Source organism: Hyphomicrobium sp. 01T421 (assembly GCF_056398805.1).
This window is the reverse complement of sequence record NZ_JBFTQC010000001.1, coordinates 1921495-1979165: the sequence shown is the minus strand read 5'-3', so window position 1 is coordinate 1979165 and position 57671 is coordinate 1921495. Positions and strand designations below refer to the sequence as shown.

Genomic DNA, 57671 nt, shown 5'->3' with positions numbered 1-57671 from the left:
GGCCCACGTACCCACCCATGAGCGGCCAATAGGGCCGCTGCAGATCCCGACGGTTAAATCCGGGTTTCGAACAACAAGAGGAAACAGATGAGGAAGTAGGTAGGCGCGCTCGGCGCTGCGTTGTCTTTCGCAGTGTTGGTCCCGGCTGTGGATGCCAGGTGCGGAGGTAGCTGCTCGAAATTCAAAGAGCCCTTCGCCGAAAAACCGATCCTGACGAGCCGGCGTTCGGATTACCAAGGGCTCGTGCGCAGCGCACGACCTTCGCGGGATCAATAACGCCTTGAGCGACAAGATCGCCATAGGCCCCAGACTGAGCGTTGAAGCCGAAGGCATACGAAGCATTATCGAGGATCTTGCCGACGATCACCGAGCCGTCCTCGCCAGCATTGGTGAAGATCTGACGCGCCGGAGCCTGCAGCGCTTTGCGCACGATCGATACACCGGTCTTCTGATCCTGGTTCGAAGAGTTGATGCCATCAAGTGCCTGAATAGCCCTGAGCAACGCTACACCTCCGCCCGACACGATGCCTTCCTCGACCGCTGCACGGGTCGCGTGAAGCGCGTCGTCGACGCGATCCTTGCGTTCCTTGACCTCAACCTCGCTACCGCCGCCGACCTTGATGACTGCGACGCCGCCGGCAAGCTAAACGCTCCTGCAGCTTCTCCTTGTCGTAGTCCGATGACGTATCTTCGATCTGCGCCCTGATTTGATTTACGCGTGTCTCGCTATCCGGCTTCTTGCCGGCACCATCGATGATCGTGGTGTCTTCCTTGTCGATCGTGATCTTCTTGGCTCGGCCAAGCATATCAAGCGTCACGTTCTCGAGCTTGATGCCGAGATCCTCTGAAACCACACTGCCGCCGGTGACGACCGCGATGTCCTCTAGCATGGCTTTGCGCCTGTCACCGAAACCAGGGGCCTTGACGGCAGCAACCTTGAGGCCGCCGCGCAGCTTGTTGACGACAAGGGTCGCAAGCGCCTCGCCTTCGACGTCCTCGGCTATAATCAGGAGCGGCTTGCTGGCCCGCACGACCGCTTCAAGCAGCGCCAGCAGCGCTTGCAAGCTGCCGAGCTTCTTCTCGTGGATGAGGATGTACGGGTCCTCAAGCTCGACCGTCATTTTTTCAGCGTTGGTAATAAAATAGGGCGAGAGATAGCCGCGATCGAACTGCATGCCTTCGACCACGTCGAGCTCGGTTTCGAGGCTCTTGCTCTCTTCGACCGTGATGACGCCTTCGTTGCCGACGCGTTTCATAGCCTCTGCGATCTTGGCGCCGATTTCTTTATCGCCATTCGAGGAGATCGTGCCGACCTGGGCAATCTCTTCGTTCGACGTGACCTTTTTGGCCTTTACCTTCAGCTCTTCTACGACAGCCGCAACCGCCTGGTCGATACCACGCCGCAGGTCCATCGGATTGGCGCCGGCCGCGACGGACTTTGCGCCTTCTCTGATGATCGCTTGAGCAAGCACAGTAGCGGTGGTTGTGCCGTCACCGGCGATGTCGGAGGTCTTCGACGCGACCTCCTTGAGCATCTGCGCGCCCATATTCTCGAACTTGTCCGTGAGCTCGATTTCCTTGGCGACCGTCACACCGTCCTTGGTGATGCGGGGCGCGCCAAAGGACTTCTCAAGCACGACATTACGGCCCAGCGTGTCAGCGGACGGCGACATCTGTAGTTCTACTTTGCCATCTGGAGCAGGCCACCGCAGGTCACGAGGGGTAACGATAACGGCGCAGGCGCTCAGGCGACCAGCGCCGCGTAATCGGGGATGGCTTCTTCTTCGATCTCGAAAGAGTAGGGCAGGCCAGCGCAGCACTTCTTGGCGGCGCACTCGGCATCACCATGCGAGCTGAAGCTATCGAGGATGTACGCCTTGTCCCCGCTCACGTCGCACCAGACCTGAATCCGATATCGCGTCATATCAAATGTCCCCCGTAAGAGCTGCGAAGCAGCAACCTCACCTTCGGACTCTTCGGATGAATTGATGATGAATGGCGTCGACGCGCGGAACCTGAGCAAATATCCGTGACAACCCTCTTCGGAGCAACGCCCCGGCACACCCGTTTCCGGCCTCTGTGAAGGACAATGGCTGTGGGGCAAGCACATGGGTCCGGTCAATGTTTCGAGGGCGGACATCCTAATGTTCGCGACAGCATAATCGCTGGATGTCTGCTAGTGGGATCGACCGTCGATCGACCTTCGGCCGTTCGCATTCTGTCGCGATGATCCTGATTGCGCTCAGGGCCAGAAGCAGAAGCTGACTGCGCCGACGATAGATGTCCGTTCAGCTCTCAAGAGCGGATATTAAGTGCTGAGAAATCGGACGCAGAGAGTGGATCGAGAAATAGAAGCGGCGTGACTTCGATCCAATGCTAGGCGAATTCCGGGGCTACGCGGATGCGTTAAGCAGAGGTGCCTCAGAAGGGTTGGAGACTTCCACTCCACTGGCGCCTTTGGGCTCCTTGATACGGAACAACGCGACGTAGAGAGCGGGCAGGAATAGAAGTGTCAACACGGTGTCGACGATGATGCCGCCCATCATGGCGAACGCCACAACGGGCTGTTCCAATTCATAGCGGAGGGGCGCGACCGCCGCGAGCGGGACAGGCTGCCCGTGCCTTGTCCTGCTGCACATCGACCTTGATCACACGGGCCGGCTCATTCCAGTCGTAGGTGACATCGCCCACGCGGGCATCGCCACGATCGTAGCAAGCTCCTGCAACGCCCCTCCATCGCAAGGGATCAAACCGGCAGGAAGCCGCGAGGTCGATAATCGTTCGGATCTCGATTATGCCCGATGCCGATTTTCCGCGCAGCGCTAGCCATTGCGTTTCTCGCGCTCATACGCCAGCAGCGTCGCGAGGATACGCGCCGTCTCACGGTCGAGCTTGCACTGGGACAAGATCACTTCAAGCGCGCGAGCCGTCGAGACATCAGCCATTGCGCTTCGCCGCCCGCGCCAATCGCTCCGCGAGAGCATCCAGGCCCGTCACTTCGAACTTATCGTTGTATAGGGAGTGATGACGCGCGAGCATGTCGAGCGCGCCGTTCTCGTCGAACATCTTGCGCACATCACCGAACGCGACTTCAGCAATCGCCTTCAAGACGCGTTCGGCGTTCAGGTCGAGTTTGTCCGCGCGCTTCTCGGATGCTTCTGCAACGGCAGCCTTCACACTAGCTTTCGCTAACAGTCTCGCGCCTTGCTCGTTCGCGGTCTTCTTCGAATAGCCAGCACGGATCGCAGCCTGAGTTGCATTCAGGTCGATCAAATATTCGCGGACGAACAGCGCTTGTTTTGCGGTCAGGTCTGACATGCCGCGATGTTTACGCGGCGATGGTTGGCGGCATGCACGCATCACAGCGCAGCACATCACACCAAAGCCCGGCAGTGCTCTTTATTCAGCCTCGAACCAGGACTTCAGCAGCCGGTAACCGCCTTGCCAAAAGAGCCGGTTACCTCATAACGTGCTGATTTTGCTTCGATATTTCGAATGCAAGCCAGGTAACCGGCTACTTTTTCTAAACTTTATTTCTACTATACACCCCCCCTATGTATTGATGTATATGCCTCCTCTCCTCTCACCCTATATTTAAACCTACTTTATGAGTTACCAGTTACCTTATTGAAAATAGCTCAATGAAAACAACGCAGAACCGAGGTAACCGGCTCTTATTTAGCCGGTTACCAGCCGGTTACCGGTTACCAGCGCAGCCAAGAAAAAGGCCCGCCGAAGCGAGCCCTCTGTCACCAATCTGAATTAAGCGTCTCGGGCGGCGGCGGGTCGTCGCCCGGTTCACGCGGCCACCATGCACCGGGCGGGGGGTTGTCGCGATGGTAGGCTTTCACCACTTTCTTGCCCCGCTTGGCGGGCCGCGCCTCTGGCTCGAACCCGAGCCCGGCCAGCGCCTTCTGTAGCGAACGCCGCTGAAGGTCCGTGATTTTGTACGTGCTGCCTTCGTCGAGGCCGACGAGCTTCCACGCATCGCGCACCGCGAGCTTCACCGGGCCGTCCGGTATCTCGCCGCCGATCAGATCACCCCATGCGCCGTAATCCGTCTTTCCAGTGTTCGCCGCGTTGTTCTGCTCATACAGCGCGTCATCGAGATAAAGCGCCTCGTCCGGCTCAGCCGCCACGGCCTCAGACCATAGCTGATCACGCACGGACACAAGCCCGTCGACATCAGCCGTGCCCGCGTCGACGACCCAGAAGCGCCTATTGCCGGTCAGGGATGTCAGGAAGCGTTTCTCGTTCGATGTCCCGAACAGGATGAACTCGCGCCGCACTTCCGTTTCCGTCCGCGCGTATGCCTTGCGCGCGCGATCCGACTGCGTTGTCACGAAGTGCTTCACAGTCTCGACCTCGCGACGGCCCGCGCCGATCATCTCGGCCATCTCGATCAGCCACTTGCCGGAAGATTGCTCGATGACGGTCTTCACGTCGGATCCAATTCGAAGCTGATCACCGAACCAACGTGGATCCGGACAGAGCGCACGGAGCAGCCGGGACTTGCCCAGGTTTTCCGGACCGGCCAGCACCAGGACGTGATCGAACTTGCGGCCCGGCTGGAACACGCGGCGCACAGCGGCGCAGAGCATTTTGCGAGCGAAGGCCCGCGTCAGCGGCGTTGCCTCGACGCCAAGATATGTTTCGAGCCATCCATCTAAACGCGCCACGCCATCCCACTCAGGAAGCCCGCGCAGATAGTCCTTCACCGGATGGAACGAGTTTTCACGCGCGACGCGCTCGATCACCGGGGGGACGGTGGAGAACTTCGGCGCTAGCTCTTCCGTCTCAAGCCATTCGACGATGTGCGAAATATCAACGTCGACAATCTCGCGCCGAGACCACGCGCCGCTTCCATTGTCCCAGGGCGGCCGGTTGGCGAGAACGATGCGACCGGCGAACTCGTCGTATCCGAGCACGCCGCTCATTTCTTCATGGTGCAGGAGGTACATCGCCCAGTTTTTTGCGACGCCGGGCTTGAGCTTGTCGTCCTTATTGTAGACGCACTTCATTTTCCAACTGTCATCCGCCGCGACCGTCTTGCCCGTGCGGATGTCCGTCACCGTTGCCTGTCGCGGCTTCTCCTGCTGCGCCGGCTTTAGTTGCTGAATGATCTCCTGCGAAGACTTCCCGGCAGGAGCAGGAGGCGACGGCCTTGCCGCAGGCTTTGAAGCGGCGGGCAGCTCCCCAAACTTAGGCTCGTTGGGCCATTTCATACTGCGGCGCTCGTCCCACTCGTCGACAGGCAGCACCGTCTCGCGCATGTAGGAAGTGATTTCTTCCGTGGTCCATCCGTCGTCTATCGCGTCGGCGCAATCCCAGCCCTTCGGCGGCTTCTTGCCCGACTGCCAGTCTTCGAACGTGTATTTTTGCATGATTGTGCCCGGCCAGGGTTGCGCCGAGGCGAACTCGGGCCGACAGCATTGCCGTCAATGGTTGTCGGAACGAGCCCGACCCTTGAAAGGTCGGGCTTTTCTCTGCCCGACATGACGGCGGAAGTTCAGGCCGCGTCACGTGCAGCTTTAGCCTTCTCGATTACGTCCAGGATTTCGGAGCGTGGCCACCGGGACATTCCGCCCAGCTTCAAAGGCCGTGGCACGGTGCCATCGGCAATACGCCGCCAGAATGTTGGCACGCTGATTTGGAGGATCGCCGCGCTCTCCTTCGCGCGGAGCAGCGGATCAACATGCGCCAGCGCTGTAATCCCGTCTCGGGAGGTTTCGTTTGGTCCAATCATTTCAAGTGCCTTTCATTCGGTATTGCCGAACGAAAGAACTAGGCACCAATGGTTGTCGCGTAGAATACCCTGTCCCAATATCTTTCAGATGATTACGCAACCGCAGCTTCAGCGTGCCGTACAAGCACTGAGAGCTGCCCGTCTTTTCCAGTGACGTGCATCGCCCAGCGCTCCATGAATTTGGCGCGATGTTCGATAAAGTCCGTGCGCCGATACGCTCGCTCGACCGCGGAACCGGACTTATGGGCCAGGATCGTTTCCGCGACCTCGTGCGGTGCATCGGTTGCTTCGGCCAGCCAATCGCGCAGCGATGAGCGGAAGCCGTGCGGCCGGGCTTCCAGCTTCCGGCGTTCCATAAATCGCGACAGCGTCATATCGGAAATCACAGCCTTGCCGGTGACATTCGGAAACAGAAAACCGCCTCGCGCCAACGGTCGCGCCTGATCGATCACGGCCAGCGCCTCAGCCGAGAGCGGCACGCGGAAATCAGACGCCGCACCCTCACGAGACTTCATCATTTCAGCCGGAATAGTCCACACACCGCCGTTGATCTGATCGGCATGCAAATGGCGCAGCGGGCGGCTGCGAACCCCCGTAAGGATCAGCAGCTTAAGCGCCAGATGGGTGATGGAGCCATCATTCAGAGACGCGTAGAAAGCCGGAACGTCTTGCCAAGGCATCGCCGGAATGTGGATTGCCTTGTGGTGGGTCGCGCCAATCAGCGCCTTTGCCTTGTCCACGACCTGAGTATCGACATCCAGGCCGAGAGCGGCGGCATGGCGAACGACGAGATTGAGGCGGTTGAGGGCCTTCCGCATCGTTTCGAATTTCGTGTCGCGCAATGGCTTAAGGGTGTCGCGAATGTCCACCTGATCGAGATCAGCAACCGGAATCACTCCCAGCTTTGGCAGCACATGCAGTTCGAGGGGCGTCATCCAGCGACCGGCCTTGCCTTGTCCTTTCAGATTGGCCTTGATCGCTTCGAAGCAATCAGCCGCCACATCCTTCAACAGATGACGGTTTTTCGCCGCCTCACGCTTCTGCCGCACGCGCTCTTTAATGGGATCGTCGCCAGCCCGAACGACCGCCCGCCACTGGTCGGCCACCTTGCGCGCTTCGGCCAGTCCGACATCGGCAATCGAGCCGAGGCCCATCTCACGGCGTCGCCCATGCACGACGACGCGCAGCACCCATTTGCCAGTGTCGCGGGCGCTCTTGACGAGCCAAAGCCCGCTGCCATCCGAATACTTGCCGGCAGGCAATTGCTTCACGGCAACCGCACTTAACTTGTCTTTGCCCTTTGCGATGATCCACCCCCCAGTCCACCCTCTGCATCTAGATGGAACGAGACGGATTGACAATCGTTGCTAAGGGCCCGCCGAGATTTCTCAATATTTTCAACATTGCACCGCGTTGCTAGAAGCTCGTTGATAATGCATGATGTGTCATGACATAGAGATCATGTGCCCTCCTGGGGCACCATCCAAATTTTATCATCAAAAATTCACGTACTTAGGGACGGTCCGGCCCTAAATATGGAGGGGCCGTGGCCTGGATTATGTTGCTCGCCGCAGGCGCTCTGGAAATCGTATGGGCGATTGCGATGAAGCAGTCGCTTGGATTGACGCGGCTTTGGCCAAGCCTGGTTATGGTTGCGGCGCTGGCGACCAGCCTGGTACTTCTCGCCCTGTCGATGAAGACCCTCCCTCTCGGAACGGCGTATGTAGTTTGGACCGGCATTGGAGCGGTCGGCACCTTTGCCGTCGGCATTCTCTTCCTGGGCGAACAGGCGACCGCAACCCGCTTCATAGCGGCTTCCCTCATTCTGGCAGGAGTCTTGCTGCTGAAAGCGTCGACCGACTAGGAGATTGATGGCGCGGTCCACGGGCGCGGCAAATCCCGTTGCAAACCGCGCATCTTCGGAGCCGAAAACATGGGCTCCGAAGATCCTGCCTGCTTCCTGCCGCCCTAGTGAACGATCTCGCCGTGGAGCGTCAAATCGAGACCCTCGCGCTCGACATCCTGGGCGACACGCAGGCCGATCGTCCAATCGATGAGCTTCAGGATGATGAACGTAACGATCACATCGTAGACCAAAACGATCGAGATACCGGCCGCCTGATTGATCACCTGATGCGGATTGCCTTCGATCCAGCCCGGTGTGCCGCCATATTCGGAAATCGCGAAAACGCCTGTCAGCAGCGCGCCGACGATGCCGCCGACCCCGTGCACGCCGAACGCATCGAGCGCATCGTCATAACCGAACATGTGCTTGAGGCCGGTCGTACCCCAGTAGCAGAAGACGCCCGCGGCAACGCCGATGACCAAGGCGCCGACCGGCCCAACGAAACCTGAGGCTGGCGTAATTGCGACGAGCCCCGCAACGGCCCCGGAGCAAATACCGACCACAGTCGGCTTTTGCCGCATCGTCCACTCGACGATCATCCAGGTGAGGGCGGCGATCGCCGTCGCAAGCTGTGTGACGAGCATCGCCATGCCGGCTTGAACGTTAGCCGTCACCGCCGAGCCGGCGTTGAATCCGAACCAGCCGACCCAGAGCAGTGATGCCCCGATGAAGGTCAGAACGATATTGTGCGCGGGACCGCTGTCCTTCCGGGCCCCGAGCACAAGGCAGGCAATCAGCCCGGCCGTGCCCGAGTTGATGTGGACGACCGTGCCGCCGGCAAAGTCGAGAACCTTGAACCACGCCTGATCGTTGCTCGCATTCAAAATCCCGCCCGGACCCCAGACCCAGTGCGCGACCGGTGCGTAGACGACGGTCGCCCACAAGGCGATGAACCAGAGCATCGCCGAAAACTTCATGCGCTCCGCGAAGGCGCCCGCAATCAGCGCAGGCGTGATGATCGCGAACGTCATCTGGAAGCAAATGTAAACGGTTTCGGGAATCGTTGGCGCAAGCGGGCTTGGATTGGTCGTGCCTGTCGCGATATCGCTCAATATGCCTTGCAGAAATGCTCGATCGAGCCCCCCGATGAATGGCGTGCCCGCACGGAACGCTAAGCTGTAGTTGAAAGCGGCCCACAGAACCGTCACCAGACACGTGATCGCGAACGACGTCATCACGGTGTCGCCGACGTTTTTCTTACGCACCATGCCGCCGTAAAACAGCCCGAGACCGGGGATGGTCATCATCAGGACGAGCGCAACCGAAGTCAGCATCCATGCGGTGTCGCCGCTATTCACCGTACACTTCTCTTGCGTCTTCGCATCGCAAGCCGGAGGCGACGGCGGGGCGGGAGGAGCCGCGGCGGGCGTCGAAGGGGTCGCGGCGGGAGCGGGCGCGGTGTCCTGCGCGACCGACAACGACGATGCGAAGCAACTGGCAAAGCTTGCCACGAACAACGCAAGGACAATGCTACGAAATATTCTAGCGATCGATGGAATTTTGCCCTTCGTGAATTCCGCGAAGGGAATGTGAGAATGCAGCATCGCCTAAATCTCCCTGATCGAATTCGAAAATGGGATTGAAATCGTCGACAAGTATTTCTTTCGTGGTCAATTCGTCCGCATGCGTATCAACGCGTACAAATTCACTCCCCGGAAGCCGGCGAGGAACGGCGAGTAGCGTCGAGAGAAAATGGAGTTGGAATTTTCGAGAAGATCTCACATCGAAAAACGATCGCATCCGCAACGTCGATCGAGATCGGCGCTTCGCGCAACTCAGGACGCTTGAACGGCCATAGAGCAGCTGTGATCGGTTTCATGGGCCCCCGGTTCAATGTCGTGGAGGCGGCCGAACCCCGCGTACAATGACTGAGGGTCCGATGAGAAAAGAAACAAAAATCGTGCCAGCCTGACTAAAATATAGTCAAGGCCTTGAAAGTATGCGCAATGAGCGTTCAGAGAGCTGACGAACGATTGGGATGTATACAGTGCATCTGCCCGAAACCTGTGCACCAAGCTATGAAACTGCAAAGATGTTGATCATTGCACTCACGAAGTTCCTTAGCGGCCCGGGTCTGGCTTGAGCTTGTCAGATCGTAAGATGCGATGCGCCGCAGCAACGAGCAGAGCCATAGCCCTAACCCCGCAACATTGATCGCGCGAACTTACGTAGAGCCGCGCCCCGCTGGATGGCTGACGAACAAGCAAGACACTGCAATCATTCGTTACCGGCAAAGGCYGGCCTGTAACCCGGCCCCGTCGGGAAAACCGGAACCGAATGGCACCCATTTCGTTCCCCCTTCGAAGCAATTTGGAGGAAACAAGATGTCATATGAAGATCCTCGCTCCGGTCGGGAGCGCAACCTCGGCCAAGACGATGTAGCCAATTCGACGGGATCATGGATCGCGGGCATTATCGTGGTCGCGGCTATCGCGCTAGGCGGTTGGTATTACTACAATCACACCCAGCGAGTTGCCGATCTAAATCATCCCACGACGAACGCGGCGACTGACACCACCAAGTCCTCGGCGCCTGCTGATACCAGTTCGTCGTCGACAGGCGCTTCGACAGGGACCAGCGGCAGTACCAGTGGCACGAGTCCGAACACCGACATGGGCGTGAAGACCCCCGCGCCGGCCGCCCCGAAACCGTAAAGCCGTAAAACACCAAAACGAGAAAGGACCCGCGCTCCGTAGAGACGGGTCCTTTTTCGTTGTCTGACTTGACCCCGGCCTCCGCGCCCGTTCCGTTCGCGGCGCGCCTCTCTAGGATGAGCAGGCAGCGAGCCCTGGCCGCGGAAGTCTCGTGTGCAAGTGCACCCCCCGCCCCCGCTCGATGGATAAAAAATCCGCGCCAGACCCAACTTGACTATTGCTTGTCTCTCTAAGAACGCCGTAATTGCTACGTATAAAGACTAATATTGCGACTTCGACCGCGCGATCGGCTGGTGGCGGCTCCTTCCGATTGCCTTACAAATCGATTTCTTCACCCCAAGAACAAGATGCTTCGGGATCACCTCGTGCGTCAGTCCAGGCAGAAAGATGAAGCTCTATCCGAACGAACGAACCCTGATCCTGATAGACGGGGCGAGTTTTCACGCGTCAGCGAGATCATTGGGATTTGACATCGACTACCGGCGCCTCCTGGACCTCTTCCAAAGCAAGGTTCAATTGTTGAGAGCGCACTACTACACAGCCATCCCTGAAGACCCCGAATTTTTCGCAATACGCCCCTTGGTCGACTGGCTCGATTACAACGGCTATTCAGTCATCACCAAGCCGATGAAGGAATTCACCGACGCATCGGGTCGAAAGAAGTTCAAGGCGAATATGGACGTCGAGTTGGCCGTCGACGCAATGCGAATGGCCAATCAGCTCGATCACATAATCATCTTTTCGGGCGACGGAGATCTTCGCAGCCTCGTCRCAGCCCTCCAGGAGTTGGGAAAGCGTGTCACCGTCGTTTCCACCCTTGAGACGGATCCACCCATGATCTCCGATGAACTGCGCCGGCAAGCCGATCATTTCATTGATTTGGCGGACCTGGAAAATGAGATCAATCGCACATATGCCGACGCGCGGAAGAAACCCGCCTGCAATAAACGCAACTCTGCAGAGGCGCGCGACCTGGCCAAAATCGACGAGAACGAGAATTAAACCTCGGTCGTCCGCTGTCCGCCGTTAAAATTTGACTGCGGCGGTCACACTCAAAATATCGCCTTGAAACCGATTGGTCGCATCGACTTCGTGCAGCCATTTTCCGACGATCTTGCCCGGAATGCCGAGAGAGGTCGTGTTCCAGAGAAGCGCCGGTCCGATGGCCGCGGATGAGCTCCGGATCTTCGGCGCCCCCGCACCGCTGTCATCGGTAAATTGCGAATAAACGTAGCCGTGCAACCCGATCGCAAAATCTTGCGACAGGTATCTGTTGAGCATGCCGTCCAGATGGAACTCATTGCCGGTCCGGTAATCCGTCGCGGTATTCTTGGTGTTGAACATGAGGCCGGGCACGAGCGAAATCTCATACCCCTGTTTTTGATCGAGCCAAGTCAACGCAAGAACGGAATCGAAGCTGTAGTAATTCCGGCTTGAGTTCAGAGCCGCGCTGCGGTCGTAGGCGCCCGCCGGCATGATCACCGCTTGATAGGCGCTCACAAAGAGGTTGCCGGACGACCAATAGAGAATGAGCGGCGAGACGCTCGTGTCGCCGCGATTTGAGACGCTCGCGTCGAGACTGAACGGCGGCGGCTTCGCTTCGAGGTTGGCATCGAGGTAGGTCGTGTACGAGCCGAACGCGACGGTCGCGCCGAAAAGCTTGTAATCCGTTACGTATTGAAACCCGCCGAGATAGAGCATGGCGCTGGCGGACACCGTGTTCGGAACCGCGGGGCCTTTCAGCTTCGCTTGGTAGCTATAGGCCGTTCCATAGACGTAGAGACCTGCCGGCGGCGCGACCGCCACCGCAAAGTCTCCGTAGTAGCCGGGAACATAGTTGGTCAGCCCGCCTTCGGCGGCATGCGCGGGCGCAACGTGGAGCGATGCGAACGCGACCATCGCAGCGGCTGCCGCTTTACGCCCCAATCCCACCCCTAAGCCACTATCGCCGGACAATCCCCCGCCTCGCTTCCAAATTCAACAGACGCTCAATAGTCGATCAAACCGAGGTAGAGAGCGCGAACCGCAGCATGCGTTTTGTTCGATGCGCCAAGCTTGCGCATGGCGTTTCGCAGATGACTTTTGATCGTCTCTTCGCTGAGACCGAGGATTTCCGCCGTTTCCCCGACAGTCTTCCCCCGGCCGGCCCACGCGAGCGCGTCGCGTTCGCGATCGCTCAGCGGCACGCTCGCCACCGACTCGGGCGCCAGCAGGCGATTGGGATCGTCTCTGTGTTTTTCGGCAATCAGATCGACCGCGCGCTGAACCCAGTAGACCAGCACCACATGAAGATCGATCTTCTTGCGCAGGAGCATGAAGCGGAAGCGGCTGATCGTGTCCTTCCAATAGAAGGAACATAGGCTCGAATTCATTCGGCCTAAGCGGTCCCGGTAATGAAAGGGAACCACGACACCGTTATTGAATCCGTGGTCCCGCGCGGCTTCCATAATTTTGTATGCGCCGGGCTTGGGCCCGCTCGGCACACTCGGCAGCGGCACCTCATCCCAAGAAAATGGCGTATTGGTCCGTCGCGCGAATTTCACGCAGTGATCGACATGGACAAACTTGTTCGACTTGTAGTCGCTCTCCCAGGCGGTGCCCGTCGTGCCCATGTAGAACGGCACATCCTGGTGCGGATTCCCGACATCCAGAAAGTTGAACGACGCAAACCCGTAGTCCTCTGCAATTTTCTGCAGCGTGTCTCTGAGTTCGTCGAGGTCGCTTGAAGCTTCGACCGCAGATATCGCTTCTTCAACCGTCATTTTACCGACTCTCCCCCATTCAGGGGATTTCCCAAGCAGGTCATCTCGCGAAAAACTTCCCTATCGGAAAACACCAGCACACCAAGTGCCGATGAGGTCGAAAACTTTGCGCACAGTAGTGGCCATGAGTACCCAAAGACCGAGACTGGTTGCGAAACTTTGCAATGTCCAGAGCAATTCGGCACTCGTGACCGAATTTCAGGAGTTCCGAAGGAAACTCTTTGTCGACACCTTGCAATGGGACTTACCTGTATTCGGAAATCTTGAAATCGATCAATTCGACGGCGCCACCGCGACCTATTGCGCCATCTATGCCGACGGCAAGCTGATCAGCGGATTCCGGGCCATTCGCTGTGACCACGAATATTTGGCCCTTTCGGTATTCCCGCAACTCGCCAGCGAGCGCCCATATCCAAGACAGCCGGATATGTGGGAAATCAGCCGCCTGGGCGTCAATCCGCCGGACCTGAATATCGCCGGCGTGACCTACGCGGTCATGCTTCACCTTGCTCGGCTGCGCGGGGCCAAAGCCCTGGTCGCTCTGGTCGACCTCTGTCACGAGCGGTTGCTCAGACAAATCGGCATCAAGACCCGCCGCTACGGGTCTCCCCAGTACATCGGTGACGACCGAAAAGGCCGGCGCCTCACCGCGGTCGCCGGCGAAATCCCAATCCAAGAGCAGGGCGGCGAAGCCTACGACGCGCTCATGGACCTCCTCCAAACAGTTGAGATTATCGATGAAACATTGGTTCTCAGACCTGAGATCGTTCAATCGGGATCCGCTCAAGTTCTTCCTGACCCAGGCGGAATCGGCGATCGATCCTCTGGTGAGGCTCCATCTTGGGCCAAAGCCAGTATGGCTGGTAACAGATCCTGATCTCGTCAGGCATCTGCTCAAGGCCGACGAGATCCTCGTCGACAAGGGGCGGTTCGTCAGCAAGCTTCGCCCCGTCGTCGGCCAGAGCACGCTGACGCTCAACGGCGAAGAAAATCGCAAGCGCCGCGCGGTCCTTCATTCGGTTTTCGCGAAAGGCGTCGCGCAGCGGTTCGTCCCTGAGATGTCGGCCGCCATCCGCGAGGCCGCCGTTTCCGCTTCCAGGCAACCGGACGTTTCCGCCCACGCGCTGACCGCTCCGTTGGCGCTACGCATGATCTGCATTGCCATGTTCGGCAAGGACGTGCTTTCGCGCGGAGACGAGCGAGCGATCGTCGAGGCGGTTCGCCTTGTCGAAGCCGATCTCGCGGACGATCTGTTCCGCGTCTTGCCGCTTCCGCCTTGGAAGGCCGCCGCCCGCCGGCGCAAGCGGGAATTGGCAAGGAGAATGATCGATGCCGTTGTCGCGAGGGTCCGCGCCCGCGCAGCATCTTCGACCGCCGTCGGCGCGTTGATCGCGCTTGGGCTATCCGACGTCGAAATCCGCGACGAGATCGTAACGATGCTGCTCGCCGGACATCACACGACAGGCTCGGCGGCGGCGTGGATCATGTATTATCTGGGCACGGTGCCCGGCCTCGCCGAAGAGCTGGCCGCCGAAGCCGAAGCCTCCTCAGACGACGCGGGCGAGTTGCGGCCTGAAATTCTGCCGCGCGCCTCAAAAAGTCTGGCGTTCGTGCGGGAAGTTTTGCGGCTTTACCCGTCGGCTCACTGGTTCTCGCGCGACGTCAGAACCGACATCACCGTCCGCAACATCCCCCTGAAGTCAGGCGACTCGCTGATCTTCTGCCCCTGGCAATTGCACCGCGACGAGCATTACTGGATCGATCCCGGCAAATTCGACCTGACGCGAAACTTCACGGGAAAAGCCTACCTCCCGTTCGGAGCCGGTCCTCGTGTTTGCATCGGAATGGGATTGGCGAACCTCGAATTGCAGCTGCTAGCTTTGGAAATGGCAGCGGCATTTTCGATCACGATCAAAAGCGCCGTGCCCGCGCCGTTGCCGACACCGTCCGTCACACTCATTCCGCCGGATATCCAATTGTCGCTCAAGGTTCGCGAACCACGCGAGCGAAGCATCGTTCTCCCGCGTGAGCCGATGCCGGTTCGTGCAGCATCCTGAAAATAAGAAAAGTTAAACCACACCATGGAACGCCCGTTCTTCTTCGAACACGACCAGCCCGACGAATTGGTTGTGAACTTGTGCCGGATCGTGGACGCGATCCGCGAGGCGATGGACACCTCCCAACGCCGCCAACAAAGCAATGTCACGGCAGAACTCGCCATGCGGCTTCGGCAATTCGCCGATCTTATCGACCGCCTGCCGCCAGCCGACTAGTCGACCGGCTCGGCGAGCACGCCGAAAATGTCCGCCAGCCGGACTTTCAGAGCTTTTGCAATTTCATGTAGCTCGGCTGTCTTGAAACGAACCTCGCCGAGTTCGCGACTTGCATAATCACCGACGTCCATTCCGGAAACGCGGGCCATGTATTCGGCCGAAATGCCCGACGCATGTCGAAAAAGACGGATGCGTTGGCCGATGAGGGAATCGACCCTGCGATACCCTCCTCCAAAACGAGGCATTCGTGTGTAGCCCCCTGCTTATGAATTGCTCCGCCCGATCAAGAGACCTTACCCGGGACGGTTGAACCGCTCCCCGAATAATACCTTGAAGGCATCGGACCGCAATAGAACGCGCCCAATCATCTCGGGCCCGCGTGAAGCTCACGACGCCAACGGCCGGATGAAGAAATTCTCGCAAATTTGCGAAGCAACTTGTGCTCAATTCTGCCCGAGGCGAATGCGGGAAGAACCCGCGCGATGTGATGTATAGACGCCGCAACTCCCCCGAAATCGGCAGTATCCGTCTCATTTGCTATCCCCTGTGCTCGTGAGAGCGTGGCACGCTCGGCGCGCCATCACAATCACTGGGAGTGAATTCGATGCGCAAGATTTCCGGCCAGATTTCGGGCCAAATTTCCGGGTTGATGCTAGCGCTTCTCGCCGCCGCAACCTTCCCTTCGACAGCCGACGCCAGGGAATGCTTCAAAAAGGCTTCGCTGGGATCATCCCCCCTCGGCGAAACCAACGCAAAATTCCTGGCCGATGAATCACTTCTTCAGCAGACGGACATGGGAGTGTTTATGGTCTGGCTGAGCGGCGCCGGAACACCAGGCTATAGCTTCGGCCCGCGCAAGTACCACTGCACTCAAGACGGCATGATGTCGACCTGTCACGCACAAGCGACCATCTGCAAGATGTAAGGCAGACAATCGTTCGACGACGGGGCGGCGGCGGGACTGCCCCTTTTTATCGCTCTCACATACGCACCGAAACAGCGCTGATCGCGCCTTCAATCCCGATCTGAAATCCTGATTTCGTTTCGCGTTCGCGATTGCCGGCCGAGCGACGCGGTCGCGTTCATCGCTTCGTCCTTACGCGCAGCCCCCTGTTCCACTCCCGAACGAGGACGTGATGTTCGCTGCGACACGTCCAAAGCACCGAGCAACTCGTTGAAACGGGAGGCATCGGCCTCCGCCTGCGTACGGTGCAGAAATTCCGAAATCGGCGACTCCTCCGCGCAAATCGAGATGCAAAATACGAGAATTCCGACGACGAGCAGACCGGCCATGATTGCGGCGGCATCGCTCAGCGAGAAGGGATCAGTCGTTGCGGCTCGGATCATCATGGGGCTCGGTCCTCCGGATGCGAAGGTCACCTTGTCTCCGAGTTCGCTCCGAAGCTGTTCCCCGCGTTACAGCCGCTCGCAGGCTGCTCTGTTGGCCGAATTCCCCCTCGGTCTTTGAAAACAGCAGATTTTCCGCGCGATGAGATGCGCATTTGGCGACAGTGAGAAGATGTGACAGTAAGGACGGCACCCGACGACTTGGCCCACCCTTCCTCACGTTTCCCCGGCGAATCCGAAAGAAGACCTATGCCGTCAACCTCCATTGCGCCCCTCAGGCTCAGGATGAACGCGATATGGCTTATGGGCCTTTTGCTCCTGGCCGCACCCGGCGATGCGGCAGCAGCTCAGTGCGGCAGCGGCCCGGCAGGATTTGCAAACTGGCTGCAGCGGTTCCGGCTGCAGGCATCTGCACAGGGCATCGGATCCGGAACCATCCTATCGACTCTTTCCGACGTCACCTATGACCCGGCAGTCGTTCGCCTCGACCGCTCGCAGCGATCATTCAAGCTGAGCTTTCAGCAATTCTACGCACGGCGCGTCGACAAGGCGTTGATCAATCGCGGACGCGCAATGATGCAGCGTCACCGCGCGCTGCTCGATCGCATCGAACAGCGCTTCGGCGTACCGGGCGCGGTGATCGTCGCGATCTGGGGCCTCGAAACGCATTACGGCGCCGACGCCACCGCCCGCTATTCGATCATCCGTTCGCTTGCAACCTTGGCCTACGATTGCCGCCGCAGCGAATTCTTCACCGGTCAATTGCTCGATGCGCTGCGGATCGTCGAACAAGGCGACCTGACGCCCGTACAATTGCGCGGCGGCTGGGCGGGCGAAATCGGCCAGACGCAATTTCTTCCGACGCCGTACGTTCGCTTCGCCGTCGACTTCGACGGTGACGGCCACAAGGATCTGATCCACAGCGTGCCGGACATCCTCGCTTCGACGGCGAGCTTCCTCGCCGGCCACGGTTGGGAGCGCGGCGGCAGTTGGGAGCCTGGCTCGCACAACTACGGCGTCATCGCCCAATGGAACAAGGCCGACGTCTACGACCGGACGATTGCAGCGATGGCTGATCAGCTGAGCGGCGGCTAAGGGCTGCCGCAACAATCGACGGTCAAGACCAGCGCCGGAAAATCACCGACGCGTTAACCCCGCCGAAGCCGAACCCGTTCGAGAGAACGTATTCGACGTCGCTTTTCCGCGCCTCCGGACCGATGAGATCCAGGCCCTCGGCTTCCGGATCCGGGTCGGTGAGATTGAGTGTCGGCGGCAGCACGCCGTTCCGCAATGCGAGAATGGAAAATACCGCTGCGAGCCCACCGGCAGCGCCGAGCAAATGCCCCGTGGCCGACTTGGTCGATGAGATCGCGGGCCCCCTGTTGCGCTTTGAAGCTACTCCATTGCCGAACATCGTACGCATCGCTGCAAGCTCACCCGCATCGCCGACCGGCGTCGAGGTCGCGTGCGCATTGAGATAACCAATGGCGTCAGGCGAGAGCCCTGCCATCGCGAGTGCATCACGCATGGCCCTCAACGCCCCGTTCCCATCGGGCGGGCCTGAAGTGAGGTGAAAAGCATCCGCGCTCGTGCCGTATCCAACGACTTCCGCGAGCGGAACAGCACCGCGACCCAAGGCATGCTCCTCGCTTTCGATCACGAGCATGCCGGCGCCCTCGCCCATCACGAAGCCGTCTCGAGCCTTATCGAACGGTCGCGACGCTTTTTCCGGCGCGTCGTTAAAGCCGGTCGAAAGCGCACGCGCGGCTGCAAATGCCCCAAGCGCAACTCTGTTGATGCACGCCTCTGCGCCACCGCAGACCACGACATCGGCCTCCCCGCTGCGGATCAATCGCATGCCGTCGCCGATGGCTTGCACGCTCGCCGCGCACGCCGTTACCGGCGCGCCGATCGGCCCCTTGAGACCGAACAGGATCGAGACATTCCCGGCGGCAAGGTTGACGAGAAACGACGGAACCGTGAACGGCGAAAGCTTTTTGGCGCCGCGATTGTCGACCGTCCGCACCGCGTCCGTAATCGTGAGAAATCCGCCGATGCCCGACGCGATGACCGTTCCCGTCCGTTCGCGCGACCGCTCGTCTTGCGGAGCCCATCCGGCTTGCGCCAGGGCTTGCCGCGACGCGTCGATCGCAAAATGAATGAAGCGATCCATCTTCTTGCGGTCTTTGGCGGGAACCGCCGCCGCGAGATCGAACCCTTCCGGATCTTCAGAAATATCGGGAACAATTCCACCGACCTTGCAATCGACATCCGGGACGATCGCTTCATCGAGGCGCCGTATTCCCGATCGACCGGCGATGAGACGTTTCCATGCCGCGTCCACGTTCGCACCAAGCGGCGACACGAGCCCCATACCGGTCACCACGATCCGTGAACCTGTTTTACGATCTGCCACAGTGGCTCCCTTTCAGATGTTGATCACGACAGCCCCGCACGACGCAGAAGTACGTAAGGCCATCGGATTGAGCCAGATAAATTATATCGATAATTTAAAATCACAACCTGCACCGGCAAGTGGTGCCGTCCGCGATGAAATTTCACAGAAATTGGAAACCGTTGAGGCGGCTCTCGGAATTCTTCCCGCCCATATTGTATTCGCAATCCTGCTGTGACTCACTCGCCACCACGAGCTCGCGACGAACTGATTTTGCCAACCGATTTTGGTTGAAGCTGGCACGGGCGCACTAGGCGGCCTCAACGGCGGGGCTTAAAAAGTCCCACGCGCCGTCTCCACACGGAGTTTTGCTCGATTGCGGGTTATGCCAGCCCATGTCAGAAAGGCAAAAGCGTTTCGGGCCGTATTTCGAGCTTCAAGTCGCCGGTCGGTTTGTGTCTGTAGCGTTTGTGATGTGAAGAGTATCGCCTGTGAGCGTCGTTCGAAAAATAGCCGCGAGTTTCTCCAGCACGGCCGGAGGCTTCTTTCTCCTGTCGATGACAGTGGCACTGGGCCTCGTACTCTACGTTGTCACCACACCCGACAGCGTCTCGGCACCCGTCCATATCGACGCTATCGCAGTGCCTCCGCTCGTAAGAGCCGTTCCCGTCTCATCGCCATCTCCGTCCGCTAATGTCGTCAAGATCGCATCGACGGCCTTGACCAAACCCGTCGCAGCACCCGTTCTTCCATCGGATCGCGGCGCGCGCGTGCGCCAGTTGCAGAAGGCTCTGGCGCGGGCTCAATGCTACAACGGTCCGATCAGCGGCATCTGGAGCGACGCATCCAAAGACGCGATGCGCGGTTTCGCTGAAACGGTCAACGCGCTGCTCCCGGTCGATAGTCCAGACGATACGCTCGTCGCCTTGGTCGAATCCAATGAGACCGCTGTATGCGCTCGCGGCCGCGCGATATCGACGGGCACGTTGACGACTGAGCTTCGCTCAACATCGCTTCCGCGAGCGCATGAAGAATCCTCGCCTCCAGCGGCACCGCCGCCTGCCGCAGTCGTACAGCGATCATCGGCAGACGAACGAACCATGCTCGATCATCCTTGGGCGCCGGCCGAAATGCTCACGCCTCCGAAGGAAATCGTAGCTGCGATTCCCGCACAGGAAGAACCACGCGTTCCGGCTGTTGCAGTAACGGCCGTTCACGCCGCCTCGGCCAATGACGCTGCAGCACCGGCTCCTTCCACAATTCATTTCCGGGACAATGAAGTCCTGCCACCTCCGCAGGCGAACGACCCGTCATCGGCCGCATTGGCGCCTGATGCCGAAGCCCCCGTCGCCCAACCGCCAAAGCCGAAGAAAACAAAGACCGCGAAACGCAAGCCCAGCGAATATGACGACATGCAAAAGTCAATCAGCAAAGGCTTCGATACGCTCCAACGGTCTCTCTCGTCGATGTTCTAAAGGCCAAGTTGCGGGAGAAATTTTATGCGTTGGATCGCACCCGCAATGATGGCCATAGCCGTCGCGTCGCTCTCGGCGCCGGCCAATGCAGCCGACTACGCCGCGCTCGAATGTGACAAGGCGAAATCGCCAGCCGAACGAACGATCTGCAGAAATTACGATCTCGGTCAAAGCGAAGCTCGGATGGCGACGTTGTTTACCATCACGACATCGCTCGTTGTCATGGGACAGCGCGGCAATATCCAGGACGACCAGCGCAAATGGCTGCAGTCCCGCGACGCTTGCGGCAAAAATCTCGGCTGTCTGCGGGAAAGTTACGCTCGGCGCATCCAGGAACTCGAAAATGTCATGGCAGGCATCGCGTCACGCGGGCCATATTGAGCACTGGCGACTCCTGGCCCATATGTCCACTGGAACGCACCCCAGCATTTAGCGTTCAGCGATGAAACCCGGCCTGAAAACCCGGACGCTTCGTGCCCGCATGCACCTTGCGCAAATTGGAGATCTCGTATGACGAAGTCCAATACCGCACGGATTTGCCTTTTAACGATTGCATTCGCCGCCGCCGCCGCAACCACATCCGCAAGCGCCATCGAATGCAACGAAGATTATCAGATTGTTCAGGGCCACCCGATATCGACGCCCTTCTGCCGCGATAACAACCTCGCGGCCGTGGCACGGAAGTACGGATATAAGGTCTCCGACAGCACCATCCGCAACAACCCTTCCCGTAAAGCAGAAATCTGCAGGTACATCGGCAACGACATTCGCGTGCAGACAGCGTGCGAGGAAGTTCTGCCGGGTGCCCGCGATACTCGCTAGTTTGATTGTGACAGTGCCGCGATTTTCGCGGCACTTCCCTTTCGATCAAACTCGCTAGCCCCCCCGCAGAAAGGTAGAGAGCCATGTCCACAACCACCGCAATAAAAAATCATTCCGGCACGTTCGCCATCGGCGGCGACATGACGGTCAACCGGCTCGGCTTCGGTGCAATGCGCATCACCGGCAAAGGCATTTGGGGCGAACCGGACGACAAGCAAGAATCACTCCGCACGCTTCGCAGGCTCCCCGAACTCGACATCAATTTCATCGACACGGCCGATAGCTACGGGCCAGAAGTCAGCGAGCTGCTGATCCGCGAAGCGCTCCATCCCTACAAAGGTCTGATCATTGCGACAAAGGCGGGCCTCGCACGAACCGGTCCCGACGTATGGGTTCCGCTAGGCCGCCCCGAATACCTTCTTCAAGAAGTGAAGATGAGCATTCGCAGACTGGGGGTTGAGCGCCTCGACCTTTGGCAATTGCATCGCATCGATCCGAAAGTTCCGCAGAACGAGCAGTTCGACGCCATCAAGTCGATGCAAGCGGAAGGTCTCATCCGGCACGTTGGACTAAGCCAGGTCAGCGTCAAGGAAATCGAAGCGGCGCAGAAGTTCTTCAAGGTCGCGAGCGTCCAGAACCTTTACAATCTCGCAGATCGCAGCAGCGAGGACGTGTTGGACTTTTGCGAGAAGCACAACATGGGCTTCATTCCGTGGTTCCCGCTTGCATCCGGCGACCTTGCAAAGCCCGGCTCGCGTCTCGATGCAATCGCGAAGAAGCACAACGCCGTTCCGAGCCAAATCGCGCTCGCATGGCTGCTGAAGCGCAGCCCGGTCATGCTACCCATCCCCGGAACGTCGAAGGTCAAACATCTCGAAGAGAACGTCGCCGGAGCGAACATCAAGCTGAGCGACGCCGAATTCGCTGAGCTCAGTGAACTGTCGAAGAAGAAATAGCAAACGCTGGCGGCAACGGTGGCGAGCTCGCAAAGGAGTTCGCCAACTTTTTCATCATCGCGACGACTTCCGGATGCTCGTTGCGGTCCCAGTCCTGCAGCATGTGCGCGAGGTCGGCTTCCCGTTGGCGAAGAAGACGCTCGTAAATCGATCGGCCTTTGTCTGTTAGTTCAATAACGCTTCCCGCCACGCGGGCCATACCGGCGGCTTCGAGCCGGCCGAACGGACGCGGCGGCCGCGTTTCCTTGGGACCGAGCATCTTGCGAAGGTCATCCTTCTCCGCTTGACCGCCCCGTTCGCCCAAGCGCGCCAGAAGCCACAACTCATCCGGCTGGAGTTCGACGCCGAGACGAGAAGCCGCCGTCTGATAGACGCGCCACCGATTTTCCCGCGCCGTAATGCGCTCGACGATCCGCTCGAGTTCATCGAGTGAGGTCGCGTCGCGCGGCATGAGCAACGGATCGGACGAGGGCTCCTTCGTGATGCTGCTTCGGAGCGGCACTTCCTCGATAGCGAAGGACAGCAGAAACGCGGCGAGCGCCAACAGCGTCGCGGTACGGAACACGGGATGCAACGCCGCGATGAAGAAATTGTCATAGGCGGACTTCATCTCTCCCGTAAGCGCTGCAACGGCATCGGGATTGGTCAACGCCGTCGAGAGTTCGGGCGCCGATGCCATGATCTCCCGCTGCAGCACGAAGGCAAAGATCGCCCCGAACATTGCAACGCCGACGCAGCCGCCGATCGATCGAAAGAGCGTTACCCCCGAAGTCGCGACACCGAGCTGTTCGAAATCCACGGCATTCTGCACCGCCATGACCAGGATCTGCATGACCATGCCAAGGCCGAGCCCGAGAACGAGCATGTAGACGGACGCCGTGAATGGCGTGGTTTCGATCGTTATGCGCGACAAAAGCATCAGCGCAATCGTCATGATGCCGGTGCCCACGATCGGAAATATCTTGTAGCGCCCGATCCGCGCGATGATCTGGCCGCTCACGATAGAGCTGGTAAAAACGCCGAGCATCATGGGCGTGAGATGCCAGCCCGCACTCGTCGGATCGAGGCCTTTGACGATCTGGAAATATAGCGGCAGGAGCGTGATCGATCCGAACAGCGCTAGCCCGACGATGAGACCGATGGAGGCCGCGATAATGAATGTCCGGTTTTTGAAAAGCGACAGCGGCAGCAAAGGATCGATGGCTTTCGTCTCGACATAAATGAACGAGGCAAGCGACACGACGCCAAGCAGCGAGAACGCGAATAAGCTGACGGGCGCTTCCTTGACGAGAACCGCCCCGAAGCTCGTGACGAGCACGAGCATCGACAACGCCGTCCCAAGCAGGACGGCGCCCGCGTAGTCGATATAGATGTCGGACTTCTGGAGGTGCGGGCGGAACGTTCTATTGATGACGAAGAGAGCAAGGATGCCGAACGGCAAGTTGATCAGAAATATCCAGCGCCACGAAAAGTTCTCGACGGTGTAACCGCCGATCAGCGGTCCAAGCACCGTCGATAATCCGAATATCCCGCCGACGAACCCTTGGTATTTTCCCCTTTCGCGCGGCGGCACGATGTCGCCGACCACCGCGACCGAAGTGACGATCAAGCCGCCGCCGCCGAGACCCTGCACGATGCGGAAGGCGATGAGCTCCGGCAGATTTTGCGCGATGCCACAAAGCGCGGACCCGACGAGAAAAATGATCACCGCCGCTTGCAACACCAAGCGGCGTCCGAAAAGGTCGCCAAGCTTCCCGTAAACCGGAACGACGACGGTCGTGGCCAGCAGATAAGCCGTCACGATCCAGGTGAGGTGGGAAAGGCCGCCGATCTCGCGCACAATGGTCGGAAGCGCTGTCGCGACGATCGTCTGGTCGAGCGAGGCAAGCAGCAGCACGAGCGAGAGCGCGAAAAAAATCGCCATGCGGTCGCGCGTGCTGGTTTCAGGCAGAGGCAGGGCTTCGGAACGGGTGTGCTGCATGATGCGGAAACGCCGAACCCGTGATTATGTGGCGTATGTATTTTTTGGACAGGGCACGATTTAAACCGGACATGTCAACAGGCATTGGGCGGGGCGACGCCTCTATTGCTCTGCGGCGTACCAATCGGTGGAACCCAACGAGAGCAATGCGGTATTGTCTCTTGGTGGCCGGGACTCGGGTGCGGGGAAAGCGCGAATTGCTGAACCCTGCTCATGGGGCATTTATCCGCAGGGTAGCGCCGCACGAGCAACACAACCCATCATAAGCTTGGCGCGAAATCGGGTTCGGTTGGCCCATCTTCACGAATATGCTAGCCGAGCTTTGGTGAAAACTGAGGACGTTCATGCGGTCACGCGCAGCCTGCATAGTTGCAACATTGTTGATTTGGCTGACGGCCGGCCCGTCGGCTTCGGCGAACCCGACGCTGCTGTTCGAGCCCGCAACCGGCAAGATCCTCTACGCCGAGGACGTCGACGACATCTGGCACCCCGCCTCGCTGACGAAGCTGATGACCGCCTACGTCGCCTTCGAAGCGATCAAAGAGGGCAAAATCCGTCTCGACGATAAGATCTCGTGCTCGCTGGTCGCGACGCTGCAGCCACCCAGCAAGGTCGGATTGAATGTCGGCGCTACGCTGTCGGTCGAGCAAGCCCTGCAAGCGGTGATCATCAAATCGGCCAATGACGTAACGGTCATGCTTGCCGAGGCGGTTTCCGGAAGCGAAAGCGCCTTCATCGACCGAATGAACGCGACGGCGCGGCGCCTTGGCATGACGCATACGAATTTTGTCAATACGAACGGCCTGCCGGACCCGGGCCAGCTCACGAGCGCGCGCGACGTCGCAAAAATCGCCCGTGCCGTGGTCAGCGAATACCCGCAATATGCAAGTTACTGGGCGATGCCCGACATGCGCATCGGCAAGCGGCGCCTCGGCAGCCACAACGCCCTCCTCAGAACGTTCGCAGGGGCCGACGGCCTGAAGACCGGCTTCACATGCGATTCCGGATATAACGTCGTTGCCAGCGCCACCCGCGATGGCCGGCGCCTCATGGCGGTCGTTCTCGGTGAATCGTCCGGCAATGAACGGGCGATCCGCGCCGCGAGCCTGTTGGAGTACGGGTTCCAAAATTACGACTGGAAGCAGCTTTTCAACACGACCACCATCGATACGTTGCCGATGGACCCGAGCGCCAAAGGCATTACCACGGTACGCGATACGGTGGCGGCATGGGGCTGCGGCGGCCACAAGCGGCACACGGCCAGCGGTAAACACAAGTCAAAAAACAAAGTCGCAACGTCCAAAGACAAAAGCGCGAAAAAGAGGAGCGAAGCCGCTGGCGACGCGCGCTCGGCATTGAAGGGGCCCGACACAGAGGGAGCGTCTTCAAATTCAACGGCCGGCGCAGCCCAGCCGCAAGCCGCCCAAGCTTCTCCTGAATAAGCCTGCCACCAACGCCAGCTGCTAGACGATCAGGTCCAGCGGCCCTTTTTGAAAGATGCAGCCTGGCGGTTGAGCCGTGTCGGGCGGCGACGCCTGGTCGGAACCAGCCCCATCCTGGCCGTTATCGTTGTCGCCGGGCGCCGGTGGCTTCACCCCGAGAGATCCGTCGTCGGACGGTGTACCGGGATTTGCGTCCGGCGTGTCCTCTTTCGGCTCCCCGTTCTGGGCAAGTTCCATTCCGGCACAACTCAGGATCGGGGACGCGTCATAGTTGGCTGCACGATCGGCTGCGTGTCCGGCCGCGACGACCGGAAAATAGACCGTCGCGAAGAACGCCGAAGCCCTCAAAATCCAAGTCATTTCGCAATCGTCCTAGCTTTTCGCAGCTCAGAGGTGAGGCGCCGCGCGGCGCTACATTACCTCTGATTAACCACACGTCGGAAGAAGCGTGCTGCGACTGAGCACAATATGGCGTCAAACTTGCTTTTCCGAAATCCGTCAACCTGGATTTAAGCCTTGAGTAGGACCTTACGATGGCCTTGCCGTTGCGCGCGACGCAGAACACCGACCTGGACTTTACGCCACCGCCACAAGATCTCGGCGCCATGGCCGAAGTCCTAGAAGGCAAACACGGATCATTCGCTGCGGGGATCGCCGACTTCTTCGCCCTCTATCATGGCCAGCGAGGGGACGCGGGACGGGCTTGGGCATGGACGGGGATCGCTGAACTCGTTCGTAGCCGCGAACGGGATCGCCTCGAAGGCATCTGAACGACGGGAATTCACTGCAAGTGAAGAGCGCGACAGCCGAGAAGCTCTGCCCGGCCGGGGGCGTCGCGCATGAGGAAACCGCGCCAACGCGCGTCGAGCAGCCCCGCACGCCTTTCGCAATCGCGCGAGACATCGTCGCCGGGCTCCCGAAACTGACCGTCAACCTCATCGCTTCTAAGGACGAGCGCGAGCGCACCCAGCGCGACGCGATCCTCGCCTTTGCTGTCCGCCTTCTGAGCGCTGGACTTCTCTACCTCACGCAAATCGTGCTCGCCCGCTGGATGGGCGGCGCGCAATACGGAATTTACGTCGCGGTCTGGACCTGCGTCCTGATCCTCGGGGCGATGTCGCACCTCGGATTGAATTACGCCTCGATCCGCCTTGCGCCCTCGTACCGCGAAACCGGCGACTTTGCGCATCTCCGCGGCCTGATCTGGGGCGTACGTATGCTGGCGCTCGGAGGCGGCACCATCGTCATGCTGCTCGGCGTTCTTGGAGTCTGGCTCTTTAGCGACCGCATCGAGCCGAACTTCGTCTTGCCCCTCTATCTCGCACTCGTCTGCATCCCGCTTTACGCTTTGACGGACGTGCAGGACGGCATCGGACGCGGCAACGGCTGGATGAGCACAGCGCTGGTGCCGCCATACGTGCTGAGGCCGCTGCTTCTGCTCGCGAGCATGTTCGTCGCCAATCATGCCGGACTGCCGATGAATGCCGCCACCGCGGCCGGCGGCGCAATCGTCGCGACGTGGCTCGCCGGATTGCTTCAAGCGCTTTCGATAAACAAGCGCGTGCGCGCGACAATCCCAGCTGCGGAGCGCGAGACGGATTTCCGGTCGTGGCTGGCGATCTCCGCCCCGCTCCTGGTCATCCTGACGGCCGAGCTGCTTCTCCAGAATACCGACATCCTCGTCGTCTCACGCTTCATGGCGCCGGCCGACGTCGGCATCTATTTCGCGGCCGGAAAGACGATGGCCCTCATCATGTTCGTCCACTATGCAGTCGGAAGCGCGGTCGCTCACAAGTTCGCGGCATTCCACGCACGCGGAGACCGCGACGGCCTGCGAACGTTCGTTAGAGACTCGGTCAACTGGACGTTCTGGCCATCGCTCGCCGGTGCGGTGATCATCCTCGCATTGGGAATGCCGCTTCTTTCGCTCTTCGGTCCGAACTTCGATGCCGGCTACCCGGTGATGTTCGTTCTCGTCGTCGGCTTCCTGTTCCGGTCGGCGATGGGTCCGGCAGAATTTCTTCTGAACATGCTGGGTGAGCAGAAGCTCTGCGCGACCGTGCTCTTCTCGGCGGCGCTGCTCAACATCGCACTCAATTTAGCGTTTGTTCCGGCTTACGGCATGATTGGCGCAGCGGCCGCAACTGCATTTTCGTTGATGACGGCGGCATCGCTGAACGCGCTCGTCGTATGGCGCCGACTCGGTATCAAGATGCCGATCTGGAACAACCTGCCGAAGTTCTGATCCCACTCGGATTCCCCTTCCCTTCGACGTTGAGGGGTCAGGGTCTGATCCCGCTCGGATTCCCCTCCCCTTCGACGGGGAGGGGTTAGGGGTGGGGTGGAGTGAGGTGAGAACAAAAATGGCTCCGGTTGAGCGGAGCCACTTGCAAAATGCGTCCTTCGCGACCTGCGCAATTCCCTTACATCGGCGAGCCGATAACCAGCGTCCAGAAGGATTTGAATTCGGTTTTCGGATCTTGAACCAGCGCGATACCCATGTGCTGCGCATCGGGCGTCAAGAGGTTCTTGTTGTGGCCGGGGCTCTCTTCCCAACCCTTCAACACTTCGTTGAAATTGATTTGGCCCGTGCCGACGTTCTCGGCCGTGAGGCGTGCATGATAGCCCGCGCGCTTCACGCGGTCCCACGGGTTTGAGCCGTCCGAACCGTAATGAGAGATGCGGTCCCACTTCGCAAGATCGCGGGAATGAGACTTCGCAGCTTCGGTCAGCTCCGGATTGAGCTTCAGCGGCTTCAGGCCATTCTTCTTGCGATAGGCATTGATGAGATCGCGCGCCATCTCTGCGTTGAGAGCGGTGCGGGAATAGTCGCGATCGGAAAGCACGCCCGGAGCCGCTTTCTCGAACGTGCCGTTGGGCGCCTTGTCGAGTGAGGCGACCTTCACCTCACGCGGCGCTGAAGGTTCGCCGCCGAGACCGACACTTTTGACCGTCGGAGCAAACGACGCGGACTGCGACGGCGACGACGCGATCGACGCGGTGGTGTCGGGACCGGTAAAGCCCGACGAGAGGGATGTGGAGCCGAGGCTGCAACCCGCTAATGCGGTGGCAAGCCCGGCGGTGAGCGCAACGCGATACATTTTGGCTACTCCCGGCACGAAACGTGCGGCTGTGGTCAGCATTGCCGGAAATCCGTTAACTGCCCGTTAACGCTAACGAGTTGCGAATCGCGCGTGACCTCGCGCCACTGCGAACTTTCAGAGCCACACATACGCTGGACCCCTCACGAACTCGAACCCCTGCCCAGGGCCGATAATCGCCTCAATAAGGTGTCGCGATTTTGACGACGGCGCGGCGAAAGCCTGACGCGGCGGCTGCCAGCGAGCATTTCGCAGACATAGAACCGTTGTGGGTCAAATGCGGGCGGCCCTTGGAAGTGAAGGATCAATCATCGAAGTTGTCGCGACAGCGCATCTGATTCGCGCGGGGAGACTTTTCGATGAGTGCAGCCATCGAACAATCAGCCATGGAAAAATCCGAGCGGACAGCCGCGGCCGGATCTTCGAACCATCTCGGTGTTCGCGACCTTTTGCTGCTTCGCATCGCCGTGGGCGGAGCGACGCGCGCCGATCTTCAACGCGACGTCGCGCCGTTGCTGGCCCCGCGGATCTCCGGCACGGAGTTTCGCCAGGCCGCCGAGCTGGCGCTGAGCACGCTCGCCGGGTCACAGCTGACCACCGAAGCGAAAGGCCGCCTGACGGCAAGCGCCAAGGGCCTGAAGGCCGCCGAGGTCATACTGTCCCCAGCGCGCGCCTTTCCTGAAACCTGGGCCGACGTCAAAACCGCGCTCGTCCTCGCCGCACTCGGAGCGAGCGACACACCGTCCGTCAGAAAAGCGATCCAGCGGGCTGAAGGCCTCGCCGCGCTCGTGTTGCAGCATCACTTCGGAAAATCGACGGCGCGGGTCCACTCGCCCGCCGATCTCAGGGCCGAACTCGCAATCGTCGCCCTCGAACGCGCCTTCGGCAATAAGATAAAGACCGGCCTCGGCAAGGGTGCGGGCCTGCCGGCCAAACCGGGCAGGCTCCTCGCCGGTCAGCTATTCAAGCAGCCGCGCGAAATCGCGAGCGACGGCAAGCTGATCATCCAGTTGGCATGCGAAATCGCCGGTTGCCGCGAGCCGTCGTTGGCCGCGCTCGAACTTGCGCTGCTGCGGGCGCTCATGGTGCCCAAGGACGAGGGGGCCCGTAACGAGCCCAGCCATCCGCGCGCCGAGCCGCCGCGGCGTGCGACGCGTGCGCCCACCCCGAAGCCTGCAAACGACCGAACGCCCCTTGCAGAGGCCCAGCCAACGCCTTATCGAGTTGCGTCTCCTCCCGACATGCCCGAATTCTGCCGCGCTGTTGTCGATGCGGCACGACCGGTGGCCGAGGGCTGGCCAGGCAACCGGAAGGCGTTTATCTCTTTGGTATGGAAGGCGATTCGCAACACCCGTCCGGACTGGGGCCTATCCGAGATTGCATTCAAGGGAATGCTCGCGGAAGCCCATCGTTCAGGCCAGATCGAACTCGCGACCGCTGATCTCAAAGACGGTCGCGACCTCAAATCGCTCGAGGACTCGAAGATCCTCTATAAGAACACTGTCTGGCACTTTGTGCGCGTTCAAGATTGAAGGCATTCCGGTACGCAATGGGTGTTGAAGGCGCTTCCCTCAAGCCGACGTTTGCTCCTTCGCTCGCGCCTGACAAGCTGAGCGAAGCGTTCGAGCATTCCATTACCTGGGAAGATGATCTCTGGCGCGCCGACCCGGTCGACGTGCCGGAAATCCATGCCAAGGCACGCCGGAAATTCAACGATCTCCTCACGACCGTCACATCCGGACGCGGCTATCACGTGCAGGATCGCATCTTGCTGTTCCACGGCCAGTCGGGCGCCGGAAAAACCCATCTGTTGCGGGCTTTGCGCACCGATAGCCATCGCAGTGGCCAGAGCTATTTCGGCTACGCGCAGATGACGCCGGACGTGCAGAACTACGCCGACTTCTATCTGCGCCGTCTCGTACACTCGCTCGAAAAGCCCTACGACCCGGATCGCTTCGGCGAGTCCGCGCTGTCGCGTCTGACGAACCGGATGGTGCTCGATTCCGAGGTCATCTCGTCGGAAGATCTCGAAAAGCTTCGCGACGCGACGCTCGACGACAAGCAGCTCGCGCGTCTCATTCTCCGGCTCGCCGATCAGATCGTCGCCTGCGACAAGTTCCAGACGCGCGAACTCGATATCAACATCGTGCGCGCACTCCTTTACCTGCAGCGCCGCGATCCGCGCATCGATCAGCGTGTCAGGCAGTATCTCAACGGCCGCCAGCTGACGACGATCGCGCACGAAGCCGTCAGCGCGCTTGATCCCAACGACGGCGAAGATCGCGCTTTCGAAATCATCGCCGCACTCGGCGCTCTCATCTGGACCGTCGATCGCGCCGCGCTGGTCTTCTGCATCGATCAGGTCGAAGACCTGCGCTTCTTCGACAATGCCGAGGACCGCTTCCAGCGCGCCGTCCGCGATCTCRTCCAGATCGCCAACCGGCTGACCAACGCCATCATCATCATCTCGTGCCTCGAAGACTTCTACGGTCAGGTGCGCAGCCTCGTCGCGCAATCGTATATCGACCGCATCGAGAAATCGGGCCCCGTTCTCTTGCGCGAAAGCCGCACGCCGGAAGAAGCGCGCCTCATCATCTCGAAGCGGCTGGCCCATCATTCGGAAATCAACGGCGGCGGCCTGAGCTTCCCCGACGCCTCGCAATTTTTCGGACCCCAGTTCTTCGAAGAATTTGGCGGCCTCTCGACGCGCCGCCTCTTGGAGCATGCTCAATCGCGCCTGCGCGAGGCGACGTCGACCGAAGGCGATGAGCGCGATCCTGAGCCCGAGAGACCGTCATTCATCTCGACGCTCGCTCAGGCGCTTGGCCAGGCGGTCGGCTTCGGCAATCCCGACGATGACGCGCCGTCTTCGCTTTCGGCCGTGCAGTTTCGCGAGATGTGGGAACGCTTCGCCAACGAAAGCGAAGCCGAGATGCCGGCCGACGATCAGGAACTGGTCGACGTCCTGTCTGCCGCCCTTCTGCTCGCGCGCGATGAATGGAACCGTTCGATCGAAGTGACCGTAAAGCGGCTCGAACTCGGCGACGACCTCCCGGCGTTCGATCTGACCGTTCGCCATCGCACAGGCTTCGCCAACGACGTTCGCGTGTTCCTCTGCAATCGCCCAACCCAGGGCGGCGGACTGAAACGCCAGCTCGACAAGGTGTTGACCGCGATGCAGGGCAAGCCCTGCTTCATGCTCCGCGCCAGCGACTTCCCGCCGAACAAGAAGAACCAGACCGCGCAGGCATTCCGCAAGTTCCGCGACGGCGGCGGCCGCCAGCTCCTCGTGCCGATCCCCGAGTGGGAACGCATGATGACCGTTCGCGAGTTTACGGCCCATCACCGCGGCGACGCGGGCATGACGCAATGGCTCGAAGGCACGAAGCCGCTGTCGAGCCTCATCTCGGTCATTCACCTCTTGCGCCTCGATCTGCTCGGGCGTCCGGTTCCGCGTCTCGTCGCCAAGAGCATGGACGATCCGCAGTCGACGCTCGACGGTTTCGACGCCGTCTCCGCCGACCAGCCGCACGGCGCCGAAACGGCAGAAGGCGACAACGGCGTCCCGGCAAATGACGACGACCTGCCGATGTCGGTCATTCTCGACGAGAACGGCAGCTACGGCGCCAGCATTCTAGCCGGCGGCGAAAAGGGCAATCGCGGTCGCCCCGTCACGATGAACAAGAGCGTGCTGAAGCGCCACGCGGCGTTCCTCGGCGGCTCGGGCTCCGGTAAAACGACCCTCGCATTGTCGTTGATCGAGCAGCTTCTGCTGCGCGGCGTTCCCGCCGTCCTGATCGATCGCAAGGGCGATCTCGCGAGCTATGCGAACCCCGACGTCTGGCGTTCGAACGAGAACGAGTCGGCCGAACGGCGCGCCGAACGCGAAAAACTCGCCGACGCCATCGACGTCGCCGTCTATACGCCGGGCCGCGCCTCGGGCCGTCCGATCTCAATCACGCTGCTGCCGAACGGCATCAACGAACTGCCGGACCACGAACAGCAGCTGCTAGCCAACCTGTCGGCCGCCGCGCTCGGCGATATGCTTCACCTGAAGAACTCGGCAACGCATCAGAAGCAGTCGGGCGTTCTCGCCGTCGCGTTGCGCATCCTGGGCTCGCTCTCGACGAACGAAGTGACGCTCGCCGACCTGATCCATCTTCTCGAGGACGAGCACCCCGAGCTTACCGACCAGACGCAGCGCATGGACCCGTCGGGTAAGCTTCGCCGCGATCTCGTCGCCCAGTTGGACTCGCTCCGCCTGCGCAACGCCGCTCTCTTCGAAGGTGGCGGCGAAAGCCTCCGCATGGACAGCCTGCTCGGCCTCGGCAAGTATCAACGCCCGAACCGGACGCGCCTTTCCGTCATCTACACGGGCTTCCTCGGCGACAACGAGAACATCCTGTTCTGGGTCTCGCAGTTCCTGTCGGAGGCGCTCCGCTTCTGTCAGCGCAACCCGAACGACGAACTGCAGGCCGTCGTCATGTTCGACGAAGCCGACCTTTATATTCCCGCGAACTCGAAACCCGCGACCGCCGAGCCGCTGCAGAGCTTGCTGAAACGCGCCCGTTCGGCGGGCCTCGGCATGATGCTTGCGACCCAGTCGCCGGGCGACCTCGATTACAAGTCGCGCGATCAGATCACGAGCTGGTTCATCGGCCGCGTCCGCGAAGATACGGCACTGCGAAAGCTCAGAGCCGCCTTCCAGTCCGAGTCCGGCCTCGACCCGACGGTCGCGCTTCCGGGCCAAACGGTCGGCGAGTTCCATCTCGTGCAGGAAGGTCTCGTAAGGCCGATGAAGGCACAGCGTTCACTGATCGCTGCCGAGCAGGTCCCCTTCGACCGGATCGAGCAATTGGCTGCCGAAACGAGAGGCACTGACGAGAGGCAGCTTCGCCTTTTCGATCTCCGGTAATGTTCAATTCGCGTTTCAAACCACGACATAATCCGTGATGATGCGGTGCCAGCAGTTGCGGCACCGGACGCAGCTCATGAATTATTCTGAACGCCTAAGTATTTGAAAAACATAAGACTATTATAATTTTTCGCGGCTGGCCGAATGTCGTTCTTTCTACTGTTGCCATGAAACGTTTTGTGTGATCCGGTTTCTACGATCCGGCGGTCAAACGCCTTGCAACCCCTGTCAAGTTTTTTTGCAAAGCTGTATTCTTCAAGCAGCCAGGCTTGAGGGGTTTTGACTGGCTGCGCTGATTGGGGGCGGCTCCATTCAGCGGAATAAGGTGTCGAGACCGAGGGGGCAAACCGGTCGAAGCATCATCTTTTAGGGCCGCGAGTAACAGTGGAGTGAACTCACGAGTTCAGTGCGGGGTAAAGTGTTATGGTGGCGAAACCTTTCGTCATGGTGGTCGTTGCAGCGCTCATTGGTCCTGCAGTCGGCGTAGGCCTTTTTATACTGATGAACAATTTCTAGGCTTCCGGACTTCCTGCTTTTCGCTGAGAGATCCAGGCTGCTTTCGCGTTGGCGGCATCGCCGCCCGCGCGCGCCGTATATTTGCCGTAACTCGGAGCGGAAGCCGACAAGCCTTCGCTGACTTGATGCCTCAAAGCTCGACTAGCGTCTAACGCTCAGCCGCCGCCCTCCGGCGATGGCATTAGCGCGGCTTTGCGACAGCGATGTTACGTTTACTGCGGCATCTGACCGCTTTCGCGGAGTTTTGTCTCTGGGTGCCGCGCGCGATTTTGCGCTGGCTGATGATGACGGTCGCGTTCAATCCGAAGCTCGGTCCGCTCCGGCACGTCTTCACGGCAGCATTCCTCTACGTTCTCTTTGCAATCCTCCTCGTCTACGTCGCTGCACCGATACGCGGCTACATCGGCGAGCTTTCGATGCACGACAGGCTCGGCTACGACGCGGAGCGGTGGCTGGCGACTGCGATCTACGATCCCAAGGGCAGCTTCGTCGGCACGTTCGATCCGCGCCTCGATAGCCTACGCGATGTGAACTACACCGACAGCGCCATCGCGCTTGGCGACTACGTGGCGAACCCCGACCACAAATCGATCCCCGTGCGCGAGGTCCCCGAACAATACTGGCGCTGCCTCTCCTATCAGGAAGATCGCTACCTTGGCGGACCGCTCAATCCGTTCGGCATCGATCTCATTGGCGTTCTGAAAATCCCGCTGACGACGATCACCCGCTCGATCGCGGCGCACCGCCCAAGCCTCGGAGTCGGCGGCTCGACGCTGCCGATGCAGTTCGCGCGCGTGATTTACAAAACCCCGCCAAGCCCCGGCGAGGGCGGCATCACAAAGCTCCGGCGCAAGCTCGGCGAATGGTGGCTCGCGCCCGTGATCTATCGCGAGTTGACCCGCGGTGGCGACGACACGCTTCTGAAGCAGTGGGCGGCGAACCACATCTGGCTTGCCCAGCGCACCGGCGGCCAACCGCTGCACGGCGTCGAAGTGACGAGCCAGGTCGTATTCGGCAAAGAAGCCAAGGATCTTACGACGGCCGAGCAGTTCGTGCTTGCTTCCGCCGTCAACAAACCGATCATCCTGCTCGAAGGCAACGACCGGCTGAATGCCGTCCGCCTCGACCGCTGGCGGTACATTACGGAAGTTCGCGCCCGCACCTGCGCCGAGAAGCTCATCACCGACGAAGCCGAACAGAAAAAGGTGGTCTTCGAGCTGATGGAACTCGCCGGCGGTCCGCCCGATCCGAAGGTGAAGCCGAAGCTCGAAGCGGCTCTCGAACGGTTCGCGCCGGACCAAGTGAAACGCGCCGAAGCCAATCCGACGATCCGCGCCAACCTGCTTCTTCCGGCTGCGCGTTTCGGCATCCGCGAGGAAATGAAACAGAGCTACGGTTTCGGCTGGCGCGATTACGTTCGCGGCGTCACGACGACGTTCGACATCGGCGAAAACCTCGCCTTCCGCGAAAAGATCGACGGCGCCCTCACAGCGCTCGACACGAAATGGATGTCGCGCATCGACCCCGCCTATACGCTCGACCCCAAGAAGGTGACGGTCGACAAGACGCTGCCGAACGTCATCGTGGTCGCGGCCGATGCCGACGGCAACATCGTGCGCTATTACGAGGCCGGAGAAACGGCCGCTTACTTTGGCTCGCTGCCCGCGCGCCGCGCCGACAATGGCCTTTACGATTCGGCGCTCGAAAGCCGTCAGGTGGCGTCGACAGGCAAGATGATTTTGGCGGTGGCGCTCGCCAATCAGGGACGCGACACGGCGGAGAGTCTCTACGCCGATCCGCAAGCACCGGCACAGGGTCTCGACACGTGCGCCAAGGGCGGAAGCACCGGCAACCGCAAAGCCGTCGTCGCTTTCGCGTGTTCGCTCAACGCGCCGCTGATCACACGCGGCGCTCAACTCGGACAAGTACCGATCAAGCGGCTGATCGACGGCTTCGGTTTCACCATGCCGCCCGCTGCCGAGCTAGGCGGAACCCCGCCATCGACCGCCGTTGTTCTCGGGCAAATCGCCGGAGCGCCCCAGCGCGTGCATTTCATGTCGAGCGTGATCTTGGCATCGCTGATCGGACGCGGCACGAAACCAGTCCGGCCACCGACGTTGATTGCAGCTTATGACTACACGCAGAAAGGCGAAGGCGGCGCCGGCATCACCGCCGAGGCTCGCCCCGCCGTCATTCCGAAGTCGCTCATCCGGCCGGGCGCGGTCTGGCTGATCCGGTCTCTGCTCGAAGCGCCGCTCTGTTATCAAACCGGCGGCCAATCATACGGCACGCTGAAAAGCCTGAGCCAATGGTGCGCGCGCCGCCGCGGCGACCTGCGGCTGCATTTCGCCAAGACGGGAACATCCGTCTCACTTGATCCGAACGCCACCGTCGATGCCTGGGCCTCCGGCGGACTGCAGTTCGCAAACGGCGCTGCCTATTCCTATGTCGTCCTCGTCGGCACCGGCACGGCCTCGAAACCGTGGGCGCGCGATCTGCATTCTGCTCAAATTGCAGCACCCCTGCTCGATGTCCTCCTCCGCGACCTTGCCGATCACGCCAAAGCGAACCCGCGCCGGAATTTACTGCCGCCACGCCGTCCCGCGTCGGCGCCGGTTGCAAGTCTTCGCGCTGCTCCGGGAATAGCGGCGTCCGAAGGAACGATTGCGCGCAATCGATCGCCCTCGGACGAACAGCTCCGCACTCTGACGGCGAACTAACGTTTCGCATCATCCTCGGCTCATTCCGGCAATGCCACTTGAGAAAAGGCTCTGGTCCACCCACCCCACCGTCATCCCGGCGCAGGCCGGGCTCCATCCAGCCAAGCCCCAACGCAATGACTTGAGGATGGTCGTCTGGGTGCCGACTTTAGTCGGCATCTCGCCGAGGACAACGAAAGGGAAAACTCATCTCCTATTCATCCTCGCGCTGAAAATCCGCCAGCACTCGAACATCGGCGAGCCGCAGTTGCGACATTAAAAACGCGGACTGCGCGTGGAGTCTGCGCCTCTCACTTGGGATGGGTTGGCGGTGATGAACCTGGATGGTCCTGAATTCGGGCGCGGGACGGGCTCGATGCGCCTCTTCGCCGACGTGCGCGACGACGACGCGCCGCAAAAGCCGCCGCGCGATTGGAAGCGCGCAATTCTGATCGTTGGCCTCGGCGCGCTGTCGTGGGTCGCAACCTACGTCGGCATGCTCGAGCTGATCGAAGCCAACATGGGCGATCTGCCGATCGTCCATCGCGTCATCGTCGGCTTCTCGGTCGCGATGCTGATGACGATGATCATCTGGCTTCTCGATCAACTCTTCCGGCCGCTGCCCTTCACCACCCGGCTCTTCTATGCAGCGGGCTACGTTTTCCTTTCGCTGATATCGATCGGGTTCGGCTTCGGCTTCTACTGGAAGGTTCTCGAAAGCCGCGGCGAAGCCTCCCGCTCGGCCGAAAGCGCCGTATCGCAGGTTCAGAACTCCCTGCATGGCGCGGAAACCCGCCTCGAGCAGCTGCAGGCCACCCTGCTGCAACTGACCCAGGTCTCGACCGACAAAGCCGAGATCGAGCGCACGAAGGGAACGTCGTGCCCGAATTCGAAGCCGGGCGACGGCCCGCGCCGCAAAATGCGTGAAGACGATGCGCAACGCTTTTCGTTTGCCTCCGACTTCGTCAAAGGCCGCATCGGCGCCGTCAAAACCGACATGGGCGCCCTCAACGGCGATCTCGCGAAAATCGTCACCGCGGACGCATCGACCTTTGATCCGAAGACAGGCACGCGTAACGAGTTCATGCGCGCGCTCGGCCGCAAGCTCGACCTGACCGCGACGGGCTTCAACGCCTTCAGGACCGATCCGCAGCTCCGCCAGATCCGCTCCGATCTTGCCGACCGCGCCGAACGCACGACTTTCGGCGAAGGCAAGAATGGTGCTGTCTCCTGCCCAGACCCGCAGTTGCAGATGGCATTGCGCGGTGTCGTGAAGGCCATCGATCAGCTGCCCGAGTTGCAGAAGCCAGAGATCGCGGCGGTCGAAGGCCCGGAGGCGACGATCGAAGCCTTCCGCCGCCTGACAACGACGTTCTACGGACTGCTGTCATTCAAGATGCCGCCGTCCGCCGATGAGCTGCGCGAATTGCAGAAGAAAGCCGTTCAATCCGTCGAGAACTCGGGCGACGCCAGTGCGCGTGCGTCGCGATCCCTTGTCGACGACCAAGTCGCAGGCCTTTCCAAACGCGACTACGTCCCGCTCGCCGTCGCGCTTTTCGTCGATATCTGCCTTTTCCTCGTCTCAATGGGCCAGCGCCCGGGCGGCCGCCTCGACGGCCTGGTTTCGAAAATGCAAGCCGCCGAGCGCGGACCGGTCATCGAGATCCTCTCGCGCTTCAACGACATTCATCGCGACAAGCAGATCCGCGAAAACTTCGAGCTGTTCCGGCATGTCGTCTTCGACATGAATGGCGACTACTACGTCGCCGTTCCCCTCGATGCGCCGCCGCGCATGAATCCGACCGAACGTGAAAACCTGCGCGTCGAAGCGCAGCTTCTCGCCAATCTCTTCGCGAGCTTCGAAAAAGAAAAAATCTTCAAGCGGACGATGCTGCCCATAACGAGCAGCATCCAGAAACGCCTGAAGCGTCAGGGGTCGAAATTTGCGGGCTCGGAATCATTCCGCGTCTACAAGTTCACGAACGGCGCGTGGTCCGACATCATCCTGGGCGCCGTCATGGGTGCCGCGCGCCGTGCCGCGAGAAGCGATGGCACGATCGGCCGCTCCGCCGAGCGCGATGCGCCGTCAACACCGTCGATAACGGAAACGCCAGCGCCGGAACAAGCGGCTGCTTCGCCGCGCGCGACGCCACCCGCTTCTCACGCCGAAGATCGCGACGAGCCGATTGCCGCCCCGAATTTCGAACACCACATTCGCCCCGCTCGCCCGAACCTCGCGATCGATCCCGAGCACGCCGCTCGCTTTGGTCCTTATGCCGAAGTCTATCGGCCCGAGCCGGCCCTACCGTCCGCGGCCGCGCCACAAGCGCCCCGCGTCCGCCGCGCGCCGCCGAAGTCCGATCCCGAGGCGGACGTCACCGTCAAGGCAGCCAACAGCAACACCATTCAAACGGTACCCGTCGCACCGCCGCCGCTACCCGAATTTCGCCCGGCGACGGTCGTCACGATCTCCCGTCCCCATCAGCCACGCGGTGAAAAACCGGCAGAGGGTGCCGCCCCCGGCGAACCCCGCGCCAGCGTGACGTTGCAACGTGAAACCGCGACATTTTCTGTGCCAGTAAGCGAGGCGGTTATGCCGGCCTCGCTCGAAGCCGCGATGCGCCGATTTGACGGCCGCTGGATCGAAGTCGAGAGCGAAAATAGCGATCCGGCCGGGGCCAATTCCCTCGCTCATCTCGATGAGAAACAACTCCCCGGCCCTGCCGAAGAAATCCAGCTTTCTGAAGGCGATAGAGCGCTTATCCGCCGAATCGCACCACCGGCTGCAGAATGAAAAACACTTGGAAAGAAAAAAGGATAACGCCGTTCGCCTTAAATCGAACCGACCGGCAACGCTTGTTTAACATTCTTCTTGGCTTAATGGGGCCGCCGAATGCCCAGCGGGGGGCAGTTCGAACTTCCGAATTTTGTCGGCTCAAGATAGGAAATCATAAATGCGCATCGCTTCACCTTCGGGGCTCATGATGGTAGCTCGAACGGATAAGGAAGCACGCCTCAAGGACTTCATTGGGGATGGTCTGGCACCCCGCGAAGAAGGCCCGGCAGACCATAAGTGCTTGACTGTTTTTGTTCGCAATCCCGACAGCCCGGTCGCACGTGCGCTTTGCGCCGCGTGGTCTGAAGGGCGTATCGACGACACCCGCATCCGGATCCTGATCTGCGATACGAACTCCGAAGAACCGGGGGCGACATCGTTGCTGGACATTCCGCACGCCGAATTCCGCGTTCTCGCCGACCATAGCTTCGGCCCCGCGCACGAACAGCTCGTCGTTCGTCAGAGCCGCGTCTGGATCGGCGATTGCCTCCGTCGCGATCCGACGAAACGCGATGCCTTCGAAATCTATCACGCCGACGACGCCGCCACCGGCGTATTCGCCAGCGCGTCCTTCGAAAAATTGTGGGTTCGCGGCCGCCCGTTGAAGCCTCTCGCGTCCAGCGTCGCGCCGGAAATCATTGCCGGACAATCTGCTGATCAGAACGGCCTGCCTCGCAACCCGCGCCACTAGCGCGGCCGTCTCGATTCAAGAACACACACGCTTTGTCATCCTCGGGGTTAGCCCCGGGGATGACATTTGCTGTCTGCCATCACCGTTGCCGTGACGACGGAATATGGTGTACGGCGCACAACTTATCCCCGCCTTTTCGCGCGGTGATAGGCTTTGCGCGTGCATGCAGAGAAAAAGGCCGCAAGAACGCGCAAGGGGCGGCATTTCCGAATTTGCCGCCGCGCTTCGGCCCTTGGCCCCTGTTGGGCTTTTGAAACACTGGCCGATTAGCGATACTCCGCCCGGGCTAAGTTCCAGGCGCCAATCGTGTGCCGAACGAAGCTACGATCGCCAGGCACTCAAACAGGATGCCACCCCATGCACGTCATCGCGCGCCTTGCTGTGTTTTTCGCTCTCCTGCTGGCCACGCTCTCGAGCGCCAGCGCCACCGAGAAACCCTTCCTGCACGCAGGGATTGCGGCGGATGCGAAACGCTACGAAACCTATCTCAAGGCCAATTGGAAACCGGACGGTAAATCACCGGCCGCGCTGAAGTCCGAAGCGGAAAAAGTTTTCGCGACCGACCCGAGGGCGGCATCGAGAAGCCTCGCCAACGCGGTTGCCGTCGATGAGAAAGATTCAGCCGCCTGGACGCGCCTCGCCGAAGCCCTGCTCGCGATCAAGCCCGATCCCGACAAGGGCGGCGAACGCTACGACTTGCCGATTTACGCTTCGGGCGCCGCCTACCGCGGATATCAGCGCGCGACAGACGACGCGCAAAAGGCGCACGCGCTTTATGTACTCGGCCGCACGCTCGAAACCCGCTCCTACTGGCGACCGGCAATCGACGCACTGGGCCTCAGCCTGACGCTCGCCGACGATCAGCCGACGCGCGAAATGTATGACCGCCTCCGGGGCGAATACGGTTTCCGCATGACGGATTACAAGACCGACAACGAGGCGACGCCGCCGCGTCTCTGCCTGCAGTTCTCGGAAGATCTTTCGCGCACGCAGACGGACGTCGCCAAATTCATCTCCGTCGGCGGCAAGGATCCGCAGAACCTCGTCCAGGAGGGCAAGCAGCTTTGCCTCGAAGGCCTGAAGCACGGCGAGCGCTATGAAGTGCAAATCCGCGCGGGTCTCCCCTCCGACATCGGCGAGACGCTGATGAAGACCGCGAACATCGCGGTCTACGTGCCGGATCGCTCTGCGTTCGTCCGCTTCAGCGGCAAGGCCTACGTGCTGCCGTCGCGCGGACAGCAGGGCATCCCCGTCACCACGATCAACACGACGAAGATCGACGTCGAAGTCTACCGCATCGGCGACCGGAGCTTAGCAATTACGCTTCAATCCGGCGACATGCAGCGTCAGCTTTCGAGCTACGACGTCGACAACATCCGCGATCGTTCCGGCATCAAGGTCTACCAGGGCCAGATGGACATAACGTCGAAGCTCAACGAGGAGGTTTCGACCGCCGTCCCCGTCACCGACGCGACGGGTAAGCTCGAGCCGGGCGTCTACGTCATGGTTGCGAAGCCGACCGAAAAGCAGAAGGAAGAAAGCTACGAGCGCGCGACGCAGTGGTTCATCGTCTCTGACCTCGGCTTGACCGCGTTCACCGGCAACGACGGCGTTCACGCGCTCGTTCGCTCTCTGACGGAAGCAACGGCCGTCGCTGGAACGTCGGTCAAGTTGATCGCCCGCAACAACGAAGTGCTCGCAACCGCGACGACTGATGATCGCGGCTATGCAAAGTTCGACGCAGCGATAACGAAAGGCGAAGGCGGCACCGCGCCCGCGATCCTCGTCGCGCAAAAGGGCGAGGGCGAATACGCCTTCCTCGACTTGACGCTCAACGCCTTCGATCTGTCTGACCGCGGCGTCCAAGGCCGCGATCCGTCTGGCCCCGTCGATGCCTACGTCTATACCGAACGCGGCGTCTACCGCGGCGGCGAGGAAGTCAACGTCACCGCGCTCGTTCGCGACCAGTTCGGCAAATCATCCGCCGTGCCGACGACGCTGATGCTCTTCCGGCCGGACGGCGTCGAGCAGACGCGCCTCGTGATGAACGATCAGGGCCTCGGCGGCCGCGCGCTCGCCGTGCCGCTCGCTAAAGCCGCGATGACCGGAACGTGGCGTCTGCGGCTCTACACGGACCCCAAAGCCGAAGCCATCGCGGAGAAGAGCTTCCTCGTCGAAGACTTCGTGCCCGAACGCCTCGACATGACGCTCTCGGCCAACATCCCGGCACTGACGCCTGACGAAAATCAAACGATCAACGCCGATGGCCGCTACCTCTACGGACCGCCGGCAGCCGGCCTCGGCATCGAAGGCGAAGTCGTCGTCAAAGCCTCGAACAAAGACGTGCCTGGCTTCGCCGGATATGTCTTCGGACAGGCCGAGGAACTCGTGAACCCCGCGCGCCAGCCGCTCGAGGCGAGCCTTGCGATGGACAAGGATGGCAAAGCCGCCATCCCGATCGTCCTGCCGCAAATGCCGAAAACGCCGAAGCCGCTCGAAGCCGCGATCACCGTCAAGCTTCGCGAGGACGGCGGCCGCACCATCGAGCGCAACATCACGTTGCCGGTCGATCTGAAACTCGAACGCATCGGCATCAAGCCGCTGTTCGAAAACTTCACCGCCGCCGAAGACCAGAACGCCGATTTCAACGTCGTGCTTCTCGGCGCTGACGGCAAACCTGAAGCCAACAGCAATCTCACCTGGACGCTGACGCGCCTCGACACGAACTGGCAGTGGTATCGCCGCGACGGATCGTGGACGTACGAAGCCGTCACCGTGAAGCGTAAGATCGGTAGCGGAGCTCTCGCCGTTACCGCCGATGGCGCCGCGAAAATTTCGCAGCCGATCCAGTGGGGACGCTATCGCCTCGACGTCGCATCGAACGATGCCGACGGCCCGGCTTCGAGCGTGCTCTTCAACGCCGGCTGGTACACGGCAGGCGAAAACGTCGATAGCCCCGAGCAGCTCGACGTTGCGCTCGATAAGAACAGCTACAAATCCGGCGAGACCGCGAAGCTGCGCATCGCTTCAAAACTCGGCGGCAAGGCGCTGGTCTCGGTGCTCGGCACCAGCCTCCACCTGATGAAGGAAGTCGACATCGCCAAGGGCGGCGGCGAGGTTGAAATCCCAATCTCCGGCGAGTGGGGCCCCGGCGCCTACGCAACGGCAATCCTCTATCGCCCGATGGATGAGAGCCAGAAGCGCATGCCGAGCCGCGCCATCGGCGTCCGCTGGCTGCCGATCGACCAGAGCGGCAAGCATCTGAAAGTTGCCGTGACACTTCCCGAAAAGGTGAAATCCGGCAGCACGTTCACGGTGCCGCTGAAGGTCGAAGGCCTGTCGCCTGGTGAAGACGCGCGCGTCGTCGTCGCCGCCGTCGATCTCGGCATCCTCAATCTCACGCGTTACGAAACTCCGGCGCCGGAGAAATATTTCTCCGAGCAGCAGAAGCTGTCGTTCGAAATCCGCGACTTCTACGGCAAGCTTATCGACGGCATGCGCGCCGATCGCGGCAAGCTTCGCTCGGGCGGCGACGGCGGAGCAGCCCTCCAGGGCAACCCGACGGTCGAAACGGTCGTGTCCCTCTTCTCCGGCCTCGTCCGCGTCAAGGAAGACGGCACCGCAAGCGTCGACTTCGAGCTTCCCGACTTCAACGGCACCGTCCGCGTGATGGCTGTCGCCTGGAGCAAGGACAAGGTCGGCCACGGATCCGGCGATCTGATCGTGCGGGACGCGGTGGCGCTGACCGTCGCCGTGCCGCGCTTTATGACGCTCGGAGACGAGATGAACCTCGGCTTCAGCATCCACAACGTCGATGGACCCGCTGCGGCGTACAAACTCGCGCTTTTCAAAAAGGATGGCGACGACACCAACGAAACGCTCACCGAGATCGCCGACAAATCGGCGGACCTGAAAGGCGGCGAACGCACGCTTCAGCGCATCGCCTTCAAACCCGCCGATATCGGTCCGCTGACACTCAAGGCTGTCGTTACCGGCCCGAATGACATTCGCGTCAAGCGCGAGATGACGTTCGAGGTCCTGCCGCCAGCCGGCGACATCAAACGCACGACGATCTCGTCGTTGAAGCCCGGCGGCAAGTTGCAGGTCACGCGCGATCTTGCGCAGGATCTGATCCCGTCGCGGACGCGCATCAATCTCTCCGTTGGCCCGGCCGCGCGTCTCGACGTGCCGACGCTTCTGGCTCAGCTCGACCGCTATCCCTACGGCTGCGCCGAGCAGACGGTGTCGCGCGCGATGCCGCTCGTCGTCGCCAACGCGCTCGCAGCGCAAATCGGCCTTGCCGAGGACAAAGCTCTGAAGGAACGCGTGCAAGGCGCGATCGCCCGCGTCTTCGACATGCAGGACTCGACCGGAGCATTCGGCGTGTGGGGTCCGTCCTCAACCGACCTCTGGCTCACCGCCTACGTGACGGACTTCCTGACGCGCGCCAAGGAAGCGAAATACGACGTGCCGCGCGAGGGCTTCAATCGCGCCCTCGATAAACTGCAGAACTTCATCGCCTACGCATCCGACTTCGAGAAGGGCGGCGAAGATCGCGCCTACGCGCTCTACGTCCTCGCTCGAAGCAGCCGCGCACCCGTCGGCGACCTCCGTTACTACGCCGACGAACGCATTGAACGCTTCTCGACGCCGCTCGCAAAAGCGCAAGTCGGTGCCGCGTTGGCGATGATGGGCGACAAGGAACGCGCCGAGCGGGTGTTCGCAGCCGCTCTCGCAGCCATGCCGGATAAGCCAGATTCCGGCTATCGTAGCGACTACGGCTCGACGCTTCGCGACGGCGCCGCACTCGTGACGCTCGCCGCCGAAACAGGCGTCGCCCGCGACGCACAGCCGAAGCTCGCAACCGTTATCGCCAAGGCCTACGAGACCCGCAGCTATACCTCGACGCAAGAACAGGCATGGATGCTTCTCGCAGCGAAGGCTTTGAACGACGAGGTGAAGGCGACGACGCTCTCGATCGATGGCAAGCCGATCAACGGCCCGCTGCTCAAAGGACTGAAGCCCGCCGAGCTGAAGGACGGCACGCTGACGATCACCAACAACGGTGACACCGCCGTCGACGCCGTGATCTCCGTCATCGGCGCCGCATTGACGCCGGAACCGCCCGCATCGAAAGGCTTCAAGATCGAACGTCAGGCCTACGCGCTCGACGGCAAGAAAATCGATCTCGCGAGCCTCAATGGCGGCAAGACGGAGGTGAAGCAGAACGATCGCTTCGTCATCACCGTCAAGGTCACGTCCGACGAGCCGGCTGGCCGCGTCATGGTCGTCGACCGCCTGCCTGCCGGTTTCGAGATCGAGAATCCGCATCTCGTCGACAGCGGCGCGATTGCTGGCCTCTCGTGGCTGAAATCGACAGCAGACCCCGAGCATACCGAGTTCCGCGACGATCGCTTCGTCGCGGCATTCAACTTCGCCAACGTGCAAACGTCGTCCGATACGTCAGGCAACAACGGCAGCTCGGTCGAGGGCGTTGATCAGAACTCGGTCGAAACGCCGGACGACGGATCGGTCGTGCTGCCTGACGGCACGGCGCAGAAAAAGCCGCAAGCCGTGACGGTGACGCTCGCCTACATCGTCCGCGCCGTGAACCCCGGGATCTTCGTCCACCCCGCGGCAACCGTCGAAGACATGTATCGCCCCGAGCGTTACGCGCGCTCGGCCGCTGGTCAGCTCACCGTTTCGGCAAAGGAGTAATCTAACGTGAGGCTGGGGCTGTTCGCGAAACGCATCAAGTCCACGTTGTTCCAATCCTCCCCCCAAAAGGGGGAGGGCCGGAGCGGGGGTGATGAGCAGGTTGTGCCCCGAGCATCAGCCACTCTCCTCCGGCGCTTCTCCCCTCCCCTTGACGGGGAGGGGTCGGGGTGCAGCCCGAGCACGATCCCCCCACCCCTAACCCCTCCCCGCAGAGGGGGAGGGGAATCGGGCCGACAATTCACGATACGCCGCTTCGCGATTGCCGCCGCGCTGACGCTGATGATCGGCACAGGCGCCGCCTACGGCCTCTACGTCAAAGCCTTCGCCGACGCCGGCCCGCTTCCGCTCGAACAGGCGAAAGCCGTGTCGGTAACGGTCATCGATCGCGACGACCGCCTGCTGCGCGCCTTCACCACCACGGAAGGAAAATGGCGGCTGCCGGTCGATCCGAAGGATGTCGATCAGCATTACTTGAAGATGCTCTTCGCGTTTGAAGACAAGCGCTTCTACAGCCACCACGGCGTCGATCCGAAAGCCGTTACCCGCGCCGTCCTCCAGATGATGCGTCACGGCCGCCTCGTCTCGGGCGGCTCGACGCTGACGATGCAGGTCGCACGCCTTCTCGACGGCAAGCATGAGCGCACCGCAGGCGGCAAGCTCCGCCAGATGGCGCGCGCCATCGAACTCGAACGCGCGTTATCGAAAACCGAGATCTTGAAACTCTACCTTCGTCTGGCGCCGTTCGGCGGCAACCTGGAAGGCGTCAGAGCCGCATCACTCGCCTATTTCGGCAAGGAACCGCGCCGGCTCTCGCTCGGAGAGTGCGCGCTGCTCGTTGCTCTTCCGCAATCCCCGGAAATGCGCCGTCTCGACCGGAATCCGGAAGCCGCGCGCCGCGCCCGCGATCGCGTACTGACACGCGCCGTCGCGGCGAATGTCATCACGGCCGCGGAAGCGGAAAGGGCAAAAGCCGAACGCATTCCGTCCATTCGTTACGCCTTCCCGATGCTCGCGCCACATCTTTCCGAGACCGAGGTCGCCGCGCATCCCACTGAGAACGTCATCAAGCTGACGCTCGAACGCAATCTTCAGAGCAACCTCGAACGCCTCGCGGTGGAACACGCGCGGACGATCGGTGACAATGTCTCGACGGCCATCATCGTCGCCGATCACCAGACGGGCGAAATCCTCGCCGAGGTCGGCTCGGCCGACTACATGGACAGGACGCGCCACGGCGCCGTCGATATGGCGACGGCTGTGCGCTCTCCGGGGTCGACGCTGAAGCCCTTCATTTATGGCCTCGCTTTCGAAGCGGGCCTCGCGCATCCCCAAACGCTCATCGAAGATCGCCCCGTCCGCTTCGGAAACTACGCACCGAAGAATTTCGACGAGGGCTATCACGGCACAGTCTCGATACGCGAAGCGCTCGAGCAATCGTTGAACGTACCGGCTGTGCGCGTGCTCGCACGCGTTGGGCCAGGCAAGCTCGCTGGCCGCTTCCGCCGCGCGGGAGTGACGGCACGCTTTCCCGATAAATCCGAACCGACGCTCGCAATGGCCCTCGGCGGTACCGGCCTGACGCTCGAAGAGCTGACCGCTCTTTATGCGGGCCTTGCGCGCGGCGGCGACGGCATCACGCTGACCCATCGCTACGATCAGCGCGGCAAGATCTGGGCGACGACGCACGTCAAGCCGCTCGTCAACGCCCACCGTTTGATGTCGCCGCTCGCCGCCTGGTATGTGACCGACATTCTGAAAGACGCCCCGCCCCCGCTCAACGCCAAGGGCGGCCGCTTCGCCTACAAGACCGGAACGTCCTACGGCTATCGCGACGCCTGGGCCATCGGCTATGACGGCCGCTACGTGATCGCCGTTTGGGTCGGCCGCCCGGACAATTCGAGCATTCCGGGTTTGATGGGCCGAAGTGCCGCCGCACCGATCCTTTTCGACGCCTTCGAGCGCGTACCCGGCCCCCGCGTTCCACTGCAGGGCGCACCGGCCAACGTCATCAGGGGAACGAACGCCGATCTGCCCGCGCCGCTCAAACGCTGGCGCGACCCGGGCGACGACCCGGCCGCCGGCAAATACCTCCAGCCGCCCGTGCTGATCTCGTTCCCGCCGGATCAATCCGAAATTGCCGAAACCGACCTCGACGGCGAACCCCTTGTGCTCAAGGCGGACGGCGGCGCCCTGCCGCTCACCTGGCTCGTCGACGGCAAGCCCATCCAATCGGACGCCCACACGCGCGAAGCGGCATGGCAGCCCGCGGGCGCAGGCTTCGCCAAGCTTACGGTGATCGACGCCAATGGCCGTACCGACCGGGCGTTTATCAGGCTAAGATAGGCAGCTTACACGGACGCGCGCGCAGGGCCCGGCATGGGCCAGCGCCGTCTCCGCGTGGGCCCTATGTGGCCCGAGAACTGGCAATGGTCCCCGCCAGGAGCTTGCAATGGAACTCGCCGAGTTGCGTCGTGTTTTCGCGCGCCAGATGCTGGCGCTCGCCGACGTATGGAACAACCAACGGCTCGAAGACGCGTTCGCCAACGTGCCTCGCGAAAAATTTCTCGGGCGCGGCCGGTGGCATATCCTGACGCCGTGGTCGCTCCAAAACTACGCCAACAACGGCGATCCAGCCCTCGTCTATCAGGACGTCGTCATCGCCTTGGACGAGGAGCGCGGCGTCAACAACGGCAGCCCTTCCCTTCACGCTCGATGGCTTGACGAAGTTGCAGCGGGTCCCGGCGATCGCGTCGCTCACATCGGCGCCGGCACGGGATATTACTCCGCCATCATTTCGGAGATTGTCGGCCCCGAAGGTCACGTCATCGCCGTCGAATACGATGCCGATTGCGCCGCGAGAGCCCGTGAAAATCTTTCCGGCCGCCGGAACGTTGACGTCGTCCACGCCAACGGCTGCAACTGGCCGAAGGACGAAGTCGACATCGTATATGTGAATTTCGCGATCCCGCGCCCGGCTGACCCTTGGATCGAAAATCTGAAGCCCGGCGGACGCCTCATCTTTCCTCTCGGCGTCCCCAGCGCGACCAGGTCGCACGGCCGATCGCTGAACGGCGTCACAATCATGGCGACGCGCTTGGAGGCAGGCTACGCGGCGTCATCCTCTTACCCCGTATCGTTCGTTTTTGCGGAAGGGCTGACGCCGGAGCCCGGCGAAGAAGAAATCAGAAATTTGTATCGCAGCCTCAAAAGGGGCGGATGGGAGGGCATAAAAAGTCTCGTTTGGAAGCAGGCGGCCGATAGTGCAGAGTGCTGGTACGTCGGGACGGATTGGGCCCTCAGCTACAACGCCATTACCTTCTAAGTTTTATTCACTTCCTTCGCACATTTTGGAATTCGAACCGACCATGAGACGCCACCGCGCCGCGATCCGAAAATTTGCGCTGATGGTCGCAATGACCGCCGTTCCGCTGGCTTCCGGCGGCTGCAACGAGTCCGCGAAAAAGGCGGCATCCGACCGGCCGCTTCCCGCGCTCGGCGCCAAAATCGATGAAACGTCCGTTTCGGGCATTTCATCCGGCGCCTACATGGCCGGACAATTCCAGATGGCACACGCCAAACGCGTTGCTGGAGCCGCCATCATCGCAGGCGGCCCTTACGGCTGCTCCGAAAGCGTCTTCGCCGGCACGATGCCGGGCGCTGGAGCGGCAATTCTCAACCTTTCGAAAGCCGTCAACGGCTGCATGCTCGATCTCCTTGGCGTCTGGGGCGTTTCGGACCCGCAAGACCTCGCGGCGAAGGCCAAGGAGCGCGCCGACAAAGGCGAAATCGATCCGATAGCCGATGTCGTGAATGATCGCGTCTATCTCTTCACCGGAACCTCCGACCGCACCGTCGCGCCGTCGATCGTCCGGCACGCGGCGGCGTTCTACGAAAAGCTCGGCGTGCCCCAAACGAACATCGATCTCGTTTCGAACCTGCCCGCCGGTCACGCCTTCATCACGGACAACGAAGGCAATGCCTGCGGAGCATCCGCATCGCCTTACATCGACAATTGCAATTATGATCAGGCGGGCGCCCTGCTGAAGCACATCTACGGCGACCTTGAGCCGCGTGCCGCAACGCCCGGCGGCGATTTCATTGATTTCGATCAACGCCCGTTCTTCCCGAGCGACGACAGCGCAGGATTAGCCGAAACGGGCGTCGTCTATATCCCCAAGTCGTGCAAGGACACTGCCGGTTGCCGCGTTCATATTGCCTTCCACGGCTGCGCACAGAATCGTGAGGCCGTCGGCGATGCGTTCATCAAGGAATCCGGCTTCGCACGATGGGCGGACACGAACCGGTTCATCGTGCTTTTTCCACAAATCGCGGATTCTCCGATAAACCCGCAAGGCTGTTGGGATTGGTGGGGTTATACGGGCCCGCAGTATCTTACGCGTGACGCGCCGCAGATTGCCGCAGTAAACCGCATGCTCGATGCCTTGCAAGCGCCGGGCGGAGGCGCATAAAGGCTCGCAGCCAGCAGGCGCTACGAAAGCCGCCGCTTCAGCGCGGCTAATGGGGGGACTTCCAGAATGCTCGCACGTGACCGCCTCGTCGCGCCCCTCGTGTCGCTCTCGTGGCCCCAAGCGCCCACCATTTCATCCGGCATAAGACGAACGCTCGAAGTCGCCGCAGCCGTCGCCACGATGGGGTGCCTCGTCATGGCGGCCACGTTACCGAGTGATCGCGGCAACGCCTCGTCCAGAGCCTCGAATGGCGTTCCCGTATCGACGGCGCTGCACCCCGGACGCGAAACCGATTTCGGCGCCTACCTCGGCGCGCCCTATCACTACCCGAGCGACTTCCACCTCGTGAAGAAAGGCGTCACCGATCTCACGATCAAGAACGTCAACTGGTACACGCTGCCCTTCGAGAACCCGCTTTACTACGGCGTCCGCCTCCAGCGTTGGTTCACTGGCCGCTTCGGTTCGATGCTCGACTTCACGCACTCGAAGGTCTACGCCCCGCTCGACCAGGAGGCGAATTTCGAAGGCACGGTTGACGGCAAGCCGGTGCCCCCAACGGCGAAACCGCGCGACTATTTCAAAAAGCTCGAATGGACGCATGGCCACAACATGCTGACGCTCAATGCCATGATCCGTCTGCCGTCACTCGGAATTATTTCGCCGTACGTCGGCGCGGGAGCCGGGCTCTCGTTCCCGCATTCCGAAATTTTTCCCAAAACGGACCCGACGCGAACCTACGAATATCAATATACCGGCCCCGCCGGCCAAGCTCTCTTCGGTCTTGAGTTCCGGCTTCCGACCGGCTCCGTGTTCGTCGAATACAAATTCACGTCGTCCGACTATTGGGGCCCGCTCACCGGCCGTGACGGCTCGTGGTACCCGATCGATATGTGGAACCAGTTCTCGCGCTGGTGGAGCGGCGAAGAACCTCCGTATGGCTGGGCAGGCGCTCGCCTGACGAGCCATCAGGTGATCGGCGGCTTCCTCACGCGCTTCGTGCCGAAAACCGCTGGAGCGAAGTAAGCGGCGAGCGTCGCTTCGAACATCCGAAGCTCGGCGGTAAGCCACGTCTCGAAAACGGCCGCGGTGTCGGGAGTTTTCCCGCCTGCGCGGCTGACGAGATAGTAGCCCTGCCGCGACACGACGATATCGAACGGACGCACGAGCCGCTTCGCAAGGAGCGCATCTCCAGCTTGAATCTGATCGGCGAGCGCGAAACCTTGCCCTGCTTCCGCCGCAGCTAGCGCAAGATCGCCGTTGAGCGTTGATCCCGACGGCACCACGCGGCYGGAAATTCCCGCAGCAGCAAGCCACGCGTTCCAGCACTCCTTCGCCGTCTCCTGGACGAGAAGGCCGCCATCGAGATCGGCGGGCGTCGAGAGAGGATTGTCCGCCAGGAATTTCGGACCGGAGACGAGCATCAATCCCGGCAGTCTGCGGGCCATGCCGGATGTAACAATTCCTTACACGTCCTGTAAAGCAATGCCGTTTGTCCCGCGCGGCCGCCGGGCGCACCGTTCCGTCAGTGAACATCGGAATCGGAGAACGGCAATGATGCGCGTCATCGAACAACTGATCGAAACGATCGAGGCGCTGTTCTTTAGCGGCGAACCGCGGGCTCATCCCGAAGATATATCCGGCAGCAAACGCAAGCCTGATGAAGAACCGATCGAGGGCACTTGATTATTCCAACAAATGTTGGAATAATGAACTATGGATGAAGAACAGGTCGTCGCGGCCCTATCCGCGCTCGCGCATCAGCATCGGCTTCGAATTTTCCGCCTTCTCGTTGTAGCGGGGCCGAACGGCATTCCGGCGGGCGAAATCGCCGAGTCTATTGGTGTCAGCCCGACAGCGCTCACCTTCCATCTCAAAGAGCTGGAGCACGCCGGCTTGATAACGTCGGCGAGGGACGGGCGTTACGTTCGCTACGCCATGCTCGTCGACGGGATGCGCCAGCTCCTGACCTATCTGACGGAAGACTGTTGTCAGGGCCATCCTGAGCTTTGCGGGACGACCATGAAAAAAGGCCGAGTCCTTTGTAAACCGAAGGGAGAAGTACGATGACCACCGAGCGTCCTTACAACGTTCTGTTTCTTTGCACCGGAAATTCAGCGAGATCGATCATCGGCGAAGCGATCATCAATCGCATCGGGTCTGGGAAGTTTAAAGGGTACAGCGCCGGAAGCATGCCAGCAGGCAGAGTTCACCCAATGGCACTCGATCTGCTGAACAGGCTGAACTACGACACCGGGAGCGCGCGCTCGAAATCGTGGGAAGAGTTTACAGCGCCGGGCGCACCGGACCTCGATTTTGTTTTTACTGTTTGCGACAACGCGGCGAACGAGGTCTGCCCGATATGGCCGGGCCAGCCGATGACGGCGCATTGGGGTGTGCCTGACCCTGTTGCGGCACAAGGTGACGATGCGCAGCGTGCCCTGGCCTTCGCCGACACCTATCGCATGCTCAATAACCGTATCGGCATTTTCACGAGCCTGCCACTTAACTCGCTTGATGAACTGTCGCTGCAAAAGCGTCTCGACGAGATCGGCAAGGCGCACCCGACCGTCGCGCGCGAGAAGGCTTAGACGTCGTGACAGGCAGTGCGTGCAGCCGGAAAGTAGGAGCTGAATTTCTCGGCAGCGCCTTCTTGCTCGCGACCGTCATCGGCTCCGGTATCATGGGCGAGCGGCTTGCGGGCGGAAATGAAGCGCTGGCATTGCTTGGCAATACCCTGCCAACAGGCGCGATCCTCATAGTCATCATAACAATGCTCGCGCCCATCTCGGGCGCTCACTTCAATCCCGCCGTGACGCTCGCTTTCTTCGTCAGGAAAGAGATCGGACCGAAACTTGCGCTTGCCTATGTCGCGGCACAGATAGCGGGTGCAGTAGCGGGAGTGGCTGCCGCACATCTCATGTTCGACCTGCCCTTGATGGAGCTTTCGACGAAAATTAGAACGGGAACCGGACAATTTTTTGCGGAAGTTGTCGCAACATTCGGCCTTCTCACAATCATCCTTCTGACACGCAGAGCAAAACTCGATTTCGTCCCTGTCGCGGTCGGTCTTTACATCACCGCCGCGTACTGGTTTACGGCGTCAACGTCATTCGCAAATCCCGCCGTCACGATCGCGCGCGCTCTGTCCGATACGTTTGCGGGCATAAGGGCCGCTGATGTCCCGCTATTTATCACTGCACAAATAGTTGGGGCACTTGCCGCCCTTCCTGTTTGCACTTGGCTGATTGGCACAGAAAAATCCAGGCAAGAACCGTCAGCGCAATCCGTACTCACCGAGTGAAGATATGAGCATCGCGATTTATCACAATCCCGCCTGCGGAACCTCGCGCAACACGCTCGCCATGATCCGTCAGAGCGGAGAAGAACCGCACATCATCGAATATCTGAAAGAGCCGCCCACCCGCGAACAGCTGGTCCAACTGCTATTGGCGATGAACATGCGTCCCCGCGACCTGCTGCGAGAAAAGGGAACGCCTTACGGCGAACTCGGTCTATCCGACCCGAAATGGACGGACGACGAACTTATCGACTTCATGATGCAGCATCCCATTCTCATCAACAGGCCGATCGTCGTGACGCCACTTGGCGTCCGCCTCTGCCGCCCATCCGAAGCCGTGCTCGAAATTCTGCCCAACCCTGATATCGGCGCGTTCGTGAAGGAAGACGGAGAAACGATCGTAGGCAAGGCGAAATCTAGAACCCAATGACCGATAACCTAACCAATCTTCCAAACGTCGATGCCGCTTGCTTCCGGCGACCGTCACAGGGCGATCTTGAATCACCGAAATCCATCGCTCACAAACCGCGCATACTGCTTCTTTACGGATCGGTGCGCGAACGGTCATACAGCCGTTTTCTGGCCGAGGAAGCAGAACGCCTGTTGCAGGCCTTCGGCGCGGAGACGCGCATTTTTCATCCGCACGGGCTGCCGCTTCCCGACGGTGCGCCAGAGACGCACGATAAAGTGCACGAGCTTCGCGAACTCGCTGCATGGTCTGAAGGACAAGTCTGGTCCTCGCCGGAGCGGCATGGCGCGATGAGCGGGATCATGAAAGCGCAAATCGACTGGATACCATTATCATCCGGCGCGGTGAGACCGACACAAGGCAAGACGCTCGCAGTTATGCAGGTGAGCGGCGGTTCGCAGTCGTTCAACGCCGTCAATCAAATGCGCATATTGGGCCGCTGGATGCGCATGATTACGATCCCCAATCAATCATCCGTCGCAAAGGCGTTTCAGGAATTCGATGAAGCGGGCCGGATGAAACCTTCCGCGTTCTATGACCGCGTCGTCGACGTCATGGAAGAACTCGTGAAATTCACACTTCTGACTCGAGGCAGGTCTGATTATCTCGTTGATCGTTACAGCGAGCGCAAAGAAAGCGCAGAGGCTCTTTCGCGGCGCGTGAATCTCACGCCGGCAACCTGATCAATCACCCGAACGCTTGCGTAGCTCTTCGAGGATTTCGCGCGCACGCTGTGCTCGGTCCTCGTCTCTTGCGTTGGTGAGAAGCTGACTGTCCCTTCAATGATATGGGGCGATCAACTTTGTAACGGCCAAACGATCGCTGCCCATCTTTTGTAAAGAGCACCACCTCATAGGGTTCTGGCTCACCACCCATACCCGGTGAGCCAGCGGGCATTCCGGGAACGGCGAGTCCGATGGCCTGGGGTTTCTCGGCCAGCAGCCGTTGGATAGCATGGAACGGCACATGCCCCTCGATCACATATCCCGAAAGCTCTGCTGTGTGGCAGGACGAGAGCGCGGCCGGCACGCCCAAGCGCGCTTTCATGGCCTTCATTTCCGATGTCTCGGATACGGTCGTCTCAAACCCATGACTGCGCAAATGCTCGACCCAGGCGCTGCAGCATCGGCAGTTGGGGTCTTTGAAGACCTTGAGGGTGGGGGCTGACTGAGCCGCGACGCCAGTCGTCAGCGACGATAGCGCCAATGCGAGACCTCCAAGAACGGCGCGTCGATCGCAATGCTTGGCTTGCTGCATTCGAGGTCCCTCCGAAGACTGAGGCTCGGCGCGACGCGAGCCGGTGACTGCTTTTACCCGGTCATTCAAAAGACGCTAAAAACGCTTCAGCAGCCGGTCGATGTATTCGAGTTCGTCCTGCGGCCTGAGGCTCTCACCCGAACGCTTTCTGAGCTCTTCGAGGATTTCGCGTGCGCGTTGCGCATCGATCGCGTCGGGCACCTTCACGGACGTGCCAAGGTCTGGCCCCTGCGCGCGCTGCGGCCGGCCCATCGGATCGCGCGGAGAGTTGCCGCCGCGGCCCAAACGCTGCTGCGCATTCTTCTGCATCTGCTCGGCCATCTGCTGAGCGCTTTGGCGCATCTGCTCGAGCGCCTGCCCCTGCTGATCGGCGGCTTCGCCAAGATCGTTTTGCTTCAGTGCATCCTCGGCCCTGCCCATCGCATCCTGCGCATTGCCGAGCTTGTCGGGATCGCCCGCACCCATTTCCTCAAGATCTTTTTTCAGCTTGTCGAGTTCGTTGCGAAGCTGCGCCTGACGGTCCTGCAGGCTGCCCTTGCCCTGCTGCTGCCGTCCAGCCGACTTGCCCTGCGAACCCTGCTGGCCTTCGCCCTGCTGGCCGCCACCCTGCTGATCCGCATCCATGTCGCCTTGGCCGCCCTGTTGCTGGCGACCCTGGCCTTGCTGACCCTGCTTGCCTTTGCCGGCCTTCGGTGAGCCCTGACTGTTCGGATCATCCTGCGAGCCGCCCTGTCCTTCCTGGCGGCGCTGCTGACCGTACGTGTCGTCCATCAGCTGCTGTTGTTTGCCGGTGAGGTCGCTCAGCTCGTTGAGCTTCTTCATCATCTGTTGAGCGCGCTGCTGCTGAGCGCGCGCCTCGGGAGAGTTGCTCGCCTGCAGGCGATCCATCAACTCACGTAACTCGGAAAGCATCTTCTCGGCATCGTCGCGCGAGCCTTCCCGCGCGCTCTTCTCGAGATCCTTCATCATCTGGTCGAGATCTTGCTGGCCAAGCTCTTGGTTCTGGTCGCCCTGCTGCTGATCGCCGGAAGGATTTTCCTTCTCCGCGTTCTTCTGCATTTCGTTGAGATAGTCGTTGAGGCGTTTCTTCAGATCCGCCATCGCATCTTGAATTTCTTTGTCGTCGCCCTTTTCGATGGCATCCGACAGACGATCCTGCGCATCCTTGAGCGCGCGCTCCGCCTGTGACAGCGCACCGTCCTCGACCTTGAGCGCGATCTGCCAAAGCTCGGCGATGGACTCGTTCAGCGCCGCGCGCGTCTCTTGACGATCCAGGCGGTGATAAATTGCCCGCAGTCCGAGATAGACGCCGTCGTCGGTTATGAAGCCCTGCGGCTCCATGGTCAGCGCATCGAGCGCCCGCACGACCTTCGGCCGGTTGCGCGAGTCCTCCGCGAGGTACCGCCGTTGCTCGACCAAAGCTCTCGCCAGAGGATTTTTGAAGCGGCGCGACGGCAGTACGATTTCGATCGGCTCACTGCGCCCGACTTGCCCGCCGACATCCGTCGCCTCGAGCCAAAGCTGAACGCGCTGCCCGGCCCACGGATGCTCGCCGATGTCGAGAAGCGCCGACGTATCTACCGTCTTTGCGCCAGGGCGCGGAATTTTGAGGCTGAGCACCGGCGGACGCTCGAGCGGCAACCGCGGTCCCGTGAGCGGCGGCGGCTGCGCCCACGACTTTGCAGCGTCCACGGGCTTCGGCGGCGCCTTGCGCACTTTCACTTCGGCGCTCTGAAGTCCGTAATCGTCTTCCGCCTTGTAAAAAACGCGCATCGACCCGCGCGGCGTGCCGGTGATCTCCTTCGTCAACGCGATCTTCGGCAGCGCGTCGGGAATGACATCGAATGTCCAAATCCCAAGCTCACGCGTTCCGGAAAGGGCGCGAATGCGTGCCGACTTGCGGATCTCGTAGCGCGTCTCCGACACGCTCGAGGTATCGCCCT

51 protein-coding genes and 2 pseudogenes (1 of these 53 running past the window's edge) are annotated in these 57671 nt (G+C 60.8%); 33 read left to right on the top strand and 20 right to left on the bottom strand.

Features of this window, described 5'->3' with window-relative positions:
* Positions 1-244: 244 nt before the first annotated feature.
* The 8 genes and pseudogenes from groL to AC1DK3_RS09005 all read right to left on the bottom strand — a co-directional run.
* Positions 245-1673, bottom strand: a pseudogene (gene groL / locus AC1DK3_RS09040) (chaperonin GroEL); the annotation flags it as partial.
* Between the two features lie 71 nt (positions 1674-1744).
* Complete coding sequence (locus tag AC1DK3_RS09035) at positions 1745-1924, bottom strand: hypothetical protein (RefSeq protein WP_477191890.1); 180 nt, start codon at positions 1922-1924, stop codon at positions 1745-1747.
* A 469-nt stretch (positions 1925-2393) separates the two neighbouring features.
* Positions 2394-2639: a hypothetical protein gene (locus AC1DK3_RS09030; protein WP_477192928.1), complete on the bottom strand. Its 246-nt coding sequence runs from the start codon at positions 2637-2639 to the stop codon at positions 2394-2396.
* A 183-nt stretch (positions 2640-2822) separates the two neighbouring features.
* On the bottom strand, positions 2823-2945 hold the full coding sequence (locus tag AC1DK3_RS09025) for a hypothetical protein (protein ID WP_477191889.1): 123 nt from the start codon (positions 2943-2945) through the stop codon (positions 2823-2825).
* On the bottom strand, positions 2938-3318 hold the full coding sequence (locus tag AC1DK3_RS09020; RefSeq protein ID WP_477191888.1) for a terminase small subunit: 381 nt from the start codon (positions 3316-3318) through the stop codon (positions 2938-2940). The genes AC1DK3_RS09025 and AC1DK3_RS09020 overlap by 8 nt, the downstream gene beginning before the upstream one ends.
* A gap of 431 nt (positions 3319-3749) precedes the next feature.
* Positions 3750-5384: a virulence-associated E family protein gene (locus AC1DK3_RS09015; RefSeq protein WP_477191887.1), complete on the bottom strand. Its 1635-nt coding sequence runs from the start codon at positions 5382-5384 to the stop codon at positions 3750-3752.
* Positions 5385-5509: 125 nt separating this feature from the next.
* Positions 5510-5704 (bottom strand): helix-turn-helix transcriptional regulator, encoded by a 195-nt coding sequence (locus AC1DK3_RS09010; protein ID WP_477192894.1) that lies wholly within the window; start codon positions 5702-5704, stop codon positions 5510-5512.
* Between the two features lie 134 nt (positions 5705-5838).
* Entirely contained in the window at positions 5839-7053 is a 1215-nt protein-coding gene (locus AC1DK3_RS09005; protein WP_477192893.1) for a tyrosine-type recombinase/integrase, read from the bottom strand.
* A 239-nt stretch (positions 7054-7292) separates the two neighbouring features.
* On the opposite strand from AC1DK3_RS09005, the gene AC1DK3_RS09000 reads away from it, so the two are divergent.
* A complete protein-coding gene (locus AC1DK3_RS09000; protein WP_477191886.1) occupies positions 7293-7610 on the top strand; it encodes a DMT family transporter in 318 nt (105 codons plus the stop codon).
* A gap of 104 nt (positions 7611-7714) precedes the next feature.
* Here the strand turns inward: AC1DK3_RS09000 and AC1DK3_RS08995 are convergent, their stop codons facing one another.
* Positions 7715-9196, bottom strand: a complete 1482-nt coding sequence (locus AC1DK3_RS08995; RefSeq protein WP_477191885.1) for an ammonium transporter — start codon at positions 9194-9196, stop codon at positions 7715-7717.
* A 780-nt stretch (positions 9197-9976) separates the two neighbouring features.
* Between AC1DK3_RS08995 and AC1DK3_RS08990 the strand changes: the two genes are divergently transcribed.
* Positions 9977-10306, top strand: a complete 330-nt coding sequence (locus AC1DK3_RS08990; RefSeq protein WP_477191884.1) for a hypothetical protein — start codon at positions 9977-9979, stop codon at positions 10304-10306.
* A 387-nt stretch (positions 10307-10693) separates the two neighbouring features.
* Positions 10694-11308, top strand: coding sequence for a LabA-like NYN domain-containing protein (locus tag AC1DK3_RS08985; protein ID WP_477191883.1), 615 nt, complete (start codon positions 10694-10696; stop codon positions 11306-11308).
* A gap of 24 nt (positions 11309-11332) precedes the next feature.
* On the opposite strand, the gene AC1DK3_RS08980 is transcribed toward AC1DK3_RS08985, so the two are convergent.
* Positions 11333-12262, bottom strand: a complete 930-nt coding sequence (locus AC1DK3_RS08980) for a SphA family protein (RefSeq protein WP_477191882.1) — start codon at positions 12260-12262, stop codon at positions 11333-11335.
* A gap of 32 nt (positions 12263-12294) precedes the next feature.
* Positions 12295-13068: a helix-turn-helix transcriptional regulator gene (locus AC1DK3_RS08975; protein ID WP_477191881.1), complete on the bottom strand. Its 774-nt coding sequence runs from the start codon at positions 13066-13068 to the stop codon at positions 12295-12297.
* Between the two features lie 91 nt (positions 13069-13159).
* Between AC1DK3_RS08975 and AC1DK3_RS08970 the strand changes: the two are divergent.
* The 3 genes and pseudogenes from AC1DK3_RS08970 to AC1DK3_RS08960 all read left to right on the top strand — a co-directional run.
* Positions 13160-13681, top strand: a pseudogene (locus AC1DK3_RS08970) (acyl-homoserine-lactone synthase); the annotation flags it as partial.
* 124 nt (positions 13682-13805) lie between these two features.
* Positions 13806-15125 (top strand): cytochrome P450, encoded by a 1320-nt coding sequence (locus AC1DK3_RS08965; protein WP_477191880.1) that lies wholly within the window; start codon positions 13806-13808, stop codon positions 15123-15125.
* A 24-nt stretch (positions 15126-15149) separates the two neighbouring features.
* Complete coding sequence (locus AC1DK3_RS08960; protein WP_291161063.1) at positions 15150-15341, top strand: hypothetical protein; 192 nt, start codon at positions 15150-15152, stop codon at positions 15339-15341.
* Here AC1DK3_RS08960 and AC1DK3_RS08955 read toward each other — a convergent pair.
* On the bottom strand, positions 15338-15586 hold the full coding sequence (locus AC1DK3_RS08955; RefSeq protein WP_477191879.1) for a helix-turn-helix domain-containing protein: 249 nt from the start codon (positions 15584-15586) through the stop codon (positions 15338-15340). The two genes, AC1DK3_RS08960 and AC1DK3_RS08955, sit on opposite strands and share 4 nt — an antisense overlap.
* A 359-nt stretch (positions 15587-15945) precedes the next feature.
* Between AC1DK3_RS08955 and AC1DK3_RS08950 the strand changes: the two genes are divergently transcribed.
* Positions 15946-16266 carry a hypothetical protein gene (locus AC1DK3_RS08950; RefSeq protein ID WP_477191878.1) on the top strand — a complete coding sequence of 107 codons (321 nt, stop codon included), beginning with the start codon at positions 15946-15948 and terminating at the stop codon, positions 16264-16266.
* A gap of 89 nt (positions 16267-16355) precedes the next feature.
* On the opposite strand, the gene AC1DK3_RS08945 is transcribed toward AC1DK3_RS08950, so the two are convergent.
* Positions 16356-16691 carry a hypothetical protein gene (locus AC1DK3_RS08945; RefSeq protein ID WP_477191877.1) on the bottom strand — a complete coding sequence of 112 codons (336 nt, stop codon included), beginning with the start codon at positions 16689-16691 and terminating at the stop codon, positions 16356-16358.
* 300 nt (positions 16692-16991) lie between these two features.
* On the opposite strand from AC1DK3_RS08945, the gene AC1DK3_RS08940 reads away from it, so the two are divergent.
* Positions 16992-17783 (top strand): lytic murein transglycosylase, encoded by a 792-nt coding sequence (locus AC1DK3_RS08940; protein ID WP_477191876.1) that lies wholly within the window; start codon positions 16992-16994, stop codon positions 17781-17783.
* A gap of 22 nt (positions 17784-17805) precedes the next feature.
* Here the strand turns inward: AC1DK3_RS08940 and fabF are convergent, their stop codons facing one another.
* Entirely contained in the window at positions 17806-19104 is a 1299-nt protein-coding gene (gene fabF / locus AC1DK3_RS08935) for a beta-ketoacyl-ACP synthase II (protein ID WP_477191875.1), read from the bottom strand.
* Between the two features lie 16 nt (positions 19105-19120).
* Between fabF and AC1DK3_RS08930 the strand changes: the two genes are divergently transcribed.
* The 5 genes from AC1DK3_RS08930 (at position 19121) to AC1DK3_RS08910 (ending at position 22336) form a co-directional block, all read left to right on the top strand.
* The gene (locus AC1DK3_RS08930) at positions 19121-19321 is read left to right on the top strand and encodes a hypothetical protein (RefSeq protein ID WP_477191874.1); all 201 of its coding nucleotides are present in this window, start codon (positions 19121-19123) and stop codon (positions 19319-19321) included.
* 253 nt (positions 19322-19574) lie between these two features.
* Positions 19575-20558, top strand: a complete 984-nt coding sequence (locus AC1DK3_RS08925; protein WP_477191873.1) for a peptidoglycan-binding domain-containing protein — start codon at positions 19575-19577, stop codon at positions 20556-20558.
* A gap of 24 nt (positions 20559-20582) precedes the next feature.
* The gene (locus AC1DK3_RS08920) at positions 20583-20939 is read left to right on the top strand and encodes a lysozyme inhibitor LprI family protein (RefSeq protein WP_477191872.1); all 357 of its coding nucleotides are present in this window, start codon (positions 20583-20585) and stop codon (positions 20937-20939) included.
* 129 nt (positions 20940-21068) lie between these two features.
* Positions 21069-21380 carry a hypothetical protein gene (locus AC1DK3_RS08915; RefSeq protein ID WP_477191871.1) on the top strand — a complete coding sequence of 104 codons (312 nt, stop codon included), beginning with the start codon at positions 21069-21071 and terminating at the stop codon, positions 21378-21380.
* 83 nt (positions 21381-21463) lie between these two features.
* Entirely contained in the window at positions 21464-22336 is an 873-nt protein-coding gene (locus tag AC1DK3_RS08910; RefSeq protein ID WP_477191870.1) for an aldo/keto reductase, read from the top strand.
* On the opposite strand, the gene AC1DK3_RS08905 is transcribed toward AC1DK3_RS08910, so the two are convergent.
* Positions 22311-24317, bottom strand: coding sequence for an MDR family MFS transporter (locus AC1DK3_RS08905; RefSeq protein ID WP_477191869.1), 2007 nt, complete (start codon positions 24315-24317; stop codon positions 22311-22313). The genes AC1DK3_RS08910 and AC1DK3_RS08905 overlap by 26 nt on opposite strands.
* Before the next feature lie 344 nt (positions 24318-24661).
* Here AC1DK3_RS08905 and AC1DK3_RS08900 point away from each other — a divergent pair, with 344 nt between their 5' ends.
* Complete coding sequence (locus AC1DK3_RS08900) at positions 24662-25759, top strand: D-alanyl-D-alanine carboxypeptidase family protein (protein WP_477191868.1); 1098 nt, start codon at positions 24662-24664, stop codon at positions 25757-25759.
* 21 nt (positions 25760-25780) lie between these two features.
* Here the strand turns inward: AC1DK3_RS08900 and AC1DK3_RS08895 are convergent, their stop codons facing one another.
* Positions 25781-26119: a hypothetical protein gene (locus AC1DK3_RS08895; protein ID WP_477191867.1), complete on the bottom strand. Its 339-nt coding sequence runs from the start codon at positions 26117-26119 to the stop codon at positions 25781-25783.
* 173 nt (positions 26120-26292) lie between these two features.
* On the opposite strand from AC1DK3_RS08895, the gene AC1DK3_RS08890 reads away from it, so the two are divergent.
* Both AC1DK3_RS08890 and AC1DK3_RS08885 read left to right on the top strand, forming a co-directional pair.
* Entirely contained in the window at positions 26293-26529 is a 237-nt protein-coding gene (locus tag AC1DK3_RS08890) for a hypothetical protein (protein ID WP_339081296.1), read from the top strand.
* A 20-nt stretch (positions 26530-26549) separates the two neighbouring features.
* Positions 26550-28004: a flippase gene (locus tag AC1DK3_RS08885; RefSeq protein WP_477191866.1), complete on the top strand. Its 1455-nt coding sequence runs from the start codon at positions 26550-26552 to the stop codon at positions 28002-28004.
* A gap of 178 nt (positions 28005-28182) precedes the next feature.
* On the opposite strand, the gene AC1DK3_RS08880 is transcribed toward AC1DK3_RS08885, so the two are convergent.
* Positions 28183-28902, bottom strand: coding sequence for a CAP domain-containing protein (locus AC1DK3_RS08880; RefSeq protein WP_477191865.1), 720 nt, complete (start codon positions 28900-28902; stop codon positions 28183-28185).
* Positions 28903-29219: 317 nt separating this feature from the next.
* Here AC1DK3_RS08880 and AC1DK3_RS08875 point away from each other — a divergent pair, with 317 nt between their 5' ends.
* From AC1DK3_RS08875 to AC1DK3_RS08830, 10 genes are all read left to right on the top strand, one after another.
* A complete protein-coding gene (locus AC1DK3_RS08875) occupies positions 29220-30392 on the top strand; it encodes a hypothetical protein (RefSeq protein ID WP_477191864.1) in 1173 nt (390 codons plus the stop codon).
* Between the two features lie 17 nt (positions 30393-30409).
* The gene (locus AC1DK3_RS08870) at positions 30410-33775 is read left to right on the top strand and encodes a helicase HerA-like domain-containing protein (protein ID WP_477191863.1); all 3366 of its coding nucleotides are present in this window, start codon (positions 30410-30412) and stop codon (positions 33773-33775) included.
* Between the two features lie 719 nt (positions 33776-34494).
* Positions 34495-37011: a transglycosylase domain-containing protein gene (locus AC1DK3_RS08865; protein WP_477191862.1), complete on the top strand. Its 2517-nt coding sequence runs from the start codon at positions 34495-34497 to the stop codon at positions 37009-37011.
* Between the two features lie 274 nt (positions 37012-37285).
* Positions 37286-39784: a hypothetical protein gene (locus AC1DK3_RS08860; RefSeq protein WP_477191861.1), complete on the top strand. Its 2499-nt coding sequence runs from the start codon at positions 37286-37288 to the stop codon at positions 39782-39784.
* A gap of 160 nt (positions 39785-39944) precedes the next feature.
* Positions 39945-40517, top strand: a complete 573-nt coding sequence (locus tag AC1DK3_RS08855) for a hypothetical protein (protein WP_477191860.1) — start codon at positions 39945-39947, stop codon at positions 40515-40517.
* A 357-nt stretch (positions 40518-40874) separates the two neighbouring features.
* The gene (locus AC1DK3_RS08850) at positions 40875-46235 is read left to right on the top strand and encodes an alpha-2-macroglobulin family protein (RefSeq protein ID WP_477191859.1); all 5361 of its coding nucleotides are present in this window, start codon (positions 40875-40877) and stop codon (positions 46233-46235) included.
* 279 nt (positions 46236-46514) lie between these two features.
* On the top strand, positions 46515-48578 hold the full coding sequence (gene pbpC / locus AC1DK3_RS08845) for a penicillin-binding protein 1C (RefSeq protein WP_477191858.1): 2064 nt from the start codon (positions 46515-46517) through the stop codon (positions 48576-48578).
* A gap of 106 nt (positions 48579-48684) precedes the next feature.
* Positions 48685-49557, top strand: a complete 873-nt coding sequence (locus AC1DK3_RS08840) for a protein-L-isoaspartate O-methyltransferase family protein (RefSeq protein ID WP_477191857.1) — start codon at positions 48685-48687, stop codon at positions 49555-49557.
* A gap of 43 nt (positions 49558-49600) precedes the next feature.
* Complete coding sequence (locus tag AC1DK3_RS08835; RefSeq protein ID WP_477191856.1) at positions 49601-50704, top strand: extracellular catalytic domain type 2 short-chain-length polyhydroxyalkanoate depolymerase; 1104 nt, start codon at positions 49601-49603, stop codon at positions 50702-50704.
* Between the two features lie 66 nt (positions 50705-50770).
* Complete coding sequence (locus AC1DK3_RS08830) at positions 50771-51727, top strand: hypothetical protein (RefSeq protein ID WP_477191855.1); 957 nt, start codon at positions 50771-50773, stop codon at positions 51725-51727.
* Here AC1DK3_RS08830 and AC1DK3_RS08825 read toward each other — a convergent pair.
* Positions 51670-52149, bottom strand: coding sequence for a LysR substrate-binding domain-containing protein (locus AC1DK3_RS08825; protein WP_477191854.1), 480 nt, complete (start codon positions 52147-52149; stop codon positions 51670-51672). The genes AC1DK3_RS08830 and AC1DK3_RS08825 overlap by 58 nt on opposite strands.
* A 106-nt stretch (positions 52150-52255) precedes the next feature.
* Here AC1DK3_RS08825 and AC1DK3_RS08820 point away from each other — a divergent pair, with 106 nt between their 5' ends.
* Genes AC1DK3_RS08820 through arsH form a run of 6 tightly spaced genes read left to right on the top strand, consistent with a single transcriptional unit; the run spans position 52256 to position 55154 of the window.
* On the top strand, positions 52256-52387 hold the full coding sequence (locus AC1DK3_RS08820; RefSeq protein WP_477191853.1) for a hypothetical protein: 132 nt from the start codon (positions 52256-52258) through the stop codon (positions 52385-52387).
* A 30-nt stretch (positions 52388-52417) separates the two neighbouring features.
* Positions 52418-52771 (top strand): ArsR/SmtB family transcription factor, encoded by a 354-nt coding sequence (locus AC1DK3_RS08815; protein WP_477191852.1) that lies wholly within the window; start codon positions 52418-52420, stop codon positions 52769-52771.
* Positions 52768-53292, top strand: coding sequence for an arsenate reductase ArsC (locus AC1DK3_RS08810; protein ID WP_477191851.1), 525 nt, complete (start codon positions 52768-52770; stop codon positions 53290-53292). The genes AC1DK3_RS08815 and AC1DK3_RS08810 overlap by 4 nt, the downstream gene beginning before the upstream one ends.
* Before the next feature lie 5 nt (positions 53293-53297).
* Positions 53298-54005 carry an aquaporin gene (locus tag AC1DK3_RS08805; protein WP_477191850.1) on the top strand — a complete coding sequence of 236 codons (708 nt, stop codon included), beginning with the start codon at positions 53298-53300 and terminating at the stop codon, positions 54003-54005.
* A gap of 4 nt (positions 54006-54009) precedes the next feature.
* Positions 54010-54432: an arsenate reductase (glutaredoxin) gene (gene arsC, locus AC1DK3_RS08800; RefSeq protein WP_477191849.1), complete on the top strand. Its 423-nt coding sequence runs from the start codon at positions 54010-54012 to the stop codon at positions 54430-54432.
* Entirely contained in the window at positions 54429-55154 is a 726-nt protein-coding gene (gene arsH / locus AC1DK3_RS08795) for an arsenical resistance protein ArsH (RefSeq protein WP_477191848.1), read from the top strand. Before arsC ends, arsH begins: the two co-directional genes overlap by 4 nt.
* A gap of 4 nt (positions 55155-55158) precedes the next feature.
* Here the strand turns inward: arsH and AC1DK3_RS08790 are convergent, their stop codons facing one another.
* Entirely contained in the window at positions 55159-55437 is a 279-nt protein-coding gene (locus AC1DK3_RS08790; protein WP_477192892.1) for a DUF411 domain-containing protein, read from the bottom strand.
* Here AC1DK3_RS08790 and AC1DK3_RS08785 point away from each other — a divergent pair.
* Positions 55388-55564, top strand: coding sequence for a hypothetical protein (locus tag AC1DK3_RS08785; RefSeq protein WP_477192927.1), 177 nt, complete (start codon positions 55388-55390; stop codon positions 55562-55564). The two genes, AC1DK3_RS08790 and AC1DK3_RS08785, sit on opposite strands and share 50 nt — an antisense overlap.
* Positions 55565-55803: 239 nt before the next feature.
* Here the strand turns inward: AC1DK3_RS08785 and AC1DK3_RS08780 are convergent, their stop codons facing one another.
* On the bottom strand, positions 55804-57671 hold the 3' portion of the coding sequence (locus AC1DK3_RS08780) for a TIGR02302 family protein (RefSeq protein WP_477191847.1). Its footprint extends 778 nt past the window's final position; 1868 of the gene's 2646 nt are visible here — the last part of the coding sequence; its start codon lies off the right edge, out of view; the stop codon is at positions 55804-55806.

Excerpts from the sequence above, each read along its gene's own strand:
- AC1DK3_RS09035 (WP_477191890.1), bottom strand. The coding sequence starts at position 1,924 with ATGACGCGATATCGGATTCAGGTCTGGTGCGACGTGAGCGGGGACAAG.
- AC1DK3_RS09030 (WP_477192928.1), bottom strand. The coding sequence starts at position 2,639 with ATGTGCAGCAGGACAAGGCACGGGCAGCCTGTCCCGCTCGCGGCGGTC.
- AC1DK3_RS09025 (WP_477191889.1), bottom strand. The coding sequence starts at position 2,945 with ATGGCTGATGTCTCGACGGCTCGCGCGCTTGAAGTGATCTTGTCCCAG.
- AC1DK3_RS09020 (WP_477191888.1), bottom strand. The coding sequence starts at position 3,318 with ATGTCAGACCTGACCGCAAAACAAGCGCTGTTCGTCCGCGAATATTTG.
- AC1DK3_RS09015 (WP_477191887.1), bottom strand. The coding sequence starts at position 5,384 with ATGCAAAAATACACGTTCGAAGACTGGCAGTCGGGCAAGAAGCCGCCG.
- AC1DK3_RS08995 (WP_477191885.1), bottom strand. The coding sequence starts at position 9,196 with ATGCTGCATTCTCACATTCCCTTCGCGGAATTCACGAAGGGCAAAATT.
- AC1DK3_RS08990 (WP_477191884.1), top strand. The coding sequence starts at position 9,977 with ATGTCATATGAAGATCCTCGCTCCGGTCGGGAGCGCAACCTCGGCCAA.
- AC1DK3_RS08975 (WP_477191881.1), bottom strand. The coding sequence starts at position 13,068 with ATGACGGTTGAAGAAGCGATATCTGCGGTCGAAGCTTCAAGCGACCTC.
- AC1DK3_RS08965 (WP_477191880.1), top strand. The coding sequence starts at position 13,806 with ATGAAACATTGGTTCTCAGACCTGAGATCGTTCAATCGGGATCCGCTC.
- AC1DK3_RS08960 (WP_291161063.1), top strand. The coding sequence starts at position 15,150 with ATGGAACGCCCGTTCTTCTTCGAACACGACCAGCCCGACGAATTGGTT.
- AC1DK3_RS08955 (WP_477191879.1), bottom strand. The coding sequence starts at position 15,586 with ATGCCTCGTTTTGGAGGAGGGTATCGCAGGGTCGATTCCCTCATCGGC.
- AC1DK3_RS08950 (WP_477191878.1), top strand. The coding sequence starts at position 15,946 with ATGCGCAAGATTTCCGGCCAGATTTCGGGCCAAATTTCCGGGTTGATG.
- AC1DK3_RS08945 (WP_477191877.1), bottom strand. The coding sequence starts at position 16,691 with ATGATGATCCGAGCCGCAACGACTGATCCCTTCTCGCTGAGCGATGCC.
- AC1DK3_RS08940 (WP_477191876.1), top strand. The coding sequence starts at position 16,992 with ATGGGCCTTTTGCTCCTGGCCGCACCCGGCGATGCGGCAGCAGCTCAG.
- AC1DK3_RS08930 (WP_477191874.1), top strand. The coding sequence starts at position 19,121 with ATGTTGATCACGACAGCCCCGCACGACGCAGAAGTACGTAAGGCCATC.
- AC1DK3_RS08920 (WP_477191872.1), top strand. The coding sequence starts at position 20,583 with ATGCGTTGGATCGCACCCGCAATGATGGCCATAGCCGTCGCGTCGCTC.
- AC1DK3_RS08915 (WP_477191871.1), top strand. The coding sequence starts at position 21,069 with ATGACGAAGTCCAATACCGCACGGATTTGCCTTTTAACGATTGCATTC.
- AC1DK3_RS08910 (WP_477191870.1), top strand. The coding sequence starts at position 21,464 with ATGTCCACAACCACCGCAATAAAAAATCATTCCGGCACGTTCGCCATC.
- AC1DK3_RS08905 (WP_477191869.1), bottom strand. The coding sequence starts at position 24,317 with ATGCAGCACACCCGTTCCGAAGCCCTGCCTCTGCCTGAAACCAGCACG.
- AC1DK3_RS08900 (WP_477191868.1), top strand. The coding sequence starts at position 24,662 with ATGCGGTCACGCGCAGCCTGCATAGTTGCAACATTGTTGATTTGGCTG.
- AC1DK3_RS08895 (WP_477191867.1), bottom strand. The coding sequence starts at position 26,119 with ATGACTTGGATTTTGAGGGCTTCGGCGTTCTTCGCGACGGTCTATTTT.
- AC1DK3_RS08890 (WP_339081296.1), top strand. The coding sequence starts at position 26,293 with ATGGCCTTGCCGTTGCGCGCGACGCAGAACACCGACCTGGACTTTACG.
- AC1DK3_RS08880 (WP_477191865.1), bottom strand. The coding sequence starts at position 28,902 with ATGCTGACCACAGCCGCACGTTTCGTGCCGGGAGTAGCCAAAATGTAT.
- AC1DK3_RS08875 (WP_477191864.1), top strand. The coding sequence starts at position 29,220 with ATGAGTGCAGCCATCGAACAATCAGCCATGGAAAAATCCGAGCGGACA.
- AC1DK3_RS08865 (WP_477191862.1), top strand. The coding sequence starts at position 34,495 with ATGTTACGTTTACTGCGGCATCTGACCGCTTTCGCGGAGTTTTGTCTC.
- AC1DK3_RS08855 (WP_477191860.1), top strand. The coding sequence starts at position 39,945 with ATGCGCATCGCTTCACCTTCGGGGCTCATGATGGTAGCTCGAACGGAT.
- AC1DK3_RS08850 (WP_477191859.1), top strand. The coding sequence starts at position 40,875 with ATGCACGTCATCGCGCGCCTTGCTGTGTTTTTCGCTCTCCTGCTGGCC.
- pbpC (WP_477191858.1), top strand. The coding sequence starts at position 46,515 with ATGATCGGCACAGGCGCCGCCTACGGCCTCTACGTCAAAGCCTTCGCC.
- AC1DK3_RS08840 (WP_477191857.1), top strand. The coding sequence starts at position 48,685 with ATGGAACTCGCCGAGTTGCGTCGTGTTTTCGCGCGCCAGATGCTGGCG.
- AC1DK3_RS08835 (WP_477191856.1), top strand. The coding sequence starts at position 49,601 with ATGAGACGCCACCGCGCCGCGATCCGAAAATTTGCGCTGATGGTCGCA.
- AC1DK3_RS08830 (WP_477191855.1), top strand. The coding sequence starts at position 50,771 with ATGCTCGCACGTGACCGCCTCGTCGCGCCCCTCGTGTCGCTCTCGTGG.
- AC1DK3_RS08820 (WP_477191853.1), top strand. The coding sequence starts at position 52,256 with ATGATGCGCGTCATCGAACAACTGATCGAAACGATCGAGGCGCTGTTC.
- AC1DK3_RS08815 (WP_477191852.1), top strand. The coding sequence starts at position 52,418 with ATGGATGAAGAACAGGTCGTCGCGGCCCTATCCGCGCTCGCGCATCAG.
- AC1DK3_RS08810 (WP_477191851.1), top strand. The coding sequence starts at position 52,768 with ATGACCACCGAGCGTCCTTACAACGTTCTGTTTCTTTGCACCGGAAAT.
- arsC (WP_477191849.1), top strand. The coding sequence starts at position 54,010 with ATGAGCATCGCGATTTATCACAATCCCGCCTGCGGAACCTCGCGCAAC.
- arsH (WP_477191848.1), top strand. The coding sequence starts at position 54,429 with ATGACCGATAACCTAACCAATCTTCCAAACGTCGATGCCGCTTGCTTC.
- AC1DK3_RS08785 (WP_477192927.1), top strand. The coding sequence starts at position 55,388 with ATGGCCTGGGGTTTCTCGGCCAGCAGCCGTTGGATAGCATGGAACGGC.